The 57,044-nt window shown below is 61.0% G+C and carries 54 protein-coding genes (2 of these 54 cut by a window edge); 34 read left to right on the plus strand and 20 right to left on the minus strand.

The genetic code is table 11. The features are described from left to right. A protein-coding gene (locus U9R61_RS16385; RefSeq protein WP_322489884.1) for a DUF4350 domain-containing protein crosses the window boundary here: on the minus strand, positions 1 to 754 show its 5' portion. The gene continues 389 nt to the left of window position 1, outside the view; only the first 754 of its 1,143 coding nucleotides appear in the window; the start codon lies at positions 752 to 754; its stop codon lies beyond the left edge, outside the window. Further along, a complete protein-coding gene (locus U9R61_RS16390; protein ID WP_322489885.1) occupies positions 751 to 1,722 on the minus strand; it encodes a DUF4129 domain-containing protein in 972 nt (323 codons plus the stop codon). Before U9R61_RS16390 ends, U9R61_RS16385 begins: the two co-directional genes overlap by 4 nt. A 94-nt stretch (positions 1,723 to 1,816) precedes the next feature. Here U9R61_RS16390 and U9R61_RS16395 point away from each other — a divergent pair, with 94 nt between their 5' ends. The 6 genes from U9R61_RS16395 (at position 1,817) to U9R61_RS16420 (ending at position 10,928) form a co-directional block, all read left to right on the plus strand. Further along, a complete protein-coding gene (locus tag U9R61_RS16395; RefSeq protein WP_322489886.1) occupies positions 1,817 to 5,119 on the plus strand; it encodes an efflux RND transporter permease subunit in 3,303 nt (1,100 codons plus the stop codon). Between the two features lie 92 nt (positions 5,120 to 5,211). After that, entirely contained in the window at positions 5,212 to 6,771 is a 1,560-nt protein-coding gene (locus U9R61_RS16400) for an HlyD family secretion protein (protein WP_322489887.1), read from the plus strand. A 114-nt stretch (positions 6,772 to 6,885) separates the two neighbouring features. Beyond that, positions 6,886 to 7,509: a TetR/AcrR family transcriptional regulator gene (locus U9R61_RS16405; protein ID WP_322489888.1), complete on the plus strand. Its 624-nt coding sequence runs from the start codon at positions 6,886 to 6,888 to the stop codon at positions 7,507 to 7,509. A gap of 14 nt (positions 7,510 to 7,523) precedes the next feature. Beyond that, positions 7,524 to 8,672 (plus strand): FAD-binding oxidoreductase, encoded by a 1,149-nt coding sequence (locus U9R61_RS16410; protein WP_322489889.1) that lies wholly within the window; start codon positions 7,524 to 7,526, stop codon positions 8,670 to 8,672. Between the two features lie 198 nt (positions 8,673 to 8,870). After that, positions 8,871 to 9,773 (plus strand): ABC transporter ATP-binding protein, encoded by a 903-nt coding sequence (locus U9R61_RS16415; protein ID WP_322489890.1) that lies wholly within the window; start codon positions 8,871 to 8,873, stop codon positions 9,771 to 9,773. Positions 9,774 to 10,010: 237 nt separating this feature from the next. Then, on the plus strand, positions 10,011 to 10,928 hold the full coding sequence (locus U9R61_RS16420) for an ABC transporter permease subunit (protein ID WP_322489891.1): 918 nt from the start codon (positions 10,011 to 10,013) through the stop codon (positions 10,926 to 10,928). A 7-nt stretch (positions 10,929 to 10,935) separates the two neighbouring features. Here the strand turns inward: U9R61_RS16420 and U9R61_RS16425 are convergent, their stop codons facing one another. From U9R61_RS16425 to mtnP, 3 genes are all read right to left on the minus strand, one after another. Further along, positions 10,936 to 11,538: a nitroreductase family protein gene (locus U9R61_RS16425; RefSeq protein ID WP_322489892.1), complete on the minus strand. Its 603-nt coding sequence runs from the start codon at positions 11,536 to 11,538 to the stop codon at positions 10,936 to 10,938. A 71-nt stretch (positions 11,539 to 11,609) separates the two neighbouring features. Then, a complete protein-coding gene (gene cofE / locus U9R61_RS16430; RefSeq protein WP_322489893.1) occupies positions 11,610 to 12,371 on the minus strand; it encodes a coenzyme F420-0:L-glutamate ligase in 762 nt (253 codons plus the stop codon). 1 nt (position 12,372) lies between these two features. Next, the gene (gene mtnP, locus U9R61_RS16435) at positions 12,373 to 13,239 is read right to left on the minus strand and encodes an S-methyl-5'-thioadenosine phosphorylase (protein WP_322489894.1); all 867 of its coding nucleotides are present in this window, start codon (positions 13,237 to 13,239) and stop codon (positions 12,373 to 12,375) included. Positions 13,240 to 13,790: 551 nt separating this feature from the next. Here mtnP and U9R61_RS16440 point away from each other — a divergent pair. The 12 genes from U9R61_RS16440 to U9R61_RS16495 all read left to right on the plus strand — a co-directional run bounded on the left by U9R61_RS16440 (position 13,791) and on the right by U9R61_RS16495 (position 28,116). Beyond that, entirely contained in the window at positions 13,791 to 17,054 is a 3,264-nt protein-coding gene (locus tag U9R61_RS16440) for a BTAD domain-containing putative transcriptional regulator (RefSeq protein ID WP_322489939.1), read from the plus strand. A 96-nt stretch (positions 17,055 to 17,150) separates the two neighbouring features. Next, positions 17,151 to 18,695 (plus strand): long-chain fatty acid--CoA ligase, encoded by a 1,545-nt coding sequence (locus U9R61_RS16445; RefSeq protein ID WP_322489895.1) that lies wholly within the window; start codon positions 17,151 to 17,153, stop codon positions 18,693 to 18,695. A gap of 148 nt (positions 18,696 to 18,843) precedes the next feature. Continuing rightward, on the plus strand, positions 18,844 to 19,914 hold the full coding sequence (locus U9R61_RS16450) for an alpha/beta hydrolase (protein WP_322489896.1): 1,071 nt from the start codon (positions 18,844 to 18,846) through the stop codon (positions 19,912 to 19,914). A 19-nt stretch (positions 19,915 to 19,933) separates the two neighbouring features. After that, positions 19,934 to 20,704 (plus strand): alpha/beta hydrolase, encoded by a 771-nt coding sequence (locus tag U9R61_RS16455; RefSeq protein ID WP_322489897.1) that lies wholly within the window; start codon positions 19,934 to 19,936, stop codon positions 20,702 to 20,704. A gap of 46 nt (positions 20,705 to 20,750) precedes the next feature. After that, positions 20,751 to 21,143, plus strand: a complete 393-nt coding sequence (locus U9R61_RS16460; RefSeq protein WP_322489898.1) for a MaoC family dehydratase — start codon at positions 20,751 to 20,753, stop codon at positions 21,141 to 21,143. Next, positions 21,136 to 21,921 (plus strand): enoyl-CoA hydratase/isomerase family protein, encoded by a 786-nt coding sequence (locus U9R61_RS16465; protein WP_322489899.1) that lies wholly within the window; start codon positions 21,136 to 21,138, stop codon positions 21,919 to 21,921. The genes U9R61_RS16460 and U9R61_RS16465 overlap by 8 nt, the downstream gene beginning before the upstream one ends. After that, positions 21,918 to 22,274 carry a hypothetical protein gene (locus U9R61_RS16470; protein ID WP_322489900.1) on the plus strand — a complete coding sequence of 119 codons (357 nt, stop codon included), beginning with the start codon at positions 21,918 to 21,920 and terminating at the stop codon, positions 22,272 to 22,274. The genes U9R61_RS16465 and U9R61_RS16470 overlap by 4 nt, the downstream gene beginning before the upstream one ends. Before the next feature lie 149 nt (positions 22,275 to 22,423). Further along, complete coding sequence (locus U9R61_RS16475; protein ID WP_322489901.1) at positions 22,424 to 23,785, plus strand: substrate-binding domain-containing protein; 1,362 nt, start codon at positions 22,424 to 22,426, stop codon at positions 23,783 to 23,785. Positions 23,786 to 23,913: 128 nt separating this feature from the next. Beyond that, positions 23,914 to 24,684 (plus strand): ABC transporter ATP-binding protein, encoded by a 771-nt coding sequence (locus tag U9R61_RS16480; RefSeq protein WP_322489902.1) that lies wholly within the window; start codon positions 23,914 to 23,916, stop codon positions 24,682 to 24,684. Further along, positions 24,681 to 25,388, plus strand: a complete 708-nt coding sequence (locus U9R61_RS16485) for an ABC transporter ATP-binding protein (protein WP_322489903.1) — start codon at positions 24,681 to 24,683, stop codon at positions 25,386 to 25,388. Before U9R61_RS16480 ends, U9R61_RS16485 begins: the two co-directional genes overlap by 4 nt. 211 nt (positions 25,389 to 25,599) lie before the next feature. Then, the gene (locus U9R61_RS16490; protein ID WP_322489904.1) at positions 25,600 to 27,078 is read left to right on the plus strand and encodes a branched-chain amino acid ABC transporter permease; all 1,479 of its coding nucleotides are present in this window, start codon (positions 25,600 to 25,602) and stop codon (positions 27,076 to 27,078) included. 3 nt (positions 27,079 to 27,081) lie between these two features. After that, complete coding sequence (locus tag U9R61_RS16495) at positions 27,082 to 28,116, plus strand: branched-chain amino acid ABC transporter permease (protein WP_322489905.1); 1,035 nt, start codon at positions 27,082 to 27,084, stop codon at positions 28,114 to 28,116. Here the strand turns inward: U9R61_RS16495 and U9R61_RS16500 are convergent. Then, positions 28,087 to 29,112 (minus strand): GHMP kinase, encoded by a 1,026-nt coding sequence (locus U9R61_RS16500; protein ID WP_322489906.1) that lies wholly within the window; start codon positions 29,110 to 29,112, stop codon positions 28,087 to 28,089. The two genes, U9R61_RS16495 and U9R61_RS16500, sit on opposite strands and share 30 nt — an antisense overlap. A 321-nt stretch (positions 29,113 to 29,433) precedes the next feature. Here U9R61_RS16500 and U9R61_RS16505 point away from each other — a divergent pair, with 321 nt between their 5' ends. Next, positions 29,434 to 30,498 (plus strand): histone deacetylase family protein, encoded by a 1,065-nt coding sequence (locus U9R61_RS16505; protein ID WP_322489907.1) that lies wholly within the window; start codon positions 29,434 to 29,436, stop codon positions 30,496 to 30,498. Then, entirely contained in the window at positions 30,485 to 31,231 is a 747-nt protein-coding gene (locus U9R61_RS16510; RefSeq protein ID WP_322489908.1) for a type II CAAX endopeptidase family protein, read from the plus strand. The genes U9R61_RS16505 and U9R61_RS16510 overlap by 14 nt, the downstream gene beginning before the upstream one ends. 29 nt (positions 31,232 to 31,260) lie before the next feature. Here U9R61_RS16510 and U9R61_RS16515 read toward each other — a convergent pair whose 3' ends face one another. Continuing rightward, positions 31,261 to 31,557, minus strand: a complete 297-nt coding sequence (locus U9R61_RS16515; protein WP_322489909.1) for a hypothetical protein — start codon at positions 31,555 to 31,557, stop codon at positions 31,261 to 31,263. Then, complete coding sequence (locus U9R61_RS16520) at positions 31,496 to 31,696, minus strand: hypothetical protein (protein ID WP_322489910.1); 201 nt, start codon at positions 31,694 to 31,696, stop codon at positions 31,496 to 31,498. The genes U9R61_RS16515 and U9R61_RS16520 overlap by 62 nt, the downstream gene beginning before the upstream one ends. A 420-nt stretch (positions 31,697 to 32,116) precedes the next feature. Here U9R61_RS16520 and U9R61_RS16525 point away from each other — a divergent pair, with 420 nt between their 5' ends. The 5 genes from U9R61_RS16525 (at position 32,117) to U9R61_RS16545 (ending at position 36,318) form a co-directional block, all read left to right on the plus strand. Continuing rightward, on the plus strand, positions 32,117 to 33,661 hold the full coding sequence (locus U9R61_RS16525; RefSeq protein ID WP_322489911.1) for an acyl-CoA carboxylase subunit beta: 1,545 nt from the start codon (positions 32,117 to 32,119) through the stop codon (positions 33,659 to 33,661). Between the two features lie 19 nt (positions 33,662 to 33,680). Next, positions 33,681 to 34,037, plus strand: coding sequence for an OadG family protein (locus U9R61_RS16530; protein ID WP_322489912.1), 357 nt, complete (start codon positions 33,681 to 33,683; stop codon positions 34,035 to 34,037). Positions 34,038 to 34,043: 6 nt separating this feature from the next. After that, a complete protein-coding gene (locus U9R61_RS16535; protein ID WP_322489913.1) occupies positions 34,044 to 34,505 on the plus strand; it encodes a biotin/lipoyl-containing protein in 462 nt (153 codons plus the stop codon). 164 nt (positions 34,506 to 34,669) lie between these two features. Continuing rightward, positions 34,670 to 35,785, plus strand: a complete 1,116-nt coding sequence (locus tag U9R61_RS16540) for a sodium ion-translocating decarboxylase subunit beta (RefSeq protein WP_322489914.1) — start codon at positions 34,670 to 34,672, stop codon at positions 35,783 to 35,785. A 95-nt stretch (positions 35,786 to 35,880) separates the two neighbouring features. After that, positions 35,881 to 36,318: a CBS domain-containing protein gene (locus U9R61_RS16545; protein ID WP_322489915.1), complete on the plus strand. Its 438-nt coding sequence runs from the start codon at positions 35,881 to 35,883 to the stop codon at positions 36,316 to 36,318. A gap of 6 nt (positions 36,319 to 36,324) precedes the next feature. Here the strand turns inward: U9R61_RS16545 and U9R61_RS16550 are convergent, their stop codons facing one another. From U9R61_RS16550 to U9R61_RS16570, 5 genes are all read right to left on the minus strand, one after another. Further along, entirely contained in the window at positions 36,325 to 36,513 is a 189-nt protein-coding gene (locus U9R61_RS16550; RefSeq protein ID WP_322489916.1) for a hypothetical protein, read from the minus strand. A 19-nt stretch (positions 36,514 to 36,532) separates the two neighbouring features. Further along, positions 36,533 to 37,750 (minus strand): MFS transporter, encoded by a 1,218-nt coding sequence (locus U9R61_RS16555; protein ID WP_322489917.1) that lies wholly within the window; start codon positions 37,748 to 37,750, stop codon positions 36,533 to 36,535. 86 nt (positions 37,751 to 37,836) lie between these two features. Beyond that, entirely contained in the window at positions 37,837 to 38,199 is a 363-nt protein-coding gene (locus tag U9R61_RS16560) for a hypothetical protein (protein WP_322489918.1), read from the minus strand. After that, complete coding sequence (locus U9R61_RS16565) at positions 38,196 to 39,938, minus strand: signal peptidase I (protein ID WP_322489919.1); 1,743 nt, start codon at positions 39,936 to 39,938, stop codon at positions 38,196 to 38,198. The genes U9R61_RS16560 and U9R61_RS16565 overlap by 4 nt, the downstream gene beginning before the upstream one ends. 79 nt (positions 39,939 to 40,017) lie before the next feature. Then, the gene (locus U9R61_RS16570; RefSeq protein ID WP_322489920.1) at positions 40,018 to 40,389 is read right to left on the minus strand and encodes a hypothetical protein; all 372 of its coding nucleotides are present in this window, start codon (positions 40,387 to 40,389) and stop codon (positions 40,018 to 40,020) included. Positions 40,390 to 40,679: 290 nt separating this feature from the next. Here U9R61_RS16570 and U9R61_RS16575 point away from each other — a divergent pair, with 290 nt between their 5' ends. The 4 genes from U9R61_RS16575 to U9R61_RS16590 all read left to right on the plus strand — a co-directional run bounded on the left by U9R61_RS16575 (position 40,680) and on the right by U9R61_RS16590 (position 45,081). Then, a complete protein-coding gene (locus U9R61_RS16575) occupies positions 40,680 to 41,624 on the plus strand; it encodes an NAD-dependent epimerase/dehydratase family protein (RefSeq protein WP_322489921.1) in 945 nt (314 codons plus the stop codon). Between the two features lie 50 nt (positions 41,625 to 41,674). Further along, complete coding sequence (locus tag U9R61_RS16580; RefSeq protein WP_322489922.1) at positions 41,675 to 42,883, plus strand: aminotransferase class I/II-fold pyridoxal phosphate-dependent enzyme; 1,209 nt, start codon at positions 41,675 to 41,677, stop codon at positions 42,881 to 42,883. A 296-nt stretch (positions 42,884 to 43,179) separates the two neighbouring features. After that, a complete protein-coding gene (locus U9R61_RS16585) occupies positions 43,180 to 44,091 on the plus strand; it encodes a homogentisate phytyltransferase (RefSeq protein WP_322489923.1) in 912 nt (303 codons plus the stop codon). A 63-nt stretch (positions 44,092 to 44,154) separates the two neighbouring features. Beyond that, positions 44,155 to 45,081, plus strand: coding sequence for a prenyltransferase (locus U9R61_RS16590; protein ID WP_322489924.1), 927 nt, complete (start codon positions 44,155 to 44,157; stop codon positions 45,079 to 45,081). A 39-nt stretch (positions 45,082 to 45,120) separates the two neighbouring features. Here the strand turns inward: U9R61_RS16590 and U9R61_RS16595 are convergent, their stop codons facing one another. Together U9R61_RS16595 and U9R61_RS16600 are read right to left on the minus strand one after the other, a co-directional pair. After that, positions 45,121 to 45,948, minus strand: coding sequence for a cyclase family protein (locus tag U9R61_RS16595; RefSeq protein WP_322489925.1), 828 nt, complete (start codon positions 45,946 to 45,948; stop codon positions 45,121 to 45,123). Positions 45,949 to 46,039: 91 nt separating this feature from the next. Beyond that, positions 46,040 to 46,576: an OsmC family protein gene (locus U9R61_RS16600; RefSeq protein ID WP_322489926.1), complete on the minus strand. Its 537-nt coding sequence runs from the start codon at positions 46,574 to 46,576 to the stop codon at positions 46,040 to 46,042. A gap of 297 nt (positions 46,577 to 46,873) precedes the next feature. On the opposite strand from U9R61_RS16600, the gene U9R61_RS16605 reads away from it, so the two are divergent. Together U9R61_RS16605 and U9R61_RS16610 are read left to right on the plus strand one after the other, a co-directional pair. Then, positions 46,874 to 49,987, plus strand: a complete 3,114-nt coding sequence (locus U9R61_RS16605) for a histidine kinase N-terminal 7TM domain-containing protein (RefSeq protein WP_322489927.1) — start codon at positions 46,874 to 46,876, stop codon at positions 49,985 to 49,987. A gap of 10 nt (positions 49,988 to 49,997) precedes the next feature. Next, positions 49,998 to 50,276 carry a hypothetical protein gene (locus U9R61_RS16610; RefSeq protein WP_322489928.1) on the plus strand — a complete coding sequence of 93 codons (279 nt, stop codon included), beginning with the start codon at positions 49,998 to 50,000 and terminating at the stop codon, positions 50,274 to 50,276. 63 nt (positions 50,277 to 50,339) lie between these two features. Here the strand turns inward: U9R61_RS16610 and U9R61_RS16615 are convergent, their stop codons facing one another. The 5 genes from U9R61_RS16615 to U9R61_RS16635 all read right to left on the minus strand — a co-directional run bounded on the left by U9R61_RS16615 (position 50,340) and on the right by U9R61_RS16635 (position 55,088). Beyond that, positions 50,340 to 51,680: an MFS transporter gene (locus U9R61_RS16615; RefSeq protein WP_322489929.1), complete on the minus strand. Its 1,341-nt coding sequence runs from the start codon at positions 51,678 to 51,680 to the stop codon at positions 50,340 to 50,342. Between the two features lie 153 nt (positions 51,681 to 51,833). Then, positions 51,834 to 52,139: a helix-turn-helix domain-containing protein gene (locus tag U9R61_RS16620; RefSeq protein ID WP_322489930.1), complete on the minus strand. Its 306-nt coding sequence runs from the start codon at positions 52,137 to 52,139 to the stop codon at positions 51,834 to 51,836. 175 nt (positions 52,140 to 52,314) lie between these two features. Continuing rightward, on the minus strand, positions 52,315 to 53,664 hold the full coding sequence (locus U9R61_RS16625) for a sensor histidine kinase (RefSeq protein WP_322489931.1): 1,350 nt from the start codon (positions 53,662 to 53,664) through the stop codon (positions 52,315 to 52,317). Beyond that, positions 53,661 to 54,347 carry a response regulator transcription factor gene (locus U9R61_RS16630; protein WP_322489932.1) on the minus strand — a complete coding sequence of 229 codons (687 nt, stop codon included), beginning with the start codon at positions 54,345 to 54,347 and terminating at the stop codon, positions 53,661 to 53,663. The genes U9R61_RS16625 and U9R61_RS16630 overlap by 4 nt, the downstream gene beginning before the upstream one ends. A 75-nt stretch (positions 54,348 to 54,422) precedes the next feature. Beyond that, entirely contained in the window at positions 54,423 to 55,088 is a 666-nt protein-coding gene (locus U9R61_RS16635) for a hypothetical protein (protein ID WP_322489933.1), read from the minus strand. Positions 55,089 to 55,300: 212 nt separating this feature from the next. Between U9R61_RS16635 and U9R61_RS16640 the strand changes: the two genes are divergently transcribed. The 3 genes in view from U9R61_RS16640 to U9R61_RS16650 are tightly spaced (at most 45 nt apart) and all read left to right on the plus strand, a layout consistent with a single transcriptional unit that may run on beyond the window. Beyond that, on the plus strand, positions 55,301 to 55,582 hold the full coding sequence (locus tag U9R61_RS16640; RefSeq protein ID WP_322489934.1) for a 4a-hydroxytetrahydrobiopterin dehydratase: 282 nt from the start codon (positions 55,301 to 55,303) through the stop codon (positions 55,580 to 55,582). After that, the gene (locus U9R61_RS16645) at positions 55,582 to 56,370 is read left to right on the plus strand and encodes an alpha/beta fold hydrolase (protein ID WP_322489935.1); all 789 of its coding nucleotides are present in this window, start codon (positions 55,582 to 55,584) and stop codon (positions 56,368 to 56,370) included. The genes U9R61_RS16640 and U9R61_RS16645 overlap by 1 nt, the downstream gene beginning before the upstream one ends. Before the next feature lie 45 nt (positions 56,371 to 56,415). Continuing rightward, positions 56,416 to 57,044: the 5' portion of an acyl-CoA dehydrogenase gene (locus U9R61_RS16650; protein ID WP_322489936.1), read on the plus strand. The gene runs 511 nt beyond the window's last position; the window shows 629 of its 1,140 coding nt (coding positions 1-629); the start codon lies at positions 56,416 to 56,418; the stop codon falls past the right edge of the window.

Genomic DNA, 57,044 nt, shown 5'->3' on the forward strand with positions numbered 1-57,044 from the left:
GATTGCTTAGCAACAAGCTGCGCAAATCGGTTGACGGGCCGAAGCCGTGGTGAAATTCATCGAACACGATCCGCTCGCCGGGAGGCAGCCAGCGAAGCAGGTTGAGCACCAGCGCCGCCGATTCAGACTTGCGTAGACCTTCGTTAGTGAACGGGTGAACGCTTGACAAGGCGAATACATACCCGTCGCCGAAACGTTGGCCGGCAAGGATCGTTGTTGCGCCATCAGCCGCCAGCGGCGCAAACGCCGGCAATGGCGTGGTCGCAACCAGCGCCGTCCGCGTGTATGCCGGTACGCGGGCAACCGGCGGCGCACCGAGCGCGGGGTGCAAGACAGCGGCGGTAGTAATACGCCGTTCGCTCATGATGAGTTTGAGATCAAACGCCGCCAGCAATGGCGACACGGCGCTCTGCGGGCTTGGCACATTATCGGCCACCACGAGAACGCCGCCAGCCTTAACCCATTCCACCACGGTCTCAACCTGCGCTGGTTGGTAACGTTCGCTTGGCCCCAACACGAACAGCAGCCCGTCATTCGGGGTTAAGGCGAACGGGCGATAGGCCAGCCGGTCAACCTGCCCCGTCACCCGTGTGAGCCAACGATAGAGCGCCAGTGCGCCATTATCGGTGCTGCTAAACGATGTGACTCGCGCGTCAATAGTGCGCTGGCCGCTCTGCTCGGCGCTGTAGGCGGCAAAGAGGCCAAGACCGGCAAAGAGCGCGATCAGCAAGATCAATTCAAGCCGCAGCTTCATGATGCCGTTCCCGCTGATTGGGTCAAGGATTGCACTGCTGCCACCTGCTGCTCATAACGGGCGAACGCTTGGTCATCGATCGGCTGAAAACCGTACCACACCGCGTCGAAGGTTGCCACCACCGGCGCGAGCAGATCGCGTACCGGCGGCTGACTGTGCAGCCGGTGCAGGTGTTCGCGGTTAGTGAGCGACCGCTCGTAGCGCAACAACCCCTGTTCATCGAGCCAGAGCAGGGCGGCGAGATAGAGATAACGTACCGCGCTGCGCCGGTCGCCGGCTTGGCGCGCTTCGGCGGCCAAACGTTGCGCCTCGCTGTATGTTACCGGATCCTCGCCTTCACTAGCCGGGGCTTTGACCGGCGCGCGCAAGGTACGGCGCACACCTCGCGCCCAGAAGGCCAGCAAACCCACGATCAAGACGGCTGCGATCCCTAATACGGCCCAAACCACCGGGGTAAACGCGGTGGGATTGGTGCCTACTCCGTCAGGCACAGGAACATCCGGTAGATCGGGGATCAGTTGATCGAGCAGATCAAACAACCAATTCAAAAATTGGGTAAACCACCCCTCTCCCTCGCGATTGAAGGGAGGCTCGTTGTACACTGCTTGCCACTGGCGCAACGCAGTCTCCGGCGACACAACGCCGGGTGGCGCTAACGTATCGATCAACGCCCCTAGCCGGGCGGCAATCGTCGGCAAATCGGGATCGCCGGACGCTAGCGCGACTGTGAGCCAGCTCTGATCGACCTGCGCAAGTTGGCCGTCAGGCATGCGCACCTGCTTAATCGCCGCCAATTCAGCCGCCAGCGCCTGTACATCGAGCAGATCGCCGCTCTGCGCCGCGGCATGGGCAGCCCGCAGCAACCGATCGTAATCAGCCAACGACACTTCAGCGGGTTGGACCGCAACCAGCGCCGGCCATCCCCACCAAACGGCAAGAACGATGATCAGCCATTGGCGAACACTCATCCTTTTCATCCTTGACCGTCAGAAAACTTTACGCTATAGTAAAAACAAGTGTGTAACAAAACTTGTGCAATAACGTCTTGTGGGAGGATAACCAATGACCCCGCCACGCCGGGAGAAATTGAACGGCATCTGGATTTCCGATGTCTCGATCCGCCAGCCCGTCTTTATCACGATGGTTATGCTGGCGTTCATCACCTTCGGTATTCTCTCATTCCGCTCAACGCCGGTCAACCTCTTGCCTGAGATCGACGTTCCGATTGTTGCGGTCAGTATCACCTACCCCGGCGCCGGCCCCGAAAGCGTCGTTGATCAGGTGGTGCGCCCGGTTGAAAACGCCGTGAACACCCTCGCCGGCCTCAAGCATATCACATCGCAGGCCAGCGAGGGGTTCGCGTTGATTATCCTCGAATTTGAAGCCGGCAACCGGGCCGAACAACTCGAAGAAGATGTGCGGCAGCGGGTGAATAGCATCTTGCCGCAACTGCCGCGTGATGTGCGCCAACCGGTCTTCCAGCGGTTTGACCCCAATCAGTCGCCGATTATGCAGATCGCCGTCGCCGACACCAGCGGGCGCACGCCGCTCGAATTGCGCACGCTGATCGAGGAAGAGATCGTGCCGCGCATTCAGCGCGCTCCCGGCGTCGGCTCGGTGACGGTAACCGGTGGCCAACAGCGCCAGATCAACGTCTGGCTCGATCTGACCAAGTTGCAGGCGTATGGTCTGCTGCCGGCGCAGGTCAGCCGGTCGCTGCAACAGGCAAATGCCAACCTCGGCCTCGGCAGCATCGTCGAGAATAATACCGAGATTAGCCTGCGCGTACCCTCACTGCTGCGCAGCGTTGAGGATATTGCCCGGGTGCAGATTTCGGGCACGTCCTACCGGGTCGGCGATGTGGCGGTGGTCGAAGAGGGCATTGCCGACGTTACCACCATCTCGCGGCTAAATGGCAGTGACGCGATTATTCTCAACGTGCTCAAGCAATCGGGCGCCAATACCGTCACAGTGGCCGATAATGTCTACAAAGCGCTCGATCAGGCGTTTACCGCCTTCCCCGAACTGACCTACACCATCCCGCTTGACTCATCTGAGGCGGTGCGATCATCGGTACTCTCCTCGTTGGAAGAGTTGCTGTTCGCCTCGATCGCGGCGTTTCTGGTGGTGTGGTTCTTCTTCCGCAACCTGCGTAGCACGGTCATCACTATGGCCGGCCTGCCGGTGATCTTGATCGGCACCTTCATCTTTATGCCGATCTTCGGCTTAACGATCAATCTGATCACCCTGCTGGCCCTCTCGCTCTGTGTCGGTCTCGTAATTGACGACGCGATCGTGGTGCGCGAAAATATCTTCCGCCACCTCGAACGGGGTGAAAGCCCGCGGGTGGCTTCATCACGCGGCACGTGGGAAGTCGGCCTGTCGGTGGTGGCGATGACGCTGACGATTGTGGCAGTCTTCGTGCCGGTTACTTTTGCTGAAGGCGTGGCCGGGATCGTCTTCAAGTCGTTCGGCTTGGTGGTCTCGATCGCGATTCTGCTCTCGCTGGCCGAAGCATTCACCTTCGCACCGATGATGTCGGCCAACCTGTTCCCCAACGTCAAGATCAAGCCCAAGCCGCATCATAACAAGCACGAGCCGATCGTAGAGGTGCCGATCTCCGATGAGGTGAGCGAGCGCGACATCGGCTTGCTGCAAGAAGCTAACGAAGACCCCGGCGCGATGGGCCGCTGGTACGGCAAATTGCTGGGGTGGACGCTGGCCAGCCTGCGTAACCGCATGATTGTGGTCGGGGTTTCGATCGCCGTGCTGGTGTTGAGTATCTGGGTCGCCAGCGGCCTGAAACTGACCTTCTTCCCCGAGCAAGATCCGCACGAGTTCATTATGCGTTTCGAGGCGGCACCGGGTACGACACTGGCCGAAACTGAACGGCTGGCCCGGCAGGCCGAGCAGATCTTGCTGAACGATCCGGCGGTCGAGAATGTGATTGCACGGATTGGCGCAACCGGCTTCCCTGAGCGGGCCGAGTTTGCGGTGACGCTGGTTGGCCGCACTCCAACCTTGCCGACCCAAGAGCGTCTGCGCGAGCAGTTAGATTTCTTGCCGCGCCTAAGCTTCTCGGTGCCGAGCTTCCAGCCTTCAAGCGCCGGTGTGGAAGGGCGCGAGTTACAAGTGAGCTTGCAGACGACTCGCCCCGCTACTGAGCTGGCGCCGATCGTTGAGGCGATTCAACGCGAGATGGCGGCAATTCCGGGATTGGTTGACATCGATAGCAATTTGCAGGTGGGCAAACCCGAATTGCGCTTACGCGCCGACCCGGCCCGCATCGGTGAGTTGGGGATTACAAATGAGGATATCGCGATCTCGGTGCGCGCTTTGATCAATGGCGACCGGGCCACGGTACTGCGCACTGGTACAAGCGATACCGATGTGGTGGTGCGTCTAGCGCCGCAGGATCGGGCCGGCATCGAGAGCCTCGGCGCGATTAGCATCCCAACCCGCGCCGGCATCGTGCCGCTCAGCTCGTTAGGCACGCTGGAACTTGCCTCGAGCCAAGTCTCGATCCGCCGCTACGACCGGCTCAATCAAGTGTTGATCGGGGCCAATCTTGAGGACATCAACCTGAGCGAAGCCCAAGCGGTGCTGCAAGCGCGGATCGATGCGCTCAACATCCCGGCAGAGGTGATTGTCAGCTACGTCGGTACCTTTGCCCAGACCAGCGAAGGCTTCTCGTCGCTCTTCCTCGCAATGGGTCTCTCGGTGCTCTTCGTCTATATGGTGCTGGCATCGCAATTCGGCAGCTTCACCCAGCCGCTGGTGATTATGATGGCGATGCCGTTCAGCTTCATCGGCGCCTTCCTCGCCTTGCGCTTGGTGGGGATTGACCTCGACATCACCGGCATGATCGGTCTGATTATGCTGCTCGGTTTGGTGGTGAAGAACTCGATCTTGCTGGTTGACTTTACCAACCGCTTGCGCGAGTTGGGCCTCGACAAGCACTCGGCGCTGAAATTGGCCGGCGCGATCCGGTTGCGCCCGATCTTGATGACGGCGCTCTCACTAGTGGCCGGTGCAATGCCGACTGCGCTTGGCTTGCACTTGCTGGCAACCGGTGAAGGCAACGAGTTCCGCAAAGGGCTAGCGTGGGTGTTGATTGGCGGTATGCTGACCTCAACCGCGCTGACTCTGCTGGTGGTGCCGACGGTCTACAGTTTGATGGATGCAGCGGTGACGTGGCTGAAGCAGCGCTTTAGCGGCGTACAACCGCACGAGGGCTTCGAGCGGCCCGCTCCCGGCCCCGGTGTGACGATCCCGCCGGCAACCCCAAACACAGTGCCAGCGCCACAAGTCACCCGGCCAGCAGTGCCGCCAACACCGCCAGCTAGCGAACCTTCAGGCGACTAACACGTACCGTAACGGCATGGTACCGCAGTGCCGTTATGGTAAACCTACCGCTAATCAAAATGTATGATCATCACACAGGAGCGAAGCGATCCATGCGACGAGTGATTGTTCCCACCCTGATCGGCGGTGCGCTGGCGATCCTGACCGCCTGCGCCACTCCCGCCCCGTCAGCGACGCCGGCGCCGACGGCAGCGGCAGTCGAAGTGCGCCCAACCGTGGCGCCATTGCCCACCACCGCGCCGATGACAACGATTGACCTCGCGAGCGCGCCAACGATTAGCCTTGGCGTCACTGCCAGCGGCGAAGTGGTGGCGCGCAGCAGCGCCAACCTCAGCTTCCGCGTACCCGGCGTGGTGGCCGAGGTCTTGGTGGCTGAAGGCGACCGGGTCAAAGCCGGTGATCCGCTGGTGGCGCTTGATGCGCGCGAACTTGAGCTGCAAGTCGCCCAAGCCGAAGCGAGTTTAGCTCAAGCACGAGCCAATTACGAGCGCCTAACCGAAGGGGCGACGCCGGAAGAGATTGCGGCGGTGCGGGCGCAAGTTGCGCAAGCCCAAGCGGCGCTGCGGCAGGCGCGCGGCAGCGTCACCGATGCCGACATTGCTGCGGCTGAAGCGGCGCTAGCGCAGGCCATCGCTCGCCGCAACGACTTGCTTGACGGGCCGAATAACGCCGATCTGACGGCAGCGCGGGCTGCGGTTGAGCAAGCCGAAGCCAACTTGAACATCCAGCGCACCAACCTCTCGGCAGCGAAAACGAATGCCGAGCTGCAGGTGACGCTGGCGGCCAACGCGCTGCGCGATGCCCAGCAAGCGTATTCTGATCTGTACTGGAAGAACCGCGAGCGCGAAGAGCAATTAGCGAAATTCGGGCTGGAATTGCCAAAAGAGGCGAAAGACGCCGAAGAGCAGTTGTTGCGCGCTGTCGAGTCGGCAGAGGCGCGGTACAAGCAAGCGCAGTTGGCACTCGAACAAGCGCGCCAAAACGAGATTGACGGCATTGCCGCCGCCGAAGCGCAGCTCCGCACGGCCCGCAGTAATTTGCAGCGCCTGCTCGACGGGCCGACGGCTGATCTGATCGCAGCCGCTGATGCAGCAGTCGCGCAAGCGCAGGCGACACTCGACCGGCTGCACGGCGATCAGCGGGCCGGCGCGCTGGCGGCAGCGCAGGCCAGTGTAGCGGCAGCTCAAGCCAATTTGGAACGGATCACCGCACCGCCGACGCGCCAGAATCTGGCCGCCACCGAGGCCGCGGTCAAGATTGCGGAAACCGCACTGGCCGCAGCGAAACTCAACCTCGACAAGGCCGTGTTGCGCGCGCCGTTCGATGGCATTGTGGCCCGGGTGAATGTCGATCCCGGCGATCTGGCCGGCACGGGAGCACTGCCGGCAGTGCAGATCGTTGATGACAGCGTATTGCACGTTGAGGCGGCGATCAGCGACACTGACGTGGCCCGTGTGCGCGAAGGCCAAGCAGTTGAGGTACGGGTTGATGCGCTGCCCGGTACGGTGTTTAAAGGTACGGTTGATTTTGTCGCGCCAGTGGCGAATGTCGTCGGCAATGTACGCACCTTCACCGTGCGGGTCAAGCTTGACGAGCAGGAAGGGTTGCGCGCCGGTATGAGCGTGCGCATTACCATCCTCACCGATAAGTGATGTCGGTGGACAATGCCGCAGTCGTGGCATGCAACTCGGCTGCGGCATTATTGCGCAATTTGTGGTATAGTGCCGGTTGACAACAATGTCGTTGGCTGGTTGATACAGACGCTTATGAGCACAACGCTCCGTGAACGCCGCCGCCAGATGCTGCGCGACGAGATCCTCGCCGCGACGCAGCAATTCATTGCCGAACGCGGGTTTGCCGCACTGGCAATGGATGAACTGGCAGCGCGGGTTGGTATCTCGAAACCCACCCTCTACAACCAATTTCCCACCCGTGAAGATTTGCTGGCCGCCATGATTGCGCGCCTCATTCGCGATCTCTTTGCGGTCGCTGCGGTCGGTGAGCCAACCGATCGGTCACCGCTCGAACAGCTCTGCGATCTCTTGCACGCCAGCGTGTTGTTCCAGATTCAACACCGAGCGGCAGCGTACCAGCTCTGGTTGCCGGAAGTGGCCGAGCTGCTGGAAAAGCATCCCCATTCACGCAACGAACTGCTGCAAGCGCAAGCGCGCGTCTTGCGCTTGGCCGAAGCGTCGATCGCTACCGGCGAAGTGGCCACCGACTTGCAGCCGGTGGATGTGATCCGCACCTTCTCGTCGTTGCTCTGTTTTCCGTTTGTGGGTGGGCGCAACCTGCCGCCCACCGATGATCCAGAAGCGACGGCAGATCTGGTGGTGCGTATCTTCCGGCAAGGGTTGCAAGCGCCGGCAACCCGATCAGAACCGGTGTGAAGCCGGTTGCGACAATGACCCTTTCGCTTTCATCAGATAACCAACCGGTTTGGCACGATACCCCCGACCCGCTTTATCCGCCTCTCGCGGAAACGATTGCGGTTGATGTCTGTGTGATCGGGTTGGGCGGATCGGGCTTGACCTGCATCCACGAGTTGCTCGAGCTAAGGGTGCGCGTCGCCGGCATTGATGCCGCTGCGGTGGGTAGCGGTGCAGCCGGGCGCAACGGCGGCTTTTTGCTAGCCGGGCTAGCAGCGTTTTACCATGATGCGGTGACCGCCATCGGGCGCGAGCAGGCCGCAGCGATCTACCGGCTCACGATCGCCGAAATCGAGCGTATGGCCGCCGCAATGCCGGGGATTGTGCGCCGGGTCGGATCGCTGCGCATCGCCGCTTCACCGGAAGAGGCCGCCGACTGTAACGCTCAATTGCAGGCGATGCGGGCAGATGATTTGCCGGTCGAGCCATACCGCGGCCCAGAGGGTGAGGGGTTGTTGCTGCCTACCGATGGCGCGTTTCAGCCGCTGCACCGGTACCGGTTGTTAGCCGAGCAAGCCCGGCAAGGCGGGGCGCTGCTCTTTACCCATACCCCGGCGCTGGCGATCGAAGGCACAACCGTACAATGTCCGCAGGGACGAATCGTGGCCCGGCACGTGATTATTGCTGTTGATGGCGGTCTCGAACGGCTGGCGCCAGAGCTGCGCGGCATTTTGCGCTCAGCCCGCTTGCAGATGCTGGCGACGGCGCCTGACCCAGCTTGCGCTCTTCCCCGCCCAGTCTACACCCGCTGGGGCTACGATTACTGGCAACAGTTACCTGATGGACGCATCGCGCTCGGCGGCTGCCGCGATCGGTTTGCCGCCGAGGAATGGGACGCGCCGCCGCAACCGTCGGCGTCGGTGCAAGCTGCGCTGGAACAGATCCTGCACGAGCGGATCGGCAGCCGCGCGCTGGTCGAACGACGCTGGGCGGCGCAGGTGGCTTATCGCAGAGATAGCATCTTGCCGATCGCCCGCCAAGTCAGGCCCAATGTGTGGGCGATCGGCGCGTACAACGGCACCGGCAACGTGATCGGCGCGCTCTGCGGGCGGGCGGCGGCGCGGGCAGCGGTGCGCGGCGATGTGACGCTGATGCGGTTGTTGGATGGCACGGCAAGGGGATAGCCTTTTTACCGCAGAGGGTGCGGAGAGGGCAGTTTTTTACCGCAAAGGACGGGGAGGCGCAGAGGGATGATAGGCTTTTTTACCGCAGAGAGCGCAGAGTAAACAATGGCCCTCACGGCGGCTTCGGCGGTAACAACATCCTTCCGCAAGGCTCGTTGTGGTATCATTAGGCCAAGCAACACTGCCACGGAACGCGCCATGAACGCCATCGAAACGATCGAACTCACCAAACGCTACGGCAAACGGCTGGCCGTCGATCAGCTCAACCTCACCGTTAGTAAAGGTGAAGTATTCGGCTTCCTCGGCCCGAACGGCGCAGGCAAGACCACCACGATCGCCATGTTGCTAGGGCTGGTTAAGCCGACGAAGGGGCGTGCCCTCGTGCTCGGCTACGACGTGCAGCGCGAGCCAGCGCTAGCTTTACAGCGGGTGGGTGCAATGATCGAAGCACCGGCGTTCTATCCCTACCTGAGCGGCACCGACAATCTGCGCGTCTTGGCCCGCGCCGGCGGTATTCCGCTTGAGCGGGTACAGCGCGTGCTTGAGATTGTTGAGCTGAGCGACCGTGCACGCGATAAAGTGTCTACCTACTCGCAGGGGATGAAGCAACGGCTGGCGATTGCGGCTGCACTCTTGCCCGACCCCGAATTGATTATGCTCGATGAGCCAACTAACGGCCTTGATCCGGCGGGAACAGTCGAGATTCGCAACCTGATCCGCGATTTGGCTGCCGGTGGACGCACCATCTTGCTCTGTAGCCACTTGCTGCACGAGGTCGAGCAACTGTGCCAGCGGGTGGCGATTATGAAAGAGGGCAAGCTGATTGTCACTGGCGAAGTCGCCACTCTGCTGCGACGCGGGCAAGGCGTGCGCGTGCGGGTGCAGGGTGATCCGGGGCCAGCAGTGAGCCTCTTGCGCGGGTTGGCATGGGTGAGCAGCGTTACCGTGCAAGGCGATGCGCTGATCGTTGATGCGCCTGCTGACCGCACCGCCGAGATCAATGCGCTGCTGATCAAAGCTGATATTGTGGTGGCTGAGATTGGGGTCAGCAACAGTTCGCTGGAAGAGTTTTTCTTGACTGTTACCAAAGCTGAACCGTAGCGCCTATGGAATGCGACCGTCAAACTGCTGCACTCCACAAGAGGCGTTCATTGCTCGTTACGTTGATATGTATCACTGCAAGCTGCCGATAGCGAAGTAATCGCTGGCGATGAGAACAATACTAGGTATGGAGTGCGGCAGTCAACCTGCCGCACTCCGAACGGCTCCGTTAGAGAGCAGTGGGCTTACGACAGATCACATCGGATCAGCTAGCTATCACCCGAAAGGCATCCAACCGTGGACACCCGCACGATGTTCACCAACCTGCTGGCTGCCGAATGGATGAAGATCGCGCGCCGGCCAATGGCGTTGTTGCTGCTGGGCATTTTTCTGGCGTTGACCATCTTGCAACAGACGCTCTGGTTTTTGGTGATGGCACTGCAAGAAGGAACCTTCAGCGGCGGCGAAGTGACGTTTGGCTTGCTCAGCGCGGCGGCGATCGAGCAGATTAAGCGCCAACTCAGCTTGCCCGGCGTGTTTGGCGCTATGCTGAGCGCGATCAACGGCACCGGCGGCATTCTGGCAGTGATCTTGACCGCGGGAATCTTTGGCAGCGATTTTAATTGGGGCACGTTACGCATCTTGCTCACCCGCGCCCCCAACCGCGGCGCGTACCTGCTGGCCAAACTGGTTGCGTTGCAACTCGCCCTGCTGGCGGCGATGGTCATCACGCTGATTGTTGGCGTCTTGCTAGCGTTACTCTTTAGCAGCATACTCGGCTTGCCGCAGCAGCTCAGTGCGGTTGACCTGCTCTTGCTGCCGGTTAGTATGGTGCGGGCGCTATTGGTGATGCTTCCCTACACGCTGATCGCTGCGGCGAGCGCCATCTTTGGGCGCTCGGTGATTGCCGGGGTCGGCGGCGGTTTGATCTTTCTTGCCTTCGATGTCAGCGCCGGATCGCTCAATACGATCGGCGCGGTCGATCCGCTGATCCGCACGCTGGTCAATCTCTTGCTGCAACCGAATATCAACCGGCTAGTGGTCGAAAACAGCCGGATGTTTGGGCTTGACCAGAGTGTGCTGACCTCGGCGCTCGATCTCAATCTGTTGCCGTCGCAATGGCAAGCGATCATCGTGATCGCCGTCTACAGCGCGATCTTTGGCTACAGCGCCTACCGCACGCTCAGCTGGCAAGATATTGGCGGGGCATCGTAACGCGCGGTCACATCCACCCGACTACCAACTCGCTCAATAACCGGCGCGGGCGGCGTTTCGGTTCTTGGGCCAGATAGCCGATGGGGATCAGCGCCTGCGGGTGCAGATCATCGTCCAGTTCGAGCGCGGCCCGCACTGCCGCCGGCGCAAACAGCGGCGCGCACATCCAACCCGCCGCCAACCCCAGCGCAAATGCCGCCAAGAGCATATTCTGCACCGCGCACCCCAAACTCTGGATGGCCATCGTCGTCTCGGCGGTCTGCCGGTCGGGATCAGGATAGACATCCAGATCGTTCAGATAGAGGCAGGGAATGATGATCACCGGCGCATTGAGCACCCGCTCCCGCGAGCGTTGCAGCCGCTGTTCAATCGTCGCTGGATCGTGACCGTCGAGACTGAGGTGGTAGCGCCACGCTTCGCCCATCGCCTCGGCCAAGGCCGCTTTGCGTTCAGTCGATTCAACCACCACAAACCGCCACGGCTGGCGACCGTGGGGCGATGGCGCCCAACTAGCGGCGGTGAGGATCTGCTCGATAGCGGCCCGTGGCGGCGGATCGGGCAGAAAGGCACGCACAGTGCGGCGGGTTTGAGCCAGCGTCAAAAAGTCCATAGTTTTTCACCACAGAGAACGCAGAGGAGACACGCATATCCTCCGCGTCCTCTGGCACACATCTAAAACCATCACCGGAACAGATCAAAGCGAGGATCGCGGATCAACTGGCGCGCAGTGGCCGTCTCGCTCGGTTGGTACTGGTAGCCGCGCACCAGCGCCGCCGGCACGCGATCGATCTTGCCCATCACCAACTCGGCGGCGGCAGCCAGCTCATCAGCGATGGCGATCAACGTGGCCTGCATCGTATAGCCGTAGGAGTCATCAACACCGGCGAAATCGCGCAGCGGGGCGATACCGGCGACGCCAATCGCGACATTAACCTGCCCTTCGCGCCATGGCCGGCCAAAGGTGTCGGTAATGATCACCGCCGGCGCGTGATCGTAGCGGGCAGCCAAAGCGGCGCGCAACGCAGTGGCGCTGGCGTCGGGATCAACCGGCAGCAACGCCAACCGCCTTCCGCCATCGACGTTCGACTCATCAACCCCGCTGTTGGCGCAGACAAACCCGTGATGGGTTTCGGTAATGAGCACGCCGTTCGCCATCTTGACGATTCGCTTGCTCTCGCGCAAGACCACCTCTTGATAGCGGGCATCTTTTTTGGCGGTGCGGGCAATCTGATGGGCAAACGGCGACGGCTCAATCGTAGCCGGATCAACCAACCGGCCCTCGGCCTTCGAGACAATCTTCTGGGTGACAACCAGAATATCACCGGCTACTAATCCGCCAATATCATCGATCGCCACAGCGAGGATTGCGGCCAGATCATCACCCGGCCGCACCTCGCCAATGCCGCGCAACGGGATAATCCGAATCTCAGATTGAGGTGTCATCTTACGACCAATACCGGCCGGCAATCGGCGCTAACTGCTCTTTGACGGTGGCGGGAATATAATCAGGATGGGTGATAATCGCATAGCGCAGCGCATCGTGGGCCGGACTGGTAAAGTTCTCATCGATCTGGGCCACCGCCAAACGCACAATCTGCTGCGAGAGGGCCACATTCGCATTCAGCACCCGAATCACTTGCTCAACCGTTACCGCATCGTGTTCAGGATGCCAGACATCGTAATCAGTCACCATCGCCAGCGTAGCATAGGCAATCTCGGCCTCACGGGCCAGCTTGGCTTCGGGTAACGCCGTCATTCCGATCAGGCTATGGCCGCGGCGGCGATTTTCTTCACTCTCAGCCTTGGTCGAAAACTGCGGTCCCTCCATCACCACCAGCGTCCCGCCTTGATGCACCACCGCGCCGGCGGTTTGCGCCGCGTGCAAGAGCATATTGCTCAGGTTCGGGCAGAAGGGCCGGTCAAAGCTCACGTGGGCCACGACGCCGCCTTCAAAGAAGGTTGCGGGACGAATGCCCTTGGTGCGATCGAAGATCTGGTCGGGAATGACCGCGTGACCGGGAGCGTAATCTTCGCGCAGCGAACCGACCGCGCTGACCGAGATCAGCGCCCGCACGCCCAACAGCTTAAAGGCATAGATATTGGCCCGCGCCGGCACTTCGCTGGGATTGAGACGGTGGCTTCGCCCGTGCCGGGGCAAAAACGCTACCCGCCGGCCTTCCAATTCGCCGATGATAAACGCATCGCTCGGATCGCCAAACGGCGTCGTCAGGCGCACCTCTTCCGGGTTTTTGAGATCAGGCATTGCGTACAGCCCGCTTCCGCCGATCACACCGATCATTGCGCTGCTCATAGCCAATGCTCCTTAGTTCAGAAGACTACGCCGCTATGAAGTATACCGTAGGTGGCGGGGAATAGGCAAAGGGGGCAGGGGTACACACCAAGCAGGCAGGAATAGCCACAAAGATACGCAAAAGGCACAACAATCGTCCGTTTTTGTGTCTTTTCTACCGCCGAGGGCACAGAGGACGCAGAGCGGAATATGTCATTGCGAGGGCGCGCAGCGCCCGAAGCAATCCCCTCCTTCAGCGGATGATATGCCTGAGTGGATCGCTCCCGCTGAAGGGGGAGCTTGCCTCGCCTCCGGCGGCTCGCAATGACAACCGGGGTGCGGGAGCTGGTTCGCCGCCTCCGGCGGCTCGCAATGACAACCGGAGTGCGGCACTTCCCCCAAAATCTTTGCGCCTTTCGCGCCTTTGCGTTACAAATCTCTGCACCCTCTACGGAAGGCTCTACGGCACCTTTGCGCCCTCTGCGCCTCCGCTTCCCTTCGCGCTGCTGGTATAATACTCGGTACTATCAGTGGCCCTGTATCACCATACCGCTATGGTGCGTGAGGAGACAGTGTTGTTGCAGTCTAAAGTCGCGCCGCCGCGACCGCACCGTTACCGGCTGGTGCGCCCGGCAGTCACGGCGCGCTTGCGCGAGGCGTTTGATTATCGGGTGACGCTAGTGCAAGCCGGCGCTGGCTATGGCAAGACCACGGCGCTGGCTGAACTGGCGGCCAGTGCGCAGACGGTCTGCTGGTATACGATTGGCGAGAGCGACCGCGATCCGGTGACGTTTTTGACCTATTTGACCGCAGCCTGCGCGCCGGTGTTGCCGCAAGGCGCGCCGGAAGCGCAGGCGGTGCTGCACGCCCGTCCCGCCGATCGGACGGCGTGGACGCAGGCGCTCGACGGGTTGCTGAATGCGCTGGCCGGTGTTGCTCCCCGGCCAACCCTACTCATTCTCGATGACTATCACTTCGTGACGGCATCCACCGAGATCCGCGCCTTGACCGAACGGCTGATCACCTACGCGCCGCCATGGTTGAGTTTGTTGATTGCCACCCGTTACCCGATTGTCAGCGGCGAGTTGGTGCGCTGGCGCGCACGCGGCGAGGTGCTGGAATTGAACCGCGAGGCGTTGGCTTTTACTCGCGACGAGATTGCCGCGCTCTTCGCCGAGGTCTTTGGTATGCCGTTGAGCGCCGCTGATGTCGATTTGCTCAGCCATCAAACGGAAGGTTGGCCGATTGCGTTGCAACTGGTCTGGCAGGGGTTGCGCGGCGGGCAGGCGCGGAGCGTGGCGGAATTGCTGGCGAACGGCCCAGCTTCGCTGGCAGCGTTGTTCGACTTTCTGGCCTGCGATGTGCTCGATCGCCAGCCGCCGGAGATTGCCGCATTTTTGCGCACGACGGCGCCGTTGCGCGTGCTGACCGCGGCGGCTTGCGATGCGGTGCGTCAAGCCGCTGACAGCGCCGAACGGTTGGCGCAGGTGCGCGATCGCGATCTCTTTGTGGTTGACTTGGGGGCCGATCACTATCGTTACCATCACCTGTTTCACGACTTTTTGCGCCAGCAGGCCCGCCACGATCCCGATTTGGCTGCGCGCCACCGGCGGGCAGCGCAGCACTACGCTGCCACCGGCCTCGACGAAGAGGCGATCTATCACTGGTTTGCCGCCGGTGAAGGCGCAATCGCCGCTGATGCGATTGAGGCCGCCGGTGAAGAGGCGTTGCGCAATGGCCGGCTCGATACTGTGGCCGGCTGGATTGATGCGCTGCCGGCGGAGTTGATCGCCAACCGGCCCCGGCTGCAATGCTACCTCGGCGACCTCTACCGGCTGCGCGCCCGCTTCGACGAGGCCCGGAACTGGTATGCCCAAGCTGAAGCGACGAGCCGCCAGCAGGGTGATCGGGCTGAGCTGGCCCGCGCTCTGTACGGGCAGGCGCTGGTCTACATCGATCAAGTACAGCCGGCCCAAGCCGAGAGTGTGCTGCAAGAGGCGCTGCGGGTCAGCGAGGGGTTGGAGGATCAGGTGGCCCGCGCCCGCGTGCTGGAATTGCTGGCCGAGAATAAGCTCAATATGGGCCAACCCGCCGAGGCTGAAGCCTTGCAGCAGCAAGCGAGCCAGTTGCGCGCGGCTAGTCCGGCGGCTGATCTGCTCAGGGCGCGGGTTAAGCTGCGCACCGGCCAGTTGGCGGCAGCGCGGGCCTTGTTACAGGCGTGGCGCGATCACGAGCGAGTGGCCACGGCGCGCGGCGCGACCCCGGCCCCGCGCGGTCATCGCGAAGCGGCGCTGGTGCTGGCTTTGATCGCCGCGTTTGAGGGTGACGTAGATCAGGCGCTGGCTATGGCGAGCGAGGGTGTGCAAGTGGGGGTTGAACGCAATTCCCGCTTTATTACCTCGGTCGCCTACGCCCGGCTTGGCCATGCGTGGTTGTTGCAGAGCGCCACTGCCGGCGCAGCCGCCCGTGACCACGCGCTCGACTACTACCGCAAAGCCTTGGCCGAAGGCAATGCCTTGGGGGTGGATCGGCTGCGGGTGGAACCGCTGTGGGGGTTGACTCGCCTCTACGGTTTGGCCGGCGATCTCGCCGCCGCCGAGAGCGCTGCCGCCGATGGCCAAGCGTTTTGCCGGTGGGCCGGCGATCTCTGGTTAGGCGCGATGATCCAACTGCAACGCGGCGTGAGCCATCTGATCGCCGGGCAGGTGGAGCGAGTGCACGAAGTGCTGTTAGCCGCCCGCGCCGATCTGCGCGCGTGCAGCGATCGGTTCGGTCAAGCGGCGGCGGCGCTCTGGCTAGCCCTTGCCTATCACGAGCAACGGCAGGATGCGGCGGCGATCGCGGCCATCAACGAGGCGCTTGAGCTCAGCGCCGCCCACGGCTACGACTACCTCTTCACCCGTCCCACCTTTCTCGGTCTCACCGACCCGCGCCGCGCGCTGCCGGTTGTGCTGGCGGCCCGCGCGCGCGGCCATCACCGTGACTATATCGAACGCTTGTTAGCGACGCTCGGCCTGCGCGGGCTGGAAGCGCACCCCGGCTACCAGTTGCGGGTGCAGACGCTGGGAGCGTTTCGGGTGTGGCGCGGCGATCACGAAATCGAGGCCCGCGAATGGCAGCGTGACAAGGCGCGCCAGCTCTTGCAGGCGTTGATTGCCCATCGCAGCCGCTGGTTGCAACGCGAAGAGCTGGCCGAGATGCTGTGGCCGCACCTCGCCCCCGAAGCTGCGATCCGCGATTTTAAGGTGGCACTGAGCGCGCTCTACCGGGTGCTTGAACCGAGTCGCAGCGAGGCGACCTCATCGTTCATCGCACGCGACGGCAGCGCCTACCGGCTGCGCCCCACCGCTGATATTTGGCTCGATTGCGCCGAATTGAGCGCCGGGTGCGCAGATGGGTTGCGTTTGCTCGATCAAGGCCGCACCGAGGCCGGCATTCAGCGGCTGCAAGCGGCCCTGCAGCTCTACCACGGCGACTTTTTGCCCGACGCGCTCTACGAGAGTTGGGCCGAAGCCGAGCGGGAACGGCTGCGCAACACCTTTTTGCGCAGTGCCGACCGGTTGGCGCAAGCGCTGGCTGAGCAGGGACGCGACGAAGAGGTGATTGCGCTCGCCGAACGCATGCTTGGCTACGACAACTGCTGGGAGCGGGCCTATCGGCTGTTGATGCTGGCCCATGCTCGCCAAGGCAATCGCGCCGCCGCCCTGCGCGTCTTCCAACGCTGCGTAGATCATCTGGCCCGCGAATTAGAGGTGGAACCGGCGCCGATCACGCTCGCTCTGGCCGACCGACTGCGCGCCGGCGACGCCACGCTGCCGCCTGTTACCGATTTGTAACCGCCGCGCAACCCCCTTCTGCTACCCTCAACCACAAATCCCCGGCTGCAAGTTGCGCATCTGCGCGTATCGCGGCGGCGACGCCGCACGGAACACATGGACGTGATGAACCTTGGCGACTGGCTGGGCCGGCGCGCACAGTTGTCACCGCATACAGTGGCGCTGTTCGATGCCCAGCATGGCATGCGCCCAGTCACTTATGGCGAGTGGAATGCGGTGGCGAACCGCACCGCCAATCTGCTGCGCGCGTTAGGTGTTGAGCGGGGCGATCGGGTGGCGACGTTGGCCCAAAACTGCGTCGATCTGCTCGATCTGTGGTTTGCCTGCGCTAAACTCGGCGCGATCCTGCAACCGCTCAACTGGCGGCTGACCGCTGCCGAGCTGAGCAATCTGATCGCCGACGGCGAGCCGAAGGTGCTGGCTTATGGCCCCGAATACGCTGCGATGACGCTCACCCTGCGCGCGCACGCGCCCTCGGTCGCGCACTGGCTGGCGATTGACGGCGCGTCACCCGCCGATCCATCCCATCCAACCATTGCCCAGCGCGACACTTTGCCCGCCGAATGCGCCCCGGTCACACTGAGCTGGAACGATCCGTGGGTCATCTGCTACACCGGCGGCAGCACCGGCTTGCCGAAAGGATCCATCCTCACCTACCGCAGCATTACCGCCAACGCGGTCAATACGGTGATGAGCTGGCAGTTGCGACCCGACGATGTAGCCATCCTTAACGCGCCCCTCTTCCACACCGGCGGCCTCAACGTCTTTACCGCGCCGTTAGTACAGATTGGCGGCGCTTCGATCGTCTGTCGCGGCTTCAACGTCGATCAGGTCTTCGATCTGATCGATCACGGCCCAGCCACGCTCTTCTTCGGCGTGCCGACGATGTTCATCGCTATGCAGCAACACCCGCGCTGGCCAACGGTTGACTTCAGCCGTGTGCGGATCGTGATCAGCGGCGGCGCACCCTGCCCCGAACCGGTCTTCCACGCCTTCTGGGAGCGCGGCATCGACTTTAAGACCGGCTACGGCCTGACCGAAGCCGGCCCCAACACCTTCTGGCTGCCGCCAGAGCTGGTGCGGGCTAAGCCGGGGGCGGTCGGCTACCCGCTGATGTTCATTGATGTGCGGGTGGTAGCGAATGATGGCCGCCTCTGCGGCCCCGACGAAGTTGGCGAATTGCAGATTCGCGGCCCGCACGTTTGCGCTGGCTATTGGCGGCGGCCCGCCGAGACGGCGGCGGCCTTTGTGGATGGCTGGCTGCACACTGGCGATCTGGCCAGTGTTGCTGCCGATGGATGTTATCGCATTGTAGGCAGGTTGAAAGATGTGATCATCTCTGGCGGCGAAAACATCTATCCCGCCGAGGTTGAGAGTGTCTTAGCCGGGCACCCGGCCGTCGCCGAAGTGGCACTGGTGGGGATGCCCGACCCGCACTGGGGCGAAGTGGGGTGGGCGGCAGTAGTGGTGCGCCCCGGCAGCGACTTCTCTGACCAAGACCTGCTCGCGTTTGCCGGCGCGCGTTTAGCCCGCTATAAACTGCCGAAACGGGTTGTGACCCTTTCCGAACTGCCCAAGACTGGGGCGGGCAAGATTGACAAGCAGGCGTTAAAGCGGATGTTGCAACAGGATGGAACGTAGGGACCGCACCAGCAACTGGCGGGCGAGCCGCCCGCGCCCCGCTCGCACGAGGAGCGCGGGCCGCCGGCCCGCAAAAACGGCCGGCGGGCAAGTCGCCCGCTCTCGCCTATCGTGTATCAGCTAGACATCATAACAAATGGAGCATAGTATGAGCAACATTCCCACCATGCCCGGAATCACGTCCACTATGGTGCAAACCCCACGCTTGCAGATACACGTCCTTAGCAGCGGCCCGGCTGACGGCGAGCCGGTGCTCTTCGTGCATGGCAATGCTTCGTCGGCGACCTTCTGGGAAGAGACGATGCTGGCCTTGCCGGCGGGTTTTCGCGCGATCGCGCCTGACCTGCGCGGCTACGGCGAGACCGAAGACCTCTTGATCGACGCTACTCGCGGGTGCGGCGACTGGGTGGATGACCTGCTCGCCCTGCTCGACACGCTCGGCATTGAGCGTTGTCATGCGGTTGGTCACTCGCTCGGCGGCGTGGTGCTGTTCAACCTGATCGCTGCCGCGCCGCAGCTGATCACCACCGCCACGTTGGCCGCTCCCGGCTCGCCCTACGGCTTCGGCGGCTGCAAAGGGCTGAACGGCGAACTCTGCTGGCCAGACGGGGCCGGATCGGGTGGCGGTACGGTGAATCAGGCGTTTGTCGAGCGGATGGCGGCGGGTGATACCACTGAAGAGGCGGGGGTGGCTGCGCCACGCGTGGTGATGAACACCTACTACTGGAAACCGCCCTTCCGCCCAGCCCGCGAAGAGGCACTACTGCTCTCGCTGCTCAGCGAGAAGGTTGGGCCGCAACGCTACCCCGGCGACTTTAAGCCGTCACCCAACTGGCCGGGGATCGCGCCGGGAGTGTGGGGACCGATCAACGCCATCTCGCCCCTGTATGTAGGTGACTCAGTTGAACGCTTTGTAGCAGCCGATCCCAAGCCGCCGATCTTGTGGGTGCGCGGCGCTGATGACCAGATCGTCAGCGATATGTCGCTGTTCGATGTCGGTACACTCGGCCAGCTTGGCGTGTTGCCCGACTGGCCCGGCGCCGAAGCGCATCCGCCGCAGCCGATGATCAGCCAGACCCGCGCCGTGCTCGAACGCTACGCTGCCGCCGGCGGCTCGTACCGCGAAGTGGTGTTTGAGAATTGCGGCCACACGCCGTACATCGAATATCCAGAGCAGTTTAACGCAGCTTTTCATGCGCATTTGGCAGGCAAAGGGTAGGGAAGAGGAAGGAGGGCCTATGCCCACCATCAAAGCCGGCGATCTCGATGTGCATTATCTCGATTACGGCCACGGCGAACCGGTAATCTTCGTGCATGGCAATTGGGCCAGCAGCGGCTGGTGGCTGCGAGTGCTCGAACGATTGCCCGCCGGCCACCGCGGTTTGGCCCCCGACCTGCGTGGACGCGGAGCGACACAGGGGCCTGACCACGACTACACGATGCCGTCGTTGGCTGCTGACCTGTGGAACTTCGCCGATGCACTGGGGATTGAAGGGTGCCATCTGGTTGGGCACTCGCTGGGAGCAGCGGTGGTATTGCAAGCCGCCCTTGACCGGCCTGATCGCGTGCTGACGATTGCCGTGCTGGCCCCGCCATGGGTGGATGGCATGCCCGACGAAGTGTACCAACCGGAGCGGCAGCAACTGCTGAAAGACAACCCCGACTTCTTTGCGCAGGCGATCAAGGCAATGGCGCCAACCGCTTCGGAAGACGATCTCTGGCGCGAGTTGGTTGCAATCGGGCATAGCCAGCGGCTCAGCGCAGCCAACGGCGCGATCAACGCCCTCCGCGCATGGAAACCGGGTGACGCCTTACGAAACATTGGCGCGCCGGCGCTGGTGATGGGTGGCGAATTAGACCCGCTCGTCACCGTCGAGACGGTCAAACGCGCCGCCGAGGCATTGGGAGTTGAAGCGCAGATCATCGCCGGGGTGGGCCATTCGGCCAACCTCGAAGCGCCCGACCGGTTCGTCACATTATTGACGGCACATTGGCAACGCACCCCGTAGGGATCCAGCGCGCTGTGTCCCTACAAAATACGATAAGGAACCTTGTATGACGCCAATCTCAACCGGCACCCGGTACAACCGTGAACACACCATCAGCCAAGCGGACATTGATCGCTTTGCGGCGGTGAGCGGCGATACCAACCCAATCCATATTGATCCGGCGGTGGCAGCAACTACCCGTTTTGGCCGCACCATCGCCCACGGCATGTTGCTGTACGGCTACATCAGGGCCGCGCTGCGCACGCTAGCGCCAACTGGCGTGCAGCGCAGCCAGACCCTCAGCTTTACCAACCCGGTGTTCGCCGGCGAAAAGATCGAGATCGTCGTCGAGGTACTGGAAAGCGATAGCAAACAGCTTCGTTGCGCGGTGAGCGTCGTGCGCAGTGACGGCAAAGCGGCGTGCAGCGGCGAGACGGTGCTTGAGATCATCCATGCATGACGTTGTGACCATCCAACCTGACGGCCCGGTGGTGGCGATCACGCTCAACCAGCCAGCGCAGCACAACCCACTCACGCCAGCGTTGCTAGCCACGCTGCTGGACGCACTAACCGCCGCGCGCCACCACCATGGCGTGCGGTCAGTGATCTTACAAGCCGCCGGGCCGTCGTTCTCGCGCGGGATCGACATCGCCAGCTTAGCCGGTCACGCCGAGCGCGTGTTGTACGCCGATGAGTTGCTGCGGCAACTACACCGCGTGATGTTGGAGTTGATCGATCTGCCGGCGCCGTTGATCGTCGCCGTGCAGGGGCCGGCTAACGGCAGTGCGATGGGGTTGGTGCTGGCTGCCGATGTGGTCTTAGTTGCGCCGGAAGCCAGCTTTACCGCCTACACCACCACCCTTGGCCTCAGCCCGGAAGGGGGGTGGGCGACGCTCTTGCCGCGCTTGATCGGCCAACGGCGCGCCACCGAGGCGCTGCTCCTCGAACGCTCGATCAGCGCCGCTGAGGCGGTAGCGTGGGGTTTAGCCAACCGGCTCGTGCCGTCCAGCCACCTCGTCGAAGAGACGCAAGCCGTGGCCCATCAGATGGCGGCGCAGTTGCCGGGGAGCATCGCCTGCACCCGCCGGTTGCTCTGGAGCGAACGCGACCGGTTGGCCGCCGAACTGGATCGCGAACGGGAATTGTTTTGCGCGCAGATCCGGTCAATCGAAGCGAGCATTGGCCTCAACGCTTTTCTTGACCGGCAACGCGCCATGATCACGGAGGCAGACCTGTGAAACAGCTTGCTGTTGGGATGCAGGCCACTGCGCAGCGGGTGTTCGATCACGACCTGATCACCGAATACGCTGCGCTCTGCGGCGACCAGCCCGGCGAGACTGTGCCGGAGCCGCTGATCGGCGCGCTCTTTTCCTACCTGCTCGGCGTGGAATTGCCCGGTTCCGGGTCGGTCTATCTCAAACAAGACCTGACCTTTGTCGATCGCGCACGCGCTGGCGAAGCATTAACCGCGACGGTAACGATTACCCACATCCGCGCCGACAAACCGTTGGTGACGTTCCAGACCCGCTGTACCGGCGCTGATGGTCGCCTGATTACCGATGGTGAGGCGATTGTGATGGCGCCGCGGTAGGGAGTAGGGCGCAGAACTGATTTGTTGTTCGGGTAGATGGAGGGTGGGAACGAAGCCGTGCGGGAGAGCAGCAACCCGCGCAGGAAACGTCATTCACCCCTTGTCAGCCCGCTGGTGATAGGAAAAGCTTAGTCGAAGGAGACCGTTCAATGCAGAGTACCCACTTTGTCCGCCGTGTTGCCATGACGTTATTAGTGATTCTTGCGCTGGCGCTGAGCGCCTGTGGCGGCGGCCAGACCGCGCAGCCCACCGCGGCCCCACAGCCGACCGCAGCCCCCACTGCGGCCCCACAACCGACCGCCGCGCCCACCGCGGCCCCACAGCCGACCGCAGCCCCCACTGCGGCCACCACTGACGAACCGATTGTGGTTGGCTTGATGACCGACAACTCCGGCTTGCTCGCCATTTACGGCCCCATGCTTGAGCGTGGCTTCACGCTCGGTGTAGAGTATGCGACCAACGGCACGAATGCGGTGGCTGGCCGCCCGATCAAGGTGGTGGTGAAAGACACCGCCAGCACCCCTGAGACCGGCGTCGCGCTGGCCCGCGAAGCGATCGAGAGCGACGGGGCCGATGTGCTGGTCGGTTCGCCCAGCTCGCCAGTGGCGCTGGCGATCTCGGCTGTTGCCGCCGAAAACAAGATTATCTACATTGCTGCGCCGGCAGCGACCCCCGCCCTCACCGGCGACAACTTCAACATCTACACCTTCCGCGCCGGACGCACCAGTGTGCAAGATGCGCTAACGATGAGCGCCGCGCTCTTGCAGACCGGCAAGAAGTTCATCCAGATTGCCCAAGATAACGCCTTCGGGCGCGGCTCGGCAGGCGCGTTCTACGCCACGGTGAAGGCGCTCGGCGGTGAGTTTGTGCTCAACGACACCGCCGAGGGCGCTGGCACCGTCTTTGCCCCGCCGGACACCACCGACTTCACGCCCTACATCAACCAGTTGCTCGATTCGGGGGCGGAGGTATTGATCGTTACGTGGTCGGGCACCGGCTTCGTGCCGATGTTCCAGCAGATGCAGCAACTGGGTGTGTTCGATGTGATGACGGTTGCCACCGGCTTCGGCGATAACCAGACCATGGTCAACGGCTACGCTGACGCAATCGGCTCGGTCGGCGTGAGCGTCTACCACTACAGCCTGTTCGACAACCCGGTCAACAAGTGGTTCACTGAGCGCCACAAGGCAGCCTACGGCACTCCTCCTGATCTCTTCACCGAGAGCGGCTTCAACGCGGCGATTATGCTGGTCAAGGCGTTGGAAGCGACCAAGGGCGATCCGACGGCAGAGGGGATGATCGCCGCGCTCGAAAGCATGACCTTCGACGGGCCGAAGGGAACCTACACCGTGCGCGCGTCGGATCACGTGCTCTTGCAGCCGATGACGCTGGTGCGCCTGCTCAACACCACCGATCCCGACTTCAAGTTCTTCGAGCTGGTGACGCTGTTCACACCTGAGCAGACCGCGCCACCCTGTATGGTGCCGGCAGCGATGAACCGGTGTCCGTAAGGGTACAGCGTATGGATGAAGTGCGGCAGTTTGACTGCCGCACTCCAAAGAAACCGGCTTTTGGTTGCTGATTCCCCCACGCGGAGCAACGCAATGCGGGATGCAAGGGGAGACCACAAGGAGTCTACGTGAGCGATTGGATTATCGAAACTCACCGCCTCACCCGCGACTTCGGCAGCTTACGCGCCGTCGATCAGGTTGATCTACAAGTGCGCGCCGGCAGCATTCACGCCATCATTGGCCCAAACGGCGCTGGGAAGACGACGCTGTTTAACTTGATCAGCGGCTACATCAAACCAACCGCAGGACGAGTGCTGCTGCGCGGGCAAGACATTACACGCGTGCCGCTGCACCGTATGGCGCACCTCGGCATTGGGCGCTCGTTCCAGATCACCAACATCTTCCCGACGCTGACGGTGCTGGAAAATGTGCGGCTAGCGGCGCAAGCGCGCGGGCGTGACAACTTCCGGCTGTGGACGAGCGCCGCCAAGTTGCGGGCCTACACCGAGCGCGCGTTAGCGGCATTGCACCAAGTTGGCCTCCACGAGCGGGCTTTGCAAATTGCCGCCACCCTGCCGCACGGCGACAAACGCCGGCTCGAACTGGCGATTCTGCTGGCCGGCGACGCCGATATTCTCTTGCTCGATGAGCCGACTGCCGGCATGGCGACCGAACAGGTGCCGATGCTGCTCGATCTGTTGCGCGGCATCCGGCAAGGAACGAACAAAACCATCTTGATCGTTGAACACAATATGTCTGTCGTCATGAGTCTCGCCGAGACGATAACCGTCATGCATCAAGGGCGCATGCTGGCAGAGGGCAGTCCGGTGGCGATCAGCGCCAATCAGGCGGTGCGCGAGGCGTATCTGGGAACGGCCTTCGCCGGAGGGCAGCCATGAGTGACGTGTTGCTCGAAGTGGATACGATCCATACCTTTATCGGCCAATTTCATATTCTGGAAGGGGTCTCGCTAAAGGTGCGCGCCGGCAGGATTACGGCGCTGCTGGGGCGCAATGGGGCCGGCAAGACCACTACCTTGCGCTCGATCATGGGACTCAATCCGCCGCGCAGTGGCAGTATTCGCCTCGCCGGCGAACCGATCAATGGCCGGCCAGCCTACGAGATTGCCCAGCTTGGCGTCGGGTACGTGCCCGAACACCGCGCTATCTTCCGCGATCTGACCATCGAAGAGAATCTGCGGCTGGCCGAGCGCAAACGCGGCGATCTGGCCAAGCGCAGCGATTTCATCATGTCGCTCTTCCCTGATCTCAAGCGGCTTTACCGCCATCCGGGCGGGAAGCTGTCGGGCGGTCAACAGCAGATGTTGGCGATCGCGCGCGCGTTGGTGGCCGATAACCGGCTGTTGTTGATTGACGAACCGAGTGAAGGGTTAGCGCCGATCATCGTCGAGCAGATCGTCGCCGCCCTGCGCCAAATGGCCGCCGAGACAACCATCTTGCTGGTTGAGCAGAACTTCGCGATGGCAGCGCAGTTGGCCGATGAGTACTACATTCTCGATGATGGACGCAGCGTACAACACGGACGTATGGCTGATCTAGTGAATGACCACGCCACGATCGACAAATATCTCGGCGCGGGCTAACACAAAGGCGCAAAGCAAGCAAAGACGCAAAGGGGATACACGCAAAGGCGCAAAGACGCAAAGGGGATACACGCAAAGGCGCAAAGACGCAAAGGGTTTGGAAGGATCGGCACAAGCTCGCTCATACCTAACCATATAACCTTCGCGTCTGTGCGTTGAGATTCTCTGCACCTCTGCTCCCTCTGCGTCTTGGGAGTTGAAGGAGTAGTGCATGATCGAGTGGATTCAGCGCCGGCGCGGATTGATCGCCGGCATCATAGTGGCGATCCTCTTCGCGATTTGGGCTTCGACCCAGTACGAACCACGGGTCTTAGCCAGCATCTTGCTGTCGGGTCTCACGCTCGGCGCGCTCTATTTTCTGGTGACATCAGGCCTCTCGCTCATCTTTGGCTTGATGGACGTACTCAACTTCGCGCACGGCACCCTCTTTATGATCGGCGCGTATATCGGCTTTACGCTCTATGCTAATCCGCGCCTGTTGCTCAATACGCTGCCCTTCGTGCTAGCGTTTGTGACCGGCTGGCTGCTCGCGCGCTGGTTGCCGTTCAGCAGCCTGCCCGCCGGGCATCGCCGTCCGCTGTGGGTGGTGGCCGTGCTGGTCGGGGTGTTTGCGGTCTGGGGGTTTGAGCTAGCGCCGCTCGCGACCACTGCCCTCAGTTCGGGCGGGAGAGTGCCGACCGAGCAGGCCCAAGCGCCGGTGGGCCTCTTTATTGCGCGCACACTGGGGCTGGCGATTGCCGGTCTGATCGCCGGTGCAGCATTTGTGATCGGCAATGAGCACGCGCGCCGGCCAGCCAACCGTGATCTGGCTTGGCCGATCGGATTGCTGGCGCTGGCGTTGATCATCTCACCGCTGCGGTTGAGCGCCGAAGGCTGGATTTTGGCCCTCGACTCGAATATACGCTTTCTCTTGGCGCTGGTGGCCGGCGCCGGCGGCGGCGCAGCGTTGGGCGGGTTGATGGAATGGAGCCTGATCCGCCCGCTGTATAGCCGGCCCATCTATCAGGTGCTGGTCACGCTCGGCTTGGTCTTCGTCGGCACCGAGCTGGTCAAAGGCATTTGGGGGCCGGGAGGTTATTTCATGGAACTTCCGGCATGGTTTAGCCGGCGCGGCCCAAGTTGCCCGTCACCAAACCTGATCGCGTGGCTTCAAGACAACTGCGCCAGCATTGACGTGCTGGGCCGGCCCTTCCCCAGCTACCGCATCTTCATTATTGCCTTAGGCATTGCAATGTTCATCGGCATCGCCGTGCTCTTGCGCTACACCCGGCTCGGCATGATCATCCGCGCTGGCGTGCAAGACGGCGAGATGGTGCAAGCGTTGGGCATTAACGTCCGCCGCGTCTTCACCCTCGTCTTTGCGTTGGGGGCCGGATTGGCCGCATTGGGTGGAGTCGCAGCGGCGCCGTTTCTCGGCATTAGCCCCGGTCTCGGCCAAGAGTTTCAACTGCAAGCCTTCATCGCGGTGGTGATCGGCGGTATGGGCAGCTTCACCGGCGCCGCCATGGGAGCCTTGCTGGTCGGCCTTGCCCGCGCCTTCGGTGACCAAATGGTGCTGACCGGCATTCAACTGCCGTGGATGAGCGAAGCGATGACGTTTTCGCCATCAATTGCCCGTGCTTCAACCGTGTTGATCATGGCGCTGGTGCTGCTCTTGCGCCCAGCCGGTCTGTTTGGCAAAAAGGAGTAGCCGATGCGGGATCGTTTCACCTCATCACAGTGGGCCGGCCTGACCCTCATCGGCGGCCTGATCATCTTTCCGTTTGTTGTTTCGCTGTTCAGCGGCCAACCGGTTGGCGAGGGAGTACCCAAGTTTTGGCAGGGCATGCTGATTCAGGTCTTTATCTTGGCCGTCTTCGCCATGAGCTACGATATTTTGATGGGCTACACCGGTATTCTCTCGTTTGGTCATGCCCTCTTCTTCGGCACCGGCGCGTACACCATCGGTATCCTGCTCAAACATGCCGGCTGGGATCTCGGCTCGGCCCTGCTGGCCGTCATTGTGATCGCGATCATCCAGAGCCTGATCGTCGGCCTGCTCTCGCTGCGGGTGAGCGGCGTCTATTTCGCGATGGTGACACTCGCGTTCGCCCAGATGTTTTTCCTCTTGGCCGAAGCGACCGACTTCCGCCAGTGGACGGGGGCCGAAGACGGGTTGCAGAGCGTTCCGGTACCGGCGTGGATTAGTCCGACCACGGAACGGCTGCGCTTTTATTATGTCACGTTAACGTTTGCGATCGTGATGTACCTGCTGGCGCGGCAAGTGGTCAATTCGCCGACCGGACGGGTGATGATGGCGATTCGCGACAACGAAACGCGGGCGAAGGTCTTGGGCTACCATACCCTCACCTTCAAGCTGATTGCGATCACGGTCAGCGGCGTGATGGCCGGGCTAGCCGGCGCGTTCAACGCGCTGTGGAACCTCAACGCCAACCCAGCGGTGCTCGGCGTGGGCACGACGATCAACGCACTGCTAATGACGATCATCGGCGGCGTCGGCTCGCTAATCGGGCCGATGCTCGGCGCTGGCGTGATCCAACTGCTCGGCTATTGGCTCAACGTCTTCTTTGGGCCGAGCTGGCCGCTCTTGTTCGGCATCGTCTACATCTTGATCGTACTGTTCCTGCCCTACGGCATTGTCGGCACGTGGCGATTGCGCAGCACTGGGTGGTTGGCGATGTGGCGCGAGCGATCGCGCTCACTCATCCGGTTCTTCCACCACCCATGATTGCACGCCGTGGGTGACGAACGAGAACGGGCGCACGATCACCCCGGCTTCGGTCAAGGCGCGCTCGATGGCCAGCCGGCGGTCAAAGGGACAGGCAAAGACCATAAAGCCGCCGCCGCCGGCGCCGGAAATCTTGCCGCCCCATGCGCCGTGCTTACGGGCCAGCGCATAGACCTCTTCGACGATCGGCGGCGCGATGTGGGGCGAAAAGGCTTTCTTGACCTCCCATGCGTCGTGCAGCAAGCGGCCAAAATCGGCAATGCGCTGTTCGCGCAACAGCCGGGCCGCGATATCGACGAAAGCTTTGGTTTCGTGATGCAGCCGCAGTGTATCGCCCTTGACCAGCCGCTGCACCTGATCGGTCATCAAATGGCGCGTCAGCAACTGGCGATCGCCGATATAGCCGATAATCAAGCAGCTCTCAAGCTCAAGCAAAGCGGTTGGATCGCTCAGCACCGGCTCGACGATCACCCGGTCGCGCCCGAAGTGATAGACGCACATGCCACCAAACACCGCCGAATACTGGTCTTGGCGCCCGCCGGGAATGCCGAGATCAACCCGTTCGATCCGGTAGGCCAGCTCAGCCAGTTGGTGCGGGTCGGCGTTTTGGCCGGCTACAGCGTAGAGCAACTTCAGCATACTGACCACCAGCGCCGACGACGAGCCAAGGCCGGAACCGGGTGGCGCGTCGCTGAACATGGTGATCTTGTAGCCGGCGGAGGCGGGCCGTAGCTGGGGCAGGGCATCAAGCACCGCCTGCGGGAGGGCCAGTTTGCCATCCCATTCGCGATCGCTCACCTGCCGGCTCACCTCTTGCAGATCGAGCGAGCGGATCAGAATGCCGGGTGTATTGCTCGTTGTCAGCATACACCGCACATAGAGATTGATCGTGCAATTGAGCACTTTCCCGCCGTATTCTTCGGCGTAAGGACTGACATCGGTGCCGCCGCCGAAAAAGCCGATTCGCATCGGCGCGCGCGCTTTATAGATCTTCATGCGTTCCTCCGGCCATCGTTCAGTGCCGCGGCGCCAGTATACCAGAAATGCTACAACAATCCGATAACGAAACGTAGCATGGGAGCGGTGCGTTCAGGCATCAGTCCCGCTCCCCGCTTGTCCTTGCGAGCGAAGCGAAGCAATCCCCCGCGAGCGCGGGAGCGGAGCCTTTCCGCCGAAGGGAGAGAGTGCTGCGGGCGCTGACGCGCCCTCGCAAAGACAAGATGCTGCTCACTTTTCCCCTCAGCGCCCTCTGCGGTAAACAACCTACTAGAGGTCAACACCTCTCCACATTCGCCCAGACTACGGTACAATATCACTATGAAGATCTTTCTGAGCGCCGACCACCACCGTCACGATCCGCCGTTCGAGATCCTTGACGGCCAGCCAGTGCCATATTTTGAAACGCCGCGGCGAGTCGACATCATTCTCGCTGCGCTGCAAGCCGCCGGGTTCGCGCTGCCGGTCGCTGCGCCGCCAGCGACGCTCGCCGAACTGGCTGCCGTGCATACACCCGACTACCTCGACCACCTTGCCTATGCTTACGAACGCTGGCAGGCCGCCGGGTTGCGCGGCCCGGTGCTGCCCTCGGCCTGGCCATTGCCCGGCTTGCGCTTGCGCAGCAATTGCCCGCAAGCGGCAGCCGGTTGCTATGCGTTTGACCTCAGCGCGCCGATTACCGCCGGCACCTTCGCCGCCGCCCAAGCATCCGCCGGCGCGGCGCTAGCCGGCGCAGCGGCGCTGTTGCAGGGCGAACGGTTCGCCTATGCGCTCTGCCGCCCGCCCGGCCACCATTCCGCCGCCAATCTAGCCGGCGGCTACTGTTTTCTCAACAACGCGGCGCTGGCCGCCGACCGGCTGGCCCGTGCCACCGCCACCAGCGATGCGACATGGGCGCTGCGCGCGCCGGCAGTAGCGGTGCTTGATATCGATTATCATCACGGCAACGGCACCCAAAGCATCTTCTACGAACGCAATGATGTGCTGACCGTTTCGTTGCACGCCGATCCCGCCCGCGAGTACCCATACTTTCTCGGCTATGCCGACGAGCGCGGTGCAGGGGCCGGCGAAGGGTACAATCTCAATCTGCCCTTGCCGGCGGGGGTTGGGGATCGCGACTATCTGCTCGCCCTCACGCAGGCCTTGCAAGCGATCGCCGACTATGGGCCGCGCTATCTGGTCGTCTCAGCCGGGTTTGATACCTTCCACGCTGATCCGTTGGGTGATTTTGAATTGACCACTGCCGCGTATCGCGCGATTGGCGCTACGATTGGGCAACTTGGCCTCCCCACGCTCGTCGTGCAAGAGGGAGGCTACGCGATTGAAGCATTGGGCCCGAATGTGGCAGCGCTCCTAGATGGAGTTATCTCGCATGCTAACGAATAATCAGCTTGAGCAACCACAACCGCCAATCGCGCCGGCGTGGGGTTGGCGCGATCTCTGCATCACGCTGCTGGTGATCGGCGTGGGTGGGGCGTTGGTTGTGCTCTTCCTCCGCACGCTGGCTGAAGTAGCCAACTGGGACACCACACGCGGTTTTGTCAGCCCGCCGGTCTATATTGCCGGCACGCTGCTGTACCTCATCATCGGTGGCGCCGTGCTGACGGTCATCGGCCCGCGCGCCGGCTGGCGCGATCTCGGTTTGCAGTGGCCACATTGGATGTACTTCGCCCTCGTTCCGCCCATCTTTATCTTTGGCATGGGGATGATGGTGTTGACGAACGCCGGAGTCACCCTCCTGTTTGGCGAATTCCAAAACCCGCAGATCGAGAGCATCTCTGGCGGGCAGGCGTTTGGCGGCGGCGAACTGTTTGCCTTATGGGTGCTCATTGCCGGGATCGTGCCGTTAGTAGAAGAGCTGTTCTTCCGTGGCGTCCTCCACCATCTGCTTCGCCGGCGTCTCAACGGTACGCTCACCATCATCGTTGGCGCCGCCGTCTTTGCGGTCGTTCACTTCATTCCAATGCTCATTCCCGGCCTGTTTGTGGCCGGTCTGTGCCTTGGCTACCTACGTGAACAGAGCGGCTCGATCTGGCCGGGGGTGCTCTTCCACATGTTGCAAAACACGCTGGCACTGCTGGCGATGGCGCTAGTACTGGCGACCGGAGGGGTATCGTAAGAGCCGGTTTCAGACCGGCCCCGCCACTCTTACCTCAACACCAACGGCACCGCAATCCCAAACGGCACGCCGAGCGACCCGATCAACGGCACATCACCGGCAGAGCCAAAGGCAACTTCAACTTCGGCTGCGCCGCCATTGTGGGCCGTATCACAATAAAATCGCTGCAGCGACGGACGATACACGCACGGATAAGCGCGGCCATCGCCGTCAACATCGCCGAGTAGCGGAATATCACCGCTCACCCCAAAAAGAACGACAAATTCAGCCGAGGCGCCGTTGCGGCGTATCGCAGAAGAATTGTTGGCTTGACGGGCGGTAGACACACGCCACATCGCGGCCATCGCCATTGATGTCACCGAGCAGCGGAATATCGGTCGCCGTTCCCAAGCTGATGCTGTATTCGGCAAAACCGCCGTCATGCCCGGTATCGCAGTAAAAACGCTGGGATGAAGGTCGAAACACACACGCAACATCCCCGCGGAACAGCGCGTTTGACTGGAGCTGAGCATTGGCAGTCGTCGAAGGTGGCATGGCCGCGAGAAGGACGAGTGCAACGATGACTAACACCCATCCGGCCCGCGCGGGGAGCCGGTCTCTTGCCCGTAGAAGCATACGATGTCTCCTTGCTGCTGATGCGCGATACCAACGACGCCTTTTGGCGAGCAGATACCGGCAAGGAGGCAAAAAAGACGCTATCATTCTGTTTATATTATAGCCACATGGTTGCCAATGGAACTATCACCTGATAGCCTATGTTCTTACCGCGCCAGCAACCGTTCGTCGCCAAACATTTGCGTCTAGTAGTGAATTCTTTTCCTCATCAGGGCGGCAAAACCGGTATACTGCCATTGGCTTCAGACCCAACAACAATGAGGTGTAGCAGTGGAATCCCCCGAAGAGCAACTCGAACGGCTGCGCAACCTGCGCGAGCGGGCGATGCAAGGCGGCGGGCCAGACCGGATTGCCCAGCAACATGCGCGCGGCAAACTGACGGCCCGTGAACGCTTGGCCTTACTGCTCGATGCTGGTTCGTTTCAAGAGATCGGCGCCTTGGCGACCAGCATCACCAAAGATGAAGAGCAGCGCATCCCCGGCGACGGCACTGTTACCGGGTTCGGCAAGATTAACGGGAGGCGGGTGGCGGTCTATGCGCAAGACTTTACCGTGATGGGTGGCTCGTTCTCGGCGGTACAGGCCAATAAGATTTGCCGCATGCAAGACCTCGCAATTGAGAGTGGCATCCCGATCATCGGCCTGAACGATTCGGGTGGGGCGCGCATTCAAGAAGGAGTTCGTTCACTGGCTGCTTACGGCGAGGTCTTTGTCCGCAATGTGCTAGCATCGGGCGTGGTGCCGCAGATTTCGGCCATTCTTGGCCCCTGCGCTGGCGGCGCGGTCTATTCGCCGGCCTTGACCGATTTCGTGATTATGTCGGAATCGACCGGCTATATGTTCCTGACCGGCCCCGACGTGATCAAAGCGGTATCGGGCCGCGACATCTCGACCCAAGAACTCGGTGGTGCGGCAGTGCATTGCGCGCGCAGCGGCGTTGCCCACCTCTCCGCGCCCGATGACCGCGCCGTGATCGAGTTGATCAAGCGACTGCTGAGCTACTTGCCGCAAAACAACAACGAAGACCCGCCCCAGATTATGCCTTACGACCGCAGCGACCGGCAAGAACCGGCGCTCAATGCGCTGGTGCCGGCTGACGAACGGCAAGGGTACGACATTCACACCCTGATCGATCTGGTCTTTGACCACGATAGTTTTCTCGAAATCCAGCCGCTCTTTGCCCCCAACGCGGTGGTCGGCTTTGCCCGCCTCGACGGCTATGCGGTTGGCGTGGTCGCCAACCAGCCGGCAGTGATGGCTGGTGTGCTCGATATCGACTCGAGCGACAAAATTGCCCGCTTTGTCCGTATCTGCGACGCCTTCAACATTCCGATTATCACCTTTGTCGATACCACCGGCTTTTTGCCCGGTATCGAGCAGGAGTACGGCGGCGTGATCCGGCATGGCGCTAAAATTATTTACGCTTATAGCGAAGCGACTGTACCGAAAATTTCGGTGGTGGTGCGCAAAGCGATTGGCGGCGCGTATGTAGCCATGTCAAGCAAACAACTGCGCTGCGACCTCAACTTTGCGTGGCCGTCGGCCCAAATTGCGGTGATGGGCGCTGAAGGGGCAGTGCGCATCTTGCGCCGCGACGAGCTGCGCGCCGCCGCCGATCCGGCGCAACTCATGGCCGCGTTTGTCGCCGAGTACCGACGCAAGTTCTTCAACCCGTACCACGCCGCCGATCTGGGCCAGATCGATGAAGTGATCGAACCGGCTGAAACCCGGCCCCGCCTGATCCGGGCGCTAGAGATTTTGCGCACCAAGGTGCAACAGAATCCGCCGCGCAAGCACGGGTTGTACCCGTCGTAAGCCGGCGGCAGGAGGCAGCATGGAGAATCTTGGCTTTGGCTTGACCATGACCGTGCTCGGTATGGGCTTGGTCTTTACGGTGTTAGCCTTGATTTGGGGCCTGCTCAACCTGCTCACCCGCTTCGACCGGCCTGAACCATCCACCACAACCGGCGAGGTCATGCCGGCGCTAGAGATTGCGCCAGTAACGACCGAACCGCTCACGCCTGATGAGGTGGCAGCGATCGCCGTGGCCGTCGCCGTGCGCACGGCGACGTTACGCCGCGAGGCAGCGCCAACGGTACGCAGCTACTGGCCGGGCAGCCTGCTCTTTGCTAGTCGCTGGGTGGCAGCTGGCCGCACGCGCCAGAATCAAAGTTGGCAACGAAGGAGATAACCTGCAATGCGTCGCTATCAACTGACAATCAACGGCAAGACGTATACGGTTGATATTGCCGAGTTGAGCAGCGATCGCTTCGCTGTTCAGCTCGATGGGCGCGAGTTCGAGGTGCAACTGAGCGAGAGCGGCGACATCGGTGAGATTACGCCGCGCGCTACGCCGGTACCGGTTGCGCTGCCGGCAACGCCAGCCGCACCGGTTGCGCCGCCACCACCGGCTGCCCTGCCACCAGCGGCAGCCGCCGGCGACAACCTGATTCGGGCGCCGATGCCGGGCACCATCTTGCAGATCGTGGCCCAACCCGGCACGAAGGTCAAACGCGGCCAGCCGATCATCGTACTCGAAGCAATGAAGATGAACAACAGCATCAGCGCGCCGCGTGATGGCGTAGTCGCGGCGATTTTGGTCAAGACCGGCCAGAGCGTCGGTTACGGCGAACCTCTCGCTCAGTTGGCCGAGGGATAAACACAGAGCGCGGGCCGCTGGCCCGCAATAGGCAAATGGAGCGTAGGCCGCTGGCCTGCACCGCGCACAAGCGCCACAACGTAAAGTTTCGCGCCTATTCGCCCCTCTAACCGGGCAACGGATGCAGGAGGGGGAGTGATGAATCAAGAAAAGCGATCAACACTATGGACGAACTAGCCCTCCGGCTTTTACAAGGGATCACCTCGATCACATGGCAATCGCTGGTGATGATCGCCGTCGCCGGTTTGCTGTTCTACCTCGCGATTGTGCGCGACTACGAACCGCTCCTGCTCTTGCCGATCGGCGCCGGTGCATTGCTAGCCAATCTGCCGCTCTCGCCGCTGCTAGGTGAAGACGGCATGCTCACCATTCTCTACAACGCCGGCGTCGGTAACGAACTCTTCCCGCTGCTCATCTTTATCGGCATTGGCGCGCTCACCGACTTCAGCCCGCTGCTTTCCAACCCGCGTATGGTCTTGCTCGGTGCCGCCGGGCAGTTTGGCATCTTCGGCACCTTGCTGGCTTCGCTCGCGCTCGGCTTTAGCCGCGAAGAAGCGGCCTCGATCGGGATCATCGGCGCAATCGACGGCCCGACCTCGATCTATGTCTCGAGCCTGCTCGCGCCGCAATTGCTCGGTCCGATCACGGTCGCCGCCTACAGCTATATGTCACTGGTGCCGGTGATTATGCCGCCGGTCATTCGCGCGCTCACCACGCCAGCCGAACGGCGCATCCGCATGGAATACGTCAGTCGTCCGATCAGCCAGCGCACCCGCATCTTGTTTCCGATTGTCACCACGATCGTGGTTGGCGTGCTGGTACCGTTCGCCATCCCGCTGATCGGGATGTTGATGCTCGGCAACCTGATGCGCGAGTCGGGTGTGGTTGAACGGCTAACTAACACCTCGTCACGCGAGCTAGCCAATATCGTGACCCTCTTCTTGGGGCTAGCCATCGGCTCGACGATGGAGGGCACCCGTTTCTTGCAACCGGCGACGCTGGCCATTCTCGCGCTGGGCATTCTCGCCTTTGTGCTCGACACCGCTGCTGGGTTGCTCTTCGGCAAGTTTCTCAACCTGCTCAGCCGGGGCCGCTTCAACCCGATCATCGGCGCTGCCGGCATCAGCGCCTTCCCCATGGCGGCGCGCGTGGTGCAAAAGATGGCTCACGACGAGGATTTCGAGAACTTCATCCTGATGCATGCGATGGGCGCGAACGCCGCCGGGCAGGTGGCCAGCGTGGTGGCCGGCGGGGTGGTCTTGGCGTTGATGGGGAGGTAGCCGGTTACAGTAGGGGCATAGCGCTGCTATGCCCCTACTGTAACCGGCGGTATACAATGAAAAGAAAGTGTTGCTAGCGATAGAGGAGTTTGAATATGTCGAAGACCGAGCGCGTAGCCGAATGGATGACCGAAAACCCGGTTTGCGTCCCGCCAGATTTTTCGGCGCTGGCTGCTTATGAGCGCATGCGAGCGCGTGGGGTGCGGCGCATGCCGGTGGTGGATAAACAAGGCAATCTAGTTGGCATCATCACCCGCAGCGATATTGAGCAGGCCATGAGTCACCCCCGCGATGAAGAAGAGCGCCGGTTGGCCCGCTTCAACCTCGCCGGCCAGACCGTAGCCGAACTGATGACACCGAATCCGTTGACGATCGCTTCCAGCGACTCGATCGGCAAAGCAGCGGCGATGATGGTGCGTGCGCGGGTCAGCGGCTTGCCGGTGGTCGATGAAGGCCGGCTGGTTGGCATCATCACCGAATCGGATATCTTCCGGCTGGTAGCCAGCACATGGGCGGCGGAAGAGACCGAGTAGCTCGGTTCAGTGGCACACGAAGAACCACGTTAGATCGCTCACCATAGCGGGCGTTGTGTTCAAGAGCCACAGCGCCCACAACCCGCTGCCGATCAGGCTCAGCAGCAGCAACCCGCCGCCGACCAGCCAAACAAACGCCGCACCGTCATCGGTGGCCGGCGGCGCCTGCTCAGCCGGCTCGTAGAGCGCGCTCAACGTCTCACTGTGTGCATTCTCACCCCCTGCCTCGCACCAGTTGTTCAACAACTTGGCGCGCCGGACGATCGTCGATCAACCAGTGGATGACCGTCGCGGCGAGGCTGAGCACTAGCGCAGCCAGCCAAACCGGCAGATAACTGCCGGTGCGATCGTAGACGGCGCCACCCATCCATGCGCCCAAAAAGGCCCCGATCTGGTGGCCGAAGAAGACAAAGCCGTACAGCATGTCGAGATAGCGCGTACCGAAGAGCTGCGCGACTAACCCGCTTGTCAGGGGCACGGTGCCGAGCCAGAGCACACCGATGCTCAACCCGAACGCCAAGGCGCTCACATCAGTGAGCGGCACGATCAGAAACAGAACAAAGATGATCGCGCGCCCAAAGTAGATGCCGCTCAAAACCTGGTGCTTGACCGTGCAGTCGCCGAGCGCGCCAAAGAGATACGAACCAGCAATATTCCCCAACCCGATCAGCGCCAACGCCACCGCAGCAACGGTTGCGCCGATGCCGCTATCGACCAGATAGGCCGGCAAGTGGGTGGCGATAAAGGCGACGTGAAACCCGCAGACAAAGAAGCCGGCAAACAACAAGGCATAGCCGGGATGGCGCAATGCCAGTGCGATCACCTGTTGCCCGCTTGGCGCGTTAGCGGCCGCGCCGGCACGGCTGGCAGGCGCGCCGAGGGCTGGCGTCAGCAATGCTGGTAACACCATCACCGCTGCCAGCGCCAGCAACGCGCCTTGCCAACCCAATGCCGCTAGCAACAATTGCGCCAACGGCACAAACGCAAACATCCCCACCGAACCGCCAGCGGTCACAAGGCCGAAGGCAAAACTACGCCGCGCCGGCGGTGCCAATTGGCCGATGACGCCAAACACCGGCGCAAAAGTGGTCGCGCTCTGCGCCAGCCCAACCACCACCCCCAACGCCAACAAGAGCAATAATGGCGAGGCAGCAATCGTGACCGCTGCCACCCCCAGCGCGTATACCATTGCGCCAACCGCAAGTAAACGCTGGCCGCCATACCGGTCGGCCAGCGCACCAGCGAACGGTGTAGCGATCCCAAACACGAGATTCTGGATCGCTAGCGTCAACCCTACTTGTTCACGGCCCAAACCAAACGCCTCGCTCAGTGGCACGAGGAAGACGCCAAAGGTCTGGCGCACACCCATCGCGATGGTGACAATCAACGCGCCGCAGATACTTGCGATAAGCCAACGTGGCAGCGATCGCATATCATTCTCGCCAATCAATCGTTGAATACAATGGCGGAATGATACCGATAAACCGCCAGAATAGCAAGCGCCTCGAACCGATCAGCTTACCGCTCGCACGTGCTATCAGCGCCGCTACCAATGCACACATCGAACCCAGCGCCGCCAATGAGTACATCGTCGCCCTTGCCGCCGATGATACAGTCGTTGCCTCCCCGGCCATCGATGAGATCATTGCCGGCGCTGCCCACGATGAGGTCATTGCCATCGGTACCGGTGATCACGCCAGCGCCAGAAATAATGGTACTCAACCCCATACCGGCGCAGGCCGGCGGCGCCACATCTTGCGTACTCAGCGACATATTCAGATCGGCCATTGCGGCGGCGGGGATCGCGATGCTTGCAGCGGATGCCAATGCCGTCGCACCGATAACGGCGCTCATCAGGATGAGCACGATGAGCCGTTTCATACCTCGCCTCGCTGTTCAGTCGCCGCTTCCCAATGCTGTTGGCGAGCCTCGCGCCAAGCCTGCGCAAATACCGGGTTCTGGCTGCGTTCGCGATAGGCGGTGAAGGGATCAACTCCCACTGCTTGGCAGGCTTCACTCACCAAACCGGTCTCGCGCAGGGCGGCAATAAATGGATCACGCCAATCCGCCGGCGGCGGATGGTGGGTAACCGGTGCTGGCGTGAAGCGCTGGTGCATCTCTCGCTCAGAATCGGCAGCTTGATAGACATAGACGGTACCATCGTCAATCAATACGTATTGGTTCGGCTCGCTGCTGATGTCACGGATGATCAACCCGCCGGCGCGTTGGGCCAAGCGAGCCAGATCGGCCATCGTTGCCACGGCTGCCCGTGGTAGATCAACGTGGGGCGCGACGCCGGTGATGATGAGGTTGCCGTACCAGAATTGGATCCGCACAGTTTCATCGCTTTGCCAGCGTCGCCATAACGGCCAGCCGATCGCAATCGCGGCCACCGCCAACCCGCCGGCAATCACCATCCCCCACCAGCGGGCCGCCTCTACTTCAAGGCTGAGGAACAACAATGACAACCGCGCCGGCTCGAACCTCGTCCGCGCTACCTGACCCTCGGCGCGGGGGGCAAGCCCTTGCCGGTCATCGGTGGGGTTGACCAGCGTGAGCTGCGCTTTGTCAAACCGGAAGAGCAATTGCGGCGCAAAGGCATCGCTGAACGCTAGGCCGTCCACTTCTCCGTTCACCATCACATCTGGGGTGATAGTGAGCAGATAATACTGGTTGCTCAAACCGGTCTGTTGTTCGAGTTGGGTGATGAGCGCGCGGAGATCAGCGAGGTTGATCGCCCCACGCACGGTTGCTTCCGCCACCGCAAACGGCTGCGCCGGCACGAGCACCAACCGCCGGCGCCAACCGTTCGCGGCACTGACTTCCGCATTCAGCCCGATCGTGCCGCTAGCCGTGGTGACATCGGCTAATTCGTAGTGAAAGGTGACGGCCAGTGTTGATGAGAGTTGGAAATAGATCGGGTCGCCGGTTTGGGCCTGCGCCGTATCATAAATGCCGGGAGGTGCGTCGGCGAGATAGGTGAATGTTCCGTGCTGGTGATAGACGACCGGTTCGTTAACGACGCGGCTAGCGGGTTGGAGGAAGGCATAGCCGGCAAGCGCACCGGCAGCGATCGCGCCCAGCGCGCACAGTGTCACCGCGGCCATCGCTGCCTCGACCGGCTGAACAATTGTGTGGCGTGGCCGGTGATGCCGTCCGGTTGTGCGTGGTTGTGCCATCACCATCCCTCCTGCCAGCGCCAGTATGATCAACCACCAATATTGGCGCGCCAGCACTAAGCCGCTCCCTAGCCACGGGAGATGCAGCCACGCCCGCCCTTCAATCTCGGTCGTCAACGGCTCATAGGGATCAACAAAATCATTGTGATCACCCTTCAACCGCCAACGTTCGCCATCTTGGCCGATAATGCGATGGATCACCAACCCAATCTCAGGATGGCGGTAGGTGACAATATCACCCAGCGCATAGTCATCAGCAACGCGGGTGATCACCAAATCGCCGCGTTGGTAGAGCGGGGCCATGCTATTGCCGTTGATCACGACAAACTGGGCAACGCCGCCAAGCGAGCGGGGGGCAAACAGCCACCAGATCAGCGCAAAGCTGAGCAGGATCACCAACCCACCCAGCCACCGTCCGATTACTGTTCGCCCCAGCTTCATAACCGCCTCTCATCATACAGAACGGGCAAGAGGAGCATTCTTGCGCGCCTCTTGCCCGCTCCTCGCCGTCACTGTCGATTTAGTTGTGCGCCACAATGCGCAAGGTTGTATGGGTCGAAATCGGCACATTCGGCGAGGGATCAGCCGTCCACGTGCCACCCGACTCCGTTGCGGTCACCCAGTTCGAGCCATCGAGTTGTACCAGCACCGTGGTCGGTGCCGCAGCGCCGGTCAGGGTAAAGGTAACTTTGTCGATCAACGTCGGGTCAGTCGAATCGTAGACATAGGTCAAGCTGCCGACCGTGTAGCCGCTGATCGTCAACGAGCCATCACCGGCAACAACAACAGCACTGCCGAAAGAGTTGGTGGCGGCGAAGCCATACGCGGCGGCGGCCAATGCCAGCGCCAGTACGGCGGCAATCAGAGTTTTGGGATGGAGAAGAGTAGCCATACAACACCTCCTTGCGTATCGTGAAGCGGTTCACTAACCGTTTCGTTAGAATTGATGATAGTTGAGGTACTGACCAATCACAATCGCACAAAAGTGTGCTTCTACCAATAATCGTTCTGTGATCAGAGGTATGACCGCGGTACTACACGCGATTGCAACAAAAATCACAATATTGAACGTTGTTACAGCTTCACCCTGACCGACCAACCCCCTACTAGCAGAATCCGCCGCTATCGTGTATAACGACAAGTACAAGTCATGCATTTCGTTGACCAAGATGAGGCACCGCAATGGAGCGACGGATTCTGGTCATCGGCGCGTTAGGGCAGGTAGGTTCCGATTTAGTGCCGGCGCTGCGCCAGATCTATGGTGAGACGCGCGTTATCGCCAGTGATCTCAAACCGGCGACCGATGAGGCGGGGCCGTATGTCATGCTCGATTGCACCGATGGTGTTGCGCTCGATGACTTAGTGACCCGCGCGCGCGTCGGAGTCATTTACCATCTGGCCGCACTGCTCTCGGCCACTGCTGAGCGGATGCCGCAACAGGCATGGCGGCTCAATGTTGATGGCCTGTATACCGTGCTCGAAGTGGCGCGCCTCCACCGGTGCCAAATCTTTGTGCCGAGCAGCATTGCCGCGTTTGGTCCGGAAACGCCGCGCGACCCCACTCCGCAAGTGACGATCCAACGCCCCACGACTATGTACGGCATTAGCAAGGTGATTAGCGAGTTGCTCTGCTCGTACTATGTTGCCCGCTACGGTCTCGATGCGCGCGGCCTTCGCTTTCCCGGCCTGATCTCGGCCACGGCACCACCCGGCGGCGGCACCACTGACTATGCAGTTGAAATCTTTCATGCTGCGCTGAGTACGGGCGCCTATACTTGCTACCTGCAACCGGAGACGCGCTTGCCGCTGATGTACATAGCCGACGGCATCCGCGCCACACTCGAATTGATGGCTGCCAACCGTGAACGGCTACGCTACGCGAATGCGTACAATATTCAGGGCTTTAGCGCCACCCCCGCCGAACTCGCCGCTGCGATCATCCGCCGCATCCCTGAGTTTCAGATCGACTACGAGATCCAACCGTACCGCCAAGCGATTGCCGACTCGTGGCCGCATGCGCTCGACGATAGCGCGGCCCGCGCCGATTGGGGATGGCAGCCGCACTATGATCTGGAAGGAATGGTGGACGAGATGCTGCGGGTGATGCGCCAGCAAAGCACATCGTAAACGCGCTGCTCCCTCACTCATCCGTCCACCTGCTAGATACGGAGAATGCTATGCCTCACAACCGTCTGGCCGGAATCCTCCAACAGCAACTCGACCAACTGAGCGCCGAACGGCGACGCAAAGGCTTTGAGCGCGTAATCACCGAACGGCTGCCGGGTGACGGTATGCGGGGGCAGCGCTACCGGGTCGCCGGCTACGAGCAGCCGTTCATTCGCATGAATTCCAACAGCTACCTCGGCTTGGCTGCCGATCCGCGCTTAATCGCGGCAGCGGAAGCGGCAACGCACCGGTTTGGCGTTGGTCCCGGCGCCGTGCGCTTCATCAGCGGCACGCTTGTCCCACATGTGGCGCTGGAACAACGGCTGGCCGCCTTTCACCAACGCGATGCGGCGATGCTCTTTTCCAGCGCCTATGCCGCTGTGCTCAGCGTGATCACATCGCTCACCACGCCTGACACCGCGATCATCAGCGATGAACTGAACCACAACTGCATTATCAACGCCATCCGGCTCGCCCGTCCACGCGAGAAGCTGGTCTACCGCCACCTCGATCTTGAGCAGCTCGATGTAGCACTCGCCCAAGCATCCCAGACCTGCCGGCGAGCGATTGTTGTCACTGATGGCATCTTCTCGATGCGGGGCGTGCATGCGGCCCTCGACCGGATTGCTGCGATTGTTGCCCGGCATGATGCGGCGTTTGCCGAAAACGCCTTGCTGATAGTTGACGACTCGCACGGCGTCGGCGCGTTTGGCGCCACTGGCCGTGGCTGCGAAGAGTATTGCGGCGCACGCGCCGATCTGCTGATCGGCACGCTGGGCAAGGCGTTTGGCGCCAACGGCGGTTACGTCGTTGGGCCGCAGGTGCTGATCGATAGCTTGCGCGAAACCAGCCCCACCTACATCTACTCCAACCCGATCACCGCCGGTGAAGCGAGCGCGGCGCTGGCGGCGCTAGCAATTCTGGAGAGCGCCGAGGGCAAAGAGCGGTTGGCGCATCTACGCGCCATGACGGCCCGTTTCCGGCAGGGATTGCGCGACGGCGGCTTCGAGACCCTGCCCGGCGCGCATCCAGTGGTGCCGCTGTTTGTGCGCGATCCGGCGGCAACGGCAGCCCTCGTTGACACCCTCTTTGCGCGAGGGGTGCTGGCGACTGCAATCATGTATCCGGTAGTGCCGCGCGGTGATGACAGCATCCGCTTCCAGATCAGCGCCGAACACACCGCCGCCGATATTGATGAGGCGCTGGCGGCACTGCGATAGTCGGTGTTGGCGCGCCAGACGTGCCCACCTGTCATGGCGAGGGGGCGCAGCCCCCGCAGCAATCTCCTGCTGTAGCGCGAACGAACGCACAGCGGGTTGTTTCTGTGCTCGCGGGGGATTGCTGCGCGGCGCGCAAGGACAACGGGGGAGCGGCGCAGCCTCGCAGCAATATCCTCTACGCTAACCGGCGCTATTGACAGTATCTCAATTTTCAACGTATGATGAAAGTGTCAGAGGTTGAATCTTCATCATTTCTAATCAGTGTGGACAAACAAATCATCCATAGGTCATTTCTCATGCCAAGACACCTGCGTCTACTCTACGATTTTGCCCGCCCGCACACCATCATCGCCACCAGTGTCCAAGTTATCACCATGCTCATTATCGTCGCCGGCTGGCGTCTGCTCACTCCTGATCTGATCGGATTGGCGTTGGTCACGTTGATCGTCTGCTTGGCGCTCAATCTCTATGTCGTCGGTATCAACCAACTCACCGATATCGAAATCGATCTCGTCAATAAGCCATGGCTGCCGATAGCTGCCGGTCGCTTGAGCGCCAGCGCGGGTCGGCGCATTGTGGCCGCTGCGTTAGCGATGGCCCTGATCGGCGCGGCGTTGCTGAGTTGGGCGCTCTGGCTGACGGTGGCTGTGATTGCGTTGATCGGTTCGCTCTATTCCCTGCCGCCCTTACGCCTCAAGCGGAAGCCGCTGGCGGCTGCGCTGAGCATTGCGAGCGCGCGCGGTGTGATCGCCAATGTCGGCTTGGCGTTTCACTATCAGAGCCGGTTAGGTGTGGAGTTGCCGCTCACAACGCTCATCCTTGCCGGGGTCTTCTTTTTCGGTTTCGCGCTGGTGATTGCGCTCTACAAAGACCTTCCCGACGATCGCGGCGATCGTCTCTACCAGATCGAGACGCTCACGACGCGCTGGGGGCCGCAGCGGGTATTGCAGCTTGGTCGCCTCTTGCTGACCGGCTGTTATCTGCTGCCGATTGCGGTTGGCTTGTGGTCATTGCCGGCTTTTGCCGCCGCCTTTCTCGCCTTGAGCCACGCGATCGTGATTGCGCTCTTTTGGTGGGCTAGTTTTCGGGTTGATCTGCGCCAGCAACAGTCCATCACGAACTTTTATATGTTCTTGTGGGGTATTTTTTATACTGAGTTTGCGTTGTTGAGCATTTACCAGTTGACTGATACGTTGGGGCAGGCGTGAGCATTATCGTTAAAGATATGTTTGGAGTGCGGCAGTCTGACTGCCGCACTCCATATCAGAACTATGGTCACTAACTGGTTTGCCAACACTATTGATCTCATCAAACTTGGCCGCCCGCTCCACCTGATCGGCGGCGCGATCTTTTACGGCGTCGGCGTGGCTGCCGCCGGTGCAACGCTGCGCGATGGTGGGTTGGCGTTGCTTGGCCTCGCCACTGCCTTGAGCGCGCAGTTGATGAATCATTACAGCAACGACTATTTCGACCACGATGCGGATCTTGCTAACCCGACCCCGACCCGCTGGTCGGGTGGCAGCCGCGTCTTGCCGGCAGGCCGGTTGCCGGCGCAAGCGGCGCTGGCAGCAGCGATCGGTTGGGGTATGCTGGCCATCATCTTGGCAGTGCTCAGCGCGGCAAGTTCACCTAACCCAGCGTTGAGTGCCGGAGTGTTGGGCTTGGCAATTGCGCTGGCGTGGGTCTATAGCGGGCCGCCGCTCTACCTGCACCGGCGCGGCTGGGGTGAAGCGACCGGCGCGGTGTTAGTGCCGGGAATGACCGCATTGGCCGGGTTTGTGCTCCAGACCGGCACGATCCAGCCCATCATCATCTTCGCGATCATCCCGCTCTGCCTCATGCAATTCGCGATGCTTGTCGCCGTTAGCTTGCCTGATGTCGCCGGTGATCGGGTGGTGGGGAAACGCACGCTGGCCGTGATCTTCGGCCCGCAACGGGCAGCGCAGTGGCAAACCATCGCCACCGGCGCTGCGTTTGCTACCCTACCGCTCCTGATCCTCGGTGGCGTACCGTGGCCGGTGGCGGTCGGGCCGCTAGCCACCGCCCCCATCGGGCTTTGGCTGATCAGCCGCTTACGGGCCGGGGCATGGGCCGACCCGGCGGCATGGGATGGATTAGGTTTCTGGAGCATCGGCCAATTGGTGGGCAGCGCCGGGATGATGTTGCTGGGGTTTGTGCTCTCGGCATGGTCGCAATAGGATTGGGGCGCAATGATGCGCCCCAATCCTGCCTTCAGATCACCACAACGCAAACACTCGGCTTGGCCCGCCTGAACCGGCAGCAATCTTCGGCGCGCCGACCACCAGCGTCGCCCCGCTCGGTGGAATCGACTCAAGATTAGCCAGATTCTCCAAGCCCCAGCGGTTCGTCGGCAAGATGGTGTAATGCACCGCAAACGTGGTCGAGGGGCCATGATCGATGCTGAGCGTATCGACGCCGATACCGCTGATGTTCCGCTCGGTGAGCAGAAAATCGACGGCATCCTTGCCAAAGCCGGGGAAGTGCATCACCCCGCTCGAATCAGCATTGCGGAACAGCTCGACCGAATGGGCCCGCGCCCCCCAACCGCTGGCCATTAACACCGCCGCATTGTTTGGAATCCGGCCATAGCGTCGCTCCCATGCCCGAATGTCGTCTGGGGTGACGACGGTATCCGGGTCACGCACGGCTCGCTCGGTAATGTTGATCACCACCGCCGGCACCACCAGCGACTGCACCGGAATCTGATCGACGAACAGACCGTTGGGAGCAAAATGCACCGGCGCGTCCATGTGGGTGCCTGAATGCTCCCAGTAATTAAGGATGCTGCCGTAGTAGCCATCGCGCTCGTGAGAGACCACCGGCGTGATTTGGAACGGCGCCGCACCGGGGAAGAGCGGGAACTGGGTACCAAGCAGGTGAGTCAGATCGGCCACATTGCTAAAGCTGGCGCGCGATACCGGCGCTGCCTCAACGGCGAACGGCGCGGCGAGCGCCGCCACTGCCGCGCCCAAACCAAACTTAAGCAAACTGCGGCGGTTGATTTCCGACGACTGGATCGATTCGATAAATCGAGGCGGGCACATCGGGCAACTCTCCTTTGCTGAACGCGGATCCAACACCATGACGAGCGGCAAGATGCCTTACCGCGATGATGACGATGGCAAGCGCACCCCCTTACGCTTCTACCCGCTCAACCTGCCCCCGCAGCGCCTGCGGCTGCAACACCGCCAGCAATACTGGGCAGAGCCGTTCTAGATCGGCCAGCAGAGCGGCCATCTCGCCATCGCTCACTTCGCCGCGATACCGAACTGTATAACGCAAATCGGTCGGCGCAATCGGCGCCTCATCGCTCACAGCCATGGCGCCGCGATAATCGATCTGACCAGTCACCTCAACCTGCAGATCATCAAGGGCCAGTTCGCGATCGGCAGCAATCGCCAACGCCGAATGGGCAATACAACTGGCCATCGCGGCCAGCAACAATTCAGGCGCATTCGGCCCCAGATCATAGCCGCCGAGCGCCGGCCCCGAATCGCTCAGCACCGTGTGATCGCGCACCCGTATTGGGCGCAGACCGGTGCCAGCAGCTACCGACACCGTTGCGCGCAGCGGCGCCGGGGCCGGCGGCTGCTCACGCAAGCGTGTGCGGAAGGCGGCCAGCGCCTGCCGCTTGCGGGTTAAAAATTCACGTAAACTCCAGATCGGAGCCATAGCGCCTCCCTTGGATAATAGCGTTGCCTTCAGCGGCATAAGCGGATACGATATGGTGTAGAGTGCAGCAGTGCTATTGCTACACTCAATCGGCGGCAACGTCTTGTCCGCCAAAGTTCGGAGCGAATGTTTTACACCAGATACAACGGGAATTTTGCATATTATCCATCGCCTCCATGTTCCTGTCAAGCAGTGATCCTGCGGTAGCTATTTCGGCTACAATATCAACACAATATCAACACAAGATGGTGCGTCGCCACTTAGTCACAATCAAACCTGACGCACTGGGGGATAACGATGCTGTTCAACGCCGCGATCACAATTAGTCTCCTTTGGCTGGTCTGCCTGATTGCCATCGGTGTCGCGATCTATCTCTGGCCACGCCGCGGCGTCGCCGGAGGATACGAATTTCTCTTGATGCTTGCCGCCATTGTGGTATGGGCCGGCGCCGATGCGCTGGAATTGAGCGCGACCACGCTAGAGAGCAAGCTTTTTTGGCGGCTTTTCCAACAGGTAGGTATTGTTGTATTGCCGTCTAGTTGGCTCCTGTTCACCTTTGCGTATCTCGATTTTCAGCCGTGGAGCCGTTCGCGCGCGCGTTGGCTGATCTTCGCGTTCCCCCTGCTCACCTTGCTCATTGCGTTTACCAACCATGAGCATCACCTGTTCTTTCACGGAGTTCGCCTGAGCCTGCATGATCTGCCGCACCTCGAAATCATTCCCGGACGGTGGTTTTGGGTGCATATTGGCTATTCGTATATCTGTCTCACCGCCGGGTTAGCCCTCATTACCGGCGCCTTCTGGCAAACATCGCCGCTCTTTCGGCAGCAAGCAATCCTCATCGCGCTTGGGTTCCTCTTCCCTTTCTTGTTTAATTGGTCATATTTAAGCCAAGTGACCTTGCTGGATGTTGATATCACCCCAGTTTCGTTTTTGCTCTCAGCACCGTTTATTATTACCGGCTTGTACCGCTACCGGTTCCTTCACCTTGTGCCGGTGGCTCGCGATCGCTTGATTGAGGCAATGGCCGATGCAATGATTGTGACTGATCAATCCGAGAGGATTATCGACCTCAACCCGGCAGCCCAACGGCTGTTCAACCATGTAGCGCAAGTGAACACCCCGTTGGCCGAAACGCTCGACTGGCCGGCCTTAATCAGAGCCGCCCAATCACATCATCCGGTACGGATCGAACTCAATTGCCCTGAACATCCTGATCGCTTCTTTGATATTACAATCGATCCACTTTATGATCGGAAAGGTCAGTTCAGCGGTCGTATCTTTGTGTTTCGCGAAATTACCGAGCGGAAGCGCGTTGAACAACGCTTGCACGAAGCGCTGCAACGCTTCACCGATATGATTGAACGAACGCCGCTGGTCGCCATTCAGCGGTTTGATCGCCATGGCGTTGTGCTGGAATGGAACCGGGTCTGCGAGCAGTTTTACGGCTACACTACGGCTGAGGCATGCGGACGCCGCCTGCAAGACCTCATTCTCAGCGGGAATGAGATCGCCGAATTCGAGCGCCAAATCGAACACATCTGGACGAGCGGCCAAGCCCCGCCGCCGCGCACGTGGCAGATTCACACCAAAACCGGCGAGGTGTGCTGGTTCTACTCAGCGATGTTTCCCCTCTTTGCCCATGGGCAGGTGAGCGATATTGTCTGCATGGATGTGGACATTACCGAGATCCGTCTCGCTAGTGACAATCTGCGCCGCCAGCGCGATCAATTGGCCGCGCTGCACCGGTTGACGCTTGATTGGCTCAATCGCCGTGAGATGAACGATCTCTTACAAGCGATTACCGACAGCGCCTATCGGGTGCTCAATGTGAGCTATGTCGAATTGCTGCTGGCTGAAGATGCGAACACATTAGTCGTGCGCGCCTGCACGCCATCGCTGCCCCGTCAGGTCATGCGACGTGAAACACCGACTAAAGCCCCCCTCTCTTGGCGTGCGTTTCGCGATCGCCAGCCCACGATCGTACTCAATTACACGGCATGGCCAGAACATACGCCTGATTACGAGCAGTTCAATTTTGGCCCAGCTATGACTTTACCGATCATTGTCAGCGACGAATGTCTTGGGGTGATCGGAATAGCCCGCAATCAGCATGACTCACCGTTTACAACTGACGAGATTCAGCATGCGATGCTGCTCACGCAATTAGCGGCGCTAGTGCTCGACAGCTCAAACCTCTACGCTGCTGCGCAGCGCGAAATTGAGGAACGGAAGCAGGCCGAACAACAGCGAGCAAAATTACAAGCCCAACTCTTACAAGCCCAAAAGATGGAGGCCATCGGGCAATTGGCCGGCGGCATTGCGCACGATTTCAACAACATCTTGACGGTGATCACCGGGAGTGTTGAGCTGGCGTTACTGGAACTTGAAGCAGATCACCCGATCTATCCCGAACTCGAATCGATTCACCAGAGCGCCAACCGCGCCACCGAACTCGTGCGCCAATTGCTCACCTTTGCCCGTCGCCAACCGGGCCAGCCGCAATTGATCGACGTCAATCGCCAGATCAACGATACAATGAACATGATGACGCGACTGATCGGCGAGCACATTCAGCTCAAGCTCGAATTGAACCGAGGCATCGATCAGGTGCTCATCGATCCACATCAGTTTGAGCAGATACTCATCAATCTAGTGGTGAATGCCCGTGATGCAATGCCAGACGGCGGTACATTAACGATTCGCACGGCTAGCCAGTATTTCAGCGCCGGCGAGATACCTGTCTTTAGCCAAGCGCAGGCCGGCAAGTATGTATTGCTCACCATCGCCGATACCGGGATTGGGATTGATGAATCCATCCAGCCACATATTTTTGAGCCGTACTTTACCACGAAACCAATTGGGAAGGGCAGCGGCCTCGGTTTGGCCATCTGCAACGGGATCGTAAGCCAGCATGGCGGTTTTGTCATTGTAGAAAGCCAGCCAAATACCGGCAGTTGCTTTACCGTCGCCTTGCCGGCAACGGCGAGCGCGCCTATGACTATGCACGATCCGATAGATGCTGAGCTGGTGATTAACACCAGCGGTCACGAAACGATTTTGCTCGTGGAAGATGAACCGCATGTGCGCCAACTCGCGACCCGTTTGCTGCGCGAGCATGGCTACACGGTATTAGAAGCATCCCAAGCGCGTGAAGCGCTCCAACTAGCCCAACAATACGGTGATGACCTGCAGCTTATGCTCACCGATATTGTACTGCCACAGATGGACGGTGTTGCCTTAGCGCATCAGATGCAAACCTTGCTGCCTCATCTGCGCGTTATTTTGATGTCGGGTTACCTGCAACATCTCCAATCCCGCCACGAGTTGCCGTACCCGGTGTTGAGCAAGCCATTCAATCGCCAGCAGTTGTTAGCAATCATCCGACAAACGATCGATCAAACCTCGTGAGAGGTGAGGCATGGAACAAATCGGTGGTTTTCTCATTGCGCTCCTCGTCACGCTCTTGCTTGGCCTGATCGGATTCTTTGCATGGCGTTATTGGCGTGAACAGGTCAATATCTCACCCGAAGATGAAGAACTGCTGCGTGAGATTGCTGAACTGAACGACCGGCAGGCGAACCGGATCAGCGATCAACGCTTGCGTTCCGGGATTGATCCCGATGAGGCATGGCGGATCATGGTGCAACGCGGCCAGCACCGCCGCCGCCGCCCCACAGGATCATCCCGTCGAAAATGATCATGGTGCAGCACATTTGGATAACCGAAGGACGCACGTGTAGAGCCGCACGGCTGTGCGGCCCTACACGTGCGCTGGCGCCTGATTGCCGGCCTCTTGCGCTGCCCGCCGCACATTCACGAACAACAACAAGATAAACCCGCTGACGAAGAAGATAATCAATGAGACGATTGCGATCCGGTAGCTGCCGGTGATCTGGTAAGCGACGCCAAACAGCAGCGGCGCAAGCCAGCTCGTGCCACGCTCGCCGACTTCGTAGAGACTAAAGTACTCGGCTTCCTGCCCATCAGGGATCATCAACGAGAAGAGCGACCGGCTGATCGCTTGGCTCCCGCCGAGTACCAATGCAATCGCCGCACCCAAGGCGATAAACTGGATGTCGCTATTCGCCGGCATCACATAGGCATACGCGACCACCGCCGTCCAAATCACCAGACTACCCAGCAGCACCCGTTTCGAGCCAAGCCGGGTCGCTAACGCGCCAAACACCAACGCGCCAATAAAGGCCACGAACTGCACCATCAAGATGGTGGCAATGCGGGTTGACTCACCGATTCCCAGCTCTTCGGCACCAAACTGGGCCGCTAACGCGATCACCGCTTGAATGCCGTCGTTGTAGAGCAGGTACGCCGCCAGAAAGAGCAGCGTCTGCGGATAGTTGCGCATCTGGCGGAAGGTGTGGGCGAGTTGGCGAAACCCTACGGTAAGGTAGCGTTCACCGGGCGGTAAACGCCGCACCGCACCGCGGTTGCGTAGCGTGAGCATAGGGATGATCGTAAAGATTGCCCACCACATCCCGGCTGAAACGAGGCTGATCCGCACCGCCATGCTGCTCTCAACCCCCAGCGATTCAGCGTTGAGGAAGAAGACTAGATTGGCGGCGAGCAGTAAACCGCCGCCGAGGTATCCCAATGCCCACCCTTGCGACGACACTGCATCGCGCCGGTCAGGAGAAGCGATGTCGGGCAAGAAGGCGTTGTAGAAGACGATCGAGGCGCCGAAGGAGAGGTTTGCCAACAGAAACAGGATCCCGCCGAGCAGATACCGTTCACCCTCAAGAAAGTACAGCCCCATCGTCGCAAAGGTGCCAATGTAAGCAAAAATTGCCAGCATCTGCTTGCGCGCGTTGGAGTAGTCGGCAATTGCACCCAAGATGGGGAGAAAGAACACTTGCAAGAGCACCGAAAACGATACCACGTAGGGGAAGAACGATCCGGCTGCAACCGGAATACCAAACGGGTAGACGAGACCGTTCGCATCCGCCGCGTTGCGGGTAATCGAAGTGAGATATGGACCCAAGAAGACCGTTACAACAGTGGTAGAAAATGCCGAGTTCGCCCAATCATAGAAGTACCAGCCGATCTGTTCACGCCGATTATCGGTCGCGGCTGCCACGGTCTCCATGCATACTCCTTTGCATCACCTCTGTGCTCCGCTTGCGCGGAGCAAACCAATCCCGCTCGCATGGAAGGGAAGTATGAACATTCCAAGGATCCACAGGACATGATGCATTGTACCATGAGGATTGGTTGATGATGCAACGTCGCCCTACTACCGCTACAAGAGATCGTCGTATGTGAGCGTATACAATACCACCGCCAACATCACAATCACGGCGCGATCCAATGGATATGCTTGGCAATCATCCCGCAGGCCAAGCCGGCGATAGAGTTCATTGATATAGGTGCGCACCGATTTTTCGCTCAATTGCAACTGTTTGGCTATCGCTTTCGGTACGTGCCCTATCGCACGCGCGACCTGGCGCAAACGCGGCGGCAAATCGCGGAGGCGTTCGGCTGCTTGTTGCACAACCGGACGTAATTCAGCAGGAAGGGCATCTAGGAAACGCTGCGAGGTAAGCATAGATTTCCTCCTAGAGATAGGTAGGATGAATGAGAGAACTTTACCCTTACCTCCTGTATTACCATAGAAAAGACATTTATTCCAAGGAAAATTATTTTCCTATCTTGGTTAGAGCAGCGTATGGCGGGCAATACTATCTCTCACGTTTTTGCGTCTTTTCGTGGCTATGAACCACCTACCCCGCCGGCAGCCAGAACCAGAATCGCGTTCCCTTGCCAAGCTCGCTCTCGACCCCGATCTGGCCGCCGTGCAAGGCAATGATTCGCTCGGCGATCGCCAAACCCAAACCGCTGCCGCCGTGCGCCCGCGCCCTCCCCCGATCACCACGATAAAACCGCTCAAAGACGTGCGGCAAATCTTCGGGTGCAATCCCGCTGCCGGTATCACTAACGCTGACCAACGCGCCGCCGCGTTCCGCTGCGCTGGCAATGGTGATGCTGCCGCGGGCTGGCGTGTAGCGCAAGGCATTGCTGAGCAAATTCCGCACCACTTGCGCAATCCGTTCGCTGTCGGTCGGCACTTCCGGCAAGCGCGGGTCTGGCGTGACGCGGAGTTCAATCCCTTGCGCCGCCGCCAATTCGCGAAAGAGGTCGGCTTCGCGGCGCAGCAGTTGGTTGAGATCAAGCGATTGGCGATGCAACGCCAACTGGCCGGTATCGGCCAACGACAACTCACGCAGATCATCAACTAACCGGCGCAAGCCGAGCGTCGCTTCGTAGATCTGGCCAATCTCTTCCCGCGTGAGCGGATAGACATCATCGAGGATGGCGCGTAGGTTACCTTGGATGACCGTGAGCGGCGTGCGCAATTCGTGGGCAATATCGGCGACCATCTGCCGCCGCTGCTGGCTGGCTGCCGCAAGCTCGCCGGCCATTTCGTTGAACGCTTCCGCTACACGGCGCACTTCGATCGGGCCTTCCACCACGGCGCGCGCCGTGAGATTGCCCTGCCCTAACTCAGCCACCGCTTGCGCGAGATGCTGCAACGGCCGGGTCAACCGGCTGGCAAGCAAGATACCGGCACTGATCCCGATGAGGGCAACGACTCCCCCGGCTAGCCAGATCACTTCGCGCAACCGTTGCAGGAACTGAGAAGCTGCGCCGGGTAAGCGGCTGGTGGTGGCTTGCACTACCAGATACCCCACCACGCGCTGGTCAACAGTGATCGGCAGCGATTCACGGCGTTGCAACGCGGTCAGCGTATCGTCAACGATCCCGCGCGGGTCAGCAACTACCCGGCCATTGGCGTCAGCCAAGGCCAGCACCGGTCGTTGCGGGCCGCCTTGCCCATGCCCCATGCCCATGCCACCGGTGGATAATACCTGCTCGACGCCATTCCAATTCCCGTACTGTCCATACCAGACTGCGAGCCGGTCAATCAAGCCGCTCTCGGTGATCTGGCTTTGGGCTAGATACCGGCGAAAACTCGTATCCGCCAGCCGGTCAATCGCCACGGCCAGAATGATGGTGATCAATAAGGTGATCGCGGCAAAGGCCGCGCTGAGTTGCACAACGAGGCGATTCATCCGTTTCGCAGGCGATAGCCCACCCCATAGACCGTTTCGATCACCGGCGCCGCCGGATCGGATTCTAACTTTTTGCGCAGATTTTTGATGTGGCTGTCAATCGTGCGCTCAAGGCCGGTCGCGGCATAGCCTAAGCCCTGTTCCAGCAATTCGGCGCGGGTGAAGGCATGGCCGGGGTAACGCATAAAGAGGCTCAGCAAGGCAAATTCGGTCGGGGTGAGTTCAATTTCATGACCGGCCAGCCATGCCTGATGGGCATCGAGATCGAGCACGAGACTGCCCAATTCGATCCGGTTGCGCACCACCGCGCCGCCGCCTGCCCGCCGCAAGACTGCGCGTACCCGCGCCACGACTTCGCGCGGATTGAACGGTTTGACGATGTAGTCATCGGCTCCCAATTCCAACCCAACAATCCGGTCGGTGTCGTCAACCCGCGCCGTGAGCATGATGATCGGCAGGTTGGCCGTTGCCGGATCGCTGCGCAGGGATCGGGCAATTTCAAAGCCATCGTCATCAGGCAGCATCAGGTCTAACATCACCAGATCAGGCCGTTCACTGCGGATCAATCGCCGCGCGGTCGCACCATCAAACGCGCTTTGCACTTTAAAACCGGCTTGTTCGAGGTACGAACGCACCAGCCTGACAATGCCGGGATCGTCGTCAACGACCAGAATGGCGGGCATAGCTCCTCCGTTGATTGGTTACCGATGGGCAATGTAGGGAGCCGCACGGCCGTGCGGCTCGACCCGTTGGCCCGGTTACCGGCCGTTGCGACCGTATTGACGACCGCCACCCTGCTGACCGCCCTGCGGGCCGACCTGCGCCGGCGACACCGGCGAATTGTCGGGGCGAATGCCGCCGGGACCGGCCGGGGTGAAGGGTTGCATCAGCCGCGCCACCGCCATCGATTTGGCAATCGCCAGTTGCGCATCCGCCTGCGCTTGGGTAATTTGGCCCGCCGCCACCGCCGCGTTCAGCCGCTCGGCCCGCGTCGCGACATACGTGTCGGCCACCACCTGCGGATCAATCCCCGCCGCCTTCAGTTGATCGGCGATCGAACCGCCGCTCGCCGTCAGCCGCGCCACTAGCTCTTGCTGCGTGATGCCCAGCTCAGTCGCTGCCGTAGCGAGCAGCGAGTTGTTGGCAGTCTGGCCGCCGCGAGCCTGTGCCATTGCGCCATTCGCCATCGCGCCGTTCTCGTGCTGCGCCCCGCCTTGCTGCATCCACCCGCCCCGCGCCCCGCCTTGCTGCATCCACCGGCCGCGTGTCGCCTGCCCGGCGCCATACGCGCCTCCCACCGGCGCCGGAGTTGCCTGCGGCCCCACCGTCCCTTGCGCCAGCGCCGGTGCCAGCGTCATAAACACTACCATCGTCGCCAAGGCCCCGGCCACTGCTGCGGCAAGTAAACTGAGTACGCGCTTCATTGTATCCCTCCTTCGTCGTTTCTGCGAGTGTCAGTGCATCTGTGTTCTCCTGACAGCTTCACTGTACCAAGCGATGATGGAGAACTTGTGGAGGGTTCGCGGATGGCTTGTCGAAATATCGCCCAACCTGCTCTGTGGTATGATACATACTGTTGACAGCACGTCGCTGCCGCTTCCGGCTAGTATCTGCAAGCAAAGGAGCATTTCGAGCTATGCCACGTCTGAGCGAAGCCGAGATCGCTGAGCATCTGACCCAGCGCCCCGACTGGAGCCTTGAAAATAACGAGATTGTCCGCACCTTCCGCCTTGCCAATTTCCCCGCTGCGATCGCCTTTGTGACTCACGTTGCCTTTTTGGCTGAAGCCGCCGGCCACCATCCCGACATTGACCTCCGCTACAACCGGGTGCGGATTGCCCTCACCACCCACGATGCCGGCGGGTTGACCGAGAAGGATTTTGCCTTGGCTGCTGCAATTGATGAGATTTTGGGCTAATGCCGCTGGTAACGACGCCAATCGGTGATCTGTTTGTGATGCGGCGCGGCCAGAGCGGCCCGCCGCTGATCTGCATTCACGGCGCTGGCGGCAGCGCCCGCCATTGGGGCTTGTTGCTCGAACCGTTGGCCGCGGTTGCGCAGATCTACGCGGTTGACCTGCCCGGTCACGGACGCTCGCCTGCTGCCGGCGGCTCGATCACGATTGCCCACTATGCGCAGGCGATCAGCGCTCTGCATACGGCCCTTGGCTTGCCACCGGCGATTGTGCTGGGCCATTCGATGGGTGGGGCGATTGCGTTGCAGGTCGCAGTTGATGCGCCACAAATGGTGGCCGGCTTAGGGTTGGTAGGCAGCGCCGCCCGCTTGCGCGTCGCTCCCGCTTTGCTGGCCGGTCTCGCCGGTGATGCGGCGGCCCGGCACCAAGCGATCACCATGCTGGTGCATTGGCTCTTCAGCCCGGCAGCCGATCCGGTGCTGATCGCTGAAGCCGCCGCCGAATATGTCGCGCTTGATCCGGCCATCTTTCTGGCCGATCTGCAAGCCTGCGATGGGTTCGATCTTCGCCCGCAGCTTACCGCTATCCGCTGCCCGGCGCTGGTGGTGACCGGAGCTGATGATAAACTCACCCCACCCAAACTCGGTGCCGAACTGGCCGCCGGTTTAGGGGTCGAACATCACCTGTTGGTCAATGTGGGCCACATGCCGATGCTAGAAACTCCCAGCCAATTGAGCCAGCTCCTGCTTTCGTGGATCAAGGCGCTTGCCGAAGAAGAATCACTCGCGTAGAATACGGATAGCCGAGCCACAATTCAATACCCAGAGGAGGCGATCATGGAATTCCAGCTTAGCGAAGATCAGCAGATGCTCCGCGATATGGTGCGCCAGTTTGCCGAGAAAGAGGCCAAGCCAACGGTGGCTGAACGCGATGAACTCGCGATTTGGCCCACCGATCTGGTGCGCAAGATGGGTGAACTCGGTCTGATGGGGGTGGCCGTCAGCGAAGAGTATGGCGGCGCCGGCATGGATTATGTCTCGTATGCGATTGTGATCGAGGAGCTTTCGCGGGTCGATGCCTCGCTAGGTGTGATTGCCTCTGTCAACAATTCGCTCGTCTGCTATGGGATCGAGAAGTTCGGCACCGAAGAGCAGAAGCGTGAACTGCTGACGCCACTGGCGAGCGGGCGGATGCTCGGCGCCTTTTCGCTCAGCGAGCCGGGGGCTGGCTCGGACGCGGCGGCCCAGCGTACCACTGCCGTGCGCGATGGCGATTACTATATCATCAACGGCGTCAAGAACTGGGTGACGAACGGCGATCACGCCGATACGATTATCCTGATGGCCATGACCGATCCGAGCAAGGGGGTCAAGGGGATCACGGCCTTCCTCGTTGACACCCATGCCCCCGGTTGCCGGGTGGTCAAGGTCGAGAATAAGCTCGGCATTCGCAGCGCGCACAGTTG

This window comes from Chloroflexus sp., from assembly GCF_034431535.1.
Lineage (GTDB): Bacteria > Chloroflexota > Chloroflexia > Chloroflexales > Chloroflexaceae > Chloroflexus.

What these genes read in the sequence shown, in the direction of transcription:
- U9R61_RS16555 (WP_322489917.1), bottom strand. Translation starts at nt 37,750, where the DNA reads ATGCGATCGCTGCCACGTTGGCTTATCGCAAGTATCTGCGGCGCGTTG.
- U9R61_RS16505 (WP_322489907.1), top strand. Translation starts at nt 29,434, where the DNA reads ATGAAGATCTTTCTGAGCGCCGACCACCACCGTCACGATCCGCCGTTC.
- U9R61_RS16400 (WP_322489887.1), top strand. Translation starts at nt 5,212, where the DNA reads ATGCGACGAGTGATTGTTCCCACCCTGATCGGCGGTGCGCTGGCGATC.
- U9R61_RS16475 (WP_322489901.1), top strand. Translation starts at nt 22,424, where the DNA reads ATGCAGAGTACCCACTTTGTCCGCCGTGTTGCCATGACGTTATTAGTG.
- U9R61_RS16450 (WP_322489896.1), top strand. Translation starts at nt 18,844, where the DNA reads ATGAGCAACATTCCCACCATGCCCGGAATCACGTCCACTATGGTGCAA.
- U9R61_RS16640 (WP_322489934.1), top strand. Translation starts at nt 55,301, where the DNA reads ATGCCACGTCTGAGCGAAGCCGAGATCGCTGAGCATCTGACCCAGCGC.
- U9R61_RS16460 (WP_322489898.1), top strand. Translation starts at nt 20,751, where the DNA reads ATGACGCCAATCTCAACCGGCACCCGGTACAACCGTGAACACACCATC.
- mtnP (WP_322489894.1), bottom strand. Translation starts at nt 13,239, where the DNA reads ATGAGCAGCGCAATGATCGGTGTGATCGGCGGAAGCGGGCTGTACGCA.
- U9R61_RS16600 (WP_322489926.1), bottom strand. Translation starts at nt 46,576, where the DNA reads ATGGCTCCGATCTGGAGTTTACGTGAATTTTTAACCCGCAAGCGGCAG.
- U9R61_RS16620 (WP_322489930.1), bottom strand. Translation starts at nt 52,139, where the DNA reads ATGCTTACCTCGCAGCGTTTCCTAGATGCCCTTCCTGCTGAATTACGT.
- U9R61_RS16570 (WP_322489920.1), bottom strand. Translation starts at nt 40,389, where the DNA reads ATGGCTACTCTTCTCCATCCCAAAACTCTGATTGCCGCCGTACTGGCG.
- U9R61_RS16605 (WP_322489927.1), top strand. Translation starts at nt 46,874, where the DNA reads ATGCTGTTCAACGCCGCGATCACAATTAGTCTCCTTTGGCTGGTCTGC.
- U9R61_RS16485 (WP_322489903.1), top strand. Translation starts at nt 24,681, where the DNA reads ATGAGTGACGTGTTGCTCGAAGTGGATACGATCCATACCTTTATCGGC.
- U9R61_RS16565 (WP_322489919.1), bottom strand. Translation starts at nt 39,938, where the DNA reads ATGAAGCTGGGGCGAACAGTAATCGGACGGTGGCTGGGTGGGTTGGTG.
- U9R61_RS16590 (WP_322489924.1), top strand. Translation starts at nt 44,155, where the DNA reads ATGGTCACTAACTGGTTTGCCAACACTATTGATCTCATCAAACTTGGC.
- U9R61_RS16390 (WP_322489885.1), bottom strand. Translation starts at nt 1,722, where the DNA reads ATGAGTGTTCGCCAATGGCTGATCATCGTTCTTGCCGTTTGGTGGGGA.
- U9R61_RS16395 (WP_322489886.1), top strand. Translation starts at nt 1,817, where the DNA reads ATGACCCCGCCACGCCGGGAGAAATTGAACGGCATCTGGATTTCCGAT.
- U9R61_RS16530 (WP_322489912.1), top strand. Translation starts at nt 33,681, where the DNA reads ATGGAGAATCTTGGCTTTGGCTTGACCATGACCGTGCTCGGTATGGGC.
- U9R61_RS16495 (WP_322489905.1), top strand. Translation starts at nt 27,082, where the DNA reads ATGCGGGATCGTTTCACCTCATCACAGTGGGCCGGCCTGACCCTCATC.
- U9R61_RS16610 (WP_322489928.1), top strand. Translation starts at nt 49,998, where the DNA reads ATGGAACAAATCGGTGGTTTTCTCATTGCGCTCCTCGTCACGCTCTTG.
- U9R61_RS16580 (WP_322489922.1), top strand. Translation starts at nt 41,675, where the DNA reads ATGCCTCACAACCGTCTGGCCGGAATCCTCCAACAGCAACTCGACCAA.
- U9R61_RS16540 (WP_322489914.1), top strand. Translation starts at nt 34,670, where the DNA reads ATGGACGAACTAGCCCTCCGGCTTTTACAAGGGATCACCTCGATCACA.
- U9R61_RS16465 (WP_322489899.1), top strand. Translation starts at nt 21,136, where the DNA reads ATGCATGACGTTGTGACCATCCAACCTGACGGCCCGGTGGTGGCGATC.
- U9R61_RS16535 (WP_322489913.1), top strand. Translation starts at nt 34,044, where the DNA reads ATGCGTCGCTATCAACTGACAATCAACGGCAAGACGTATACGGTTGAT.
- cofE (WP_322489893.1), bottom strand. Translation starts at nt 12,371, where the DNA reads ATGACACCTCAATCTGAGATTCGGATTATCCCGTTGCGCGGCATTGGC.
- U9R61_RS16625 (WP_322489931.1), bottom strand. Translation starts at nt 53,664, where the DNA reads ATGAATCGCCTCGTTGTGCAACTCAGCGCGGCCTTTGCCGCGATCACC.
- U9R61_RS16575 (WP_322489921.1), top strand. Translation starts at nt 40,680, where the DNA reads ATGGAGCGACGGATTCTGGTCATCGGCGCGTTAGGGCAGGTAGGTTCC.
- U9R61_RS16425 (WP_322489892.1), bottom strand. Translation starts at nt 11,538, where the DNA reads ATGGACTTTTTGACGCTGGCTCAAACCCGCCGCACTGTGCGTGCCTTT.
- U9R61_RS16415 (WP_322489890.1), top strand. Translation starts at nt 8,871, where the DNA reads ATGAACGCCATCGAAACGATCGAACTCACCAAACGCTACGGCAAACGG.
- U9R61_RS16630 (WP_322489932.1), bottom strand. Translation starts at nt 54,347, where the DNA reads ATGCCCGCCATTCTGGTCGTTGACGACGATCCCGGCATTGTCAGGCTG.
- U9R61_RS16560 (WP_322489918.1), bottom strand. Translation starts at nt 38,199, where the DNA reads ATGAAACGGCTCATCGTGCTCATCCTGATGAGCGCCGTTATCGGTGCG.
- U9R61_RS16510 (WP_322489908.1), top strand. Translation starts at nt 30,485, where the DNA reads ATGCTAACGAATAATCAGCTTGAGCAACCACAACCGCCAATCGCGCCG.
- U9R61_RS16445 (WP_322489895.1), top strand. Translation starts at nt 17,151, where the DNA reads ATGGACGTGATGAACCTTGGCGACTGGCTGGGCCGGCGCGCACAGTTG.
- U9R61_RS16595 (WP_322489925.1), bottom strand. Translation starts at nt 45,948, where the DNA reads ATGTGCCCGCCTCGATTTATCGAATCGATCCAGTCGTCGGAAATCAAC.
- U9R61_RS16490 (WP_322489904.1), top strand. Translation starts at nt 25,600, where the DNA reads ATGATCGAGTGGATTCAGCGCCGGCGCGGATTGATCGCCGGCATCATA.
- U9R61_RS16500 (WP_322489906.1), bottom strand. Translation starts at nt 29,112, where the DNA reads ATGAAGATCTATAAAGCGCGCGCGCCGATGCGAATCGGCTTTTTCGGC.
- U9R61_RS16545 (WP_322489915.1), top strand. Translation starts at nt 35,881, where the DNA reads ATGTCGAAGACCGAGCGCGTAGCCGAATGGATGACCGAAAACCCGGTT.
- U9R61_RS16410 (WP_322489889.1), top strand. Translation starts at nt 7,524, where the DNA reads ATGACCCTTTCGCTTTCATCAGATAACCAACCGGTTTGGCACGATACC.
- U9R61_RS16635 (WP_322489933.1), bottom strand. Translation starts at nt 55,088, where the DNA reads ATGAAGCGCGTACTCAGTTTACTTGCCGCAGCAGTGGCCGGGGCCTTG.
- U9R61_RS16615 (WP_322489929.1), bottom strand. Translation starts at nt 51,680, where the DNA reads ATGGAGACCGTGGCAGCCGCGACCGATAATCGGCGTGAACAGATCGGC.
- U9R61_RS16645 (WP_322489935.1), top strand. Translation starts at nt 55,582, where the DNA reads ATGCCGCTGGTAACGACGCCAATCGGTGATCTGTTTGTGATGCGGCGC.
- U9R61_RS16455 (WP_322489897.1), top strand. Translation starts at nt 19,934, where the DNA reads ATGCCCACCATCAAAGCCGGCGATCTCGATGTGCATTATCTCGATTAC.
- U9R61_RS16585 (WP_322489923.1), top strand. Translation starts at nt 43,180, where the DNA reads ATGCCAAGACACCTGCGTCTACTCTACGATTTTGCCCGCCCGCACACC.
- U9R61_RS16405 (WP_322489888.1), top strand. Translation starts at nt 6,886, where the DNA reads ATGAGCACAACGCTCCGTGAACGCCGCCGCCAGATGCTGCGCGACGAG.